The organism is Actinoplanes sp. NPDC024001 (genome assembly GCF_040638955.1).
GTDB lineage: Bacteria > Actinomycetota > Actinomycetes > Mycobacteriales > Micromonosporaceae > Actinoplanes.
In genome coordinates this window covers 1-54,914 of the sequence record NZ_JBEZZB010000060.1, presented here as the reverse complement: position 1 = coordinate 54,914, position 54,914 = coordinate 1, and the positions used below count along the sequence as shown (strand labels likewise).

Genomic DNA, 54,914 nt, shown 5'->3' with positions numbered 1-54,914 from the left:
GAACCGGTGATGGCGTCGTGGTGCGCACCGAACACGAGCTGCCGCCACGCCCGGTCCAGCTGCGAGTGGGGATAGGCGGCCCCGTGCGCCGCCGCGATGGTCGCGAACGTCTCCGCCTCGACCAGCAGCGACTCCGCCGCCCGCTGCGCCTGCTTGGTGTCGATGAACGACACGTCCTTGCCGGTGTAGATCGGGTTCATGTCGCGGGTCTGCGGCGGGAACGTGTCGCGCTGGGAGCGGACCGCGGCGAAGAACTCCTTCGGCAGGCCGCAGACGAGGCGCGGTGAGGAGTAACGGGCGTTCCAGTCGCGCTGGATCTCGGTGATCCACTTCGCCGGCGGCGTGTAGTCGGTGCCGACCGGCAGCAGTACGTTGCGGGTGGCCGCGACCCGCTTGAGCAGCAGGAAGAAGTGGTAGACGGTCTCCTCGGCCTCGACGAGCGTGGCCTTCGAGTCGATCTGCCAGCCGGCCGAGTAGTGCGCGGGCATGTAGTGGGTGAGCACGCCCTCCCCGGACGGCGACAGCCATTCGAACTCCGAGGTGAACTGCATGACCGACGGGTCGCCCCACCCGTCGAGCTTGGGTTCGTGGGTCCACAGCATCGGGCCCCACTGGTGGTACGGCCCGCGCGCCCACGACGACGAGTCGAGACCGGCCGCCGCGACCAGGCCGGGGAACTGCGGGTCATGGCCGAACGCGTCGAGCTGCCAGGCCGTACGCGGGTCACCGCCGAGCACGCCGCGCTGATATCCGGCCCCGTGCACGAGGTTGCGAACCGTCGACTCGGCCGAGGTGAGGTTCGTGTTCGGCTCGTTGTAGGTGCCGCCCATGAGTTCGAGGCGGCCCTCGCCGAGCAGACGGCGCAGGTACGCGCGGTCGGCCGGGTGCGCGTCCCAGTACGGCTTGAGGTAGTCCACCTCGGCGAGCACGAACTTGTAGTCCGGGTCGCGGCGCGCGGTCTCCAGGTGCTCGCGGACCAGATCGAACCCGGCGTGCTGGAACGCGGCGCGGAACTCGGCGGCGGCCGGGCCGGCGTCGTCCCACGTGGCCGTGTACGCGGCCTGGGTGTTCCACCACACCGGGTCGTAGTGGAAGTGCGAGATCATCCAGACGGTCCAGCCGGGCTCGGCCACGGTGACGGTGGCGTCGTGAGTGGCGTCGCCGGCGGTGACGCGTACCCGAATCTCGGTTTTTGGATCTTGATCGGTGGTTATCGGGACGTCGGCGGTGGTGCTGTCGGTGACGACCGAGCCCGACAGGCCGGGACCCTCGACGGTGACCTCGGTGCGGCCGGCCGGGTCCTCGAGCTCGACGCGCACGATCTGGCGAGCGGGGTCGCCGACGAACAACTCGGTGCTGGTCACGGCCACGATTCGCATGTCGTCCCTTTCAGCCTTTCACGGCGCCGGTGAGGCTGAACGCCCCGCCGAGCGCCTTGGACACCGCGGAGTACAGGAGGATCACCGGCACCGTGTAGAGGATCGAGAACGCGGCGAGCTGGCCGTACGCGACCTGCCCGTACTGGGAGAAGAAGGTGTAGATGGTCACCGAGGCCGGCTGCTTCTCCGGGCTGAGCAGCAGGATGAACGGAACGAAGAAGTTCCCCCACTGCAGCACGAAGGTGAAGATGAAGACGACCGTGAGGCCGGGGATCATCAGCGGCAGCACGATGCGGTGCAGCGACTGGAACCAGCCCGCGCCGTCGGTCCAGGCGGCCTCCTCCAGGTTGAGCGGCACGCCGTCCATGAAGTTCTTCATCATCCAGATGGCGAACGGCAGCGCGGACGCCGTCATGAACGCGACGGTCGCCCACACCGAGTCGACCAGGTTGAACCGGCTGTACATGGCGTAGACGGGCACCATGACCGCGGTGATCGGCAGGCCGGTGGCGAACAGGATGACGAGCAGGAAGCCGCGGCCGAACCGGCTGCGGTACCGCGACAGCGGGTACGCGGCGAACGTGGCCACGAGGGCCGTGACGATCGCCGTGCCGCCGGAGATGACCAGCGAGTTGAGCATCGGGCGGAACACGGTCTCGGGGGTGAGCACCTCGGAGAAGTTCACCAGCGAGAACTCGCCGGTCAGCTCCGCCGACAGCCCCGAGGCGGGCTGGACCGAGGCGATCAGCAGCCAGGTGAACGGGAGCAGGAAGCAGATCGCGATCAGCAGGAGAGCCAGGTAGGTCGCCAGACGCCGGGCCATCGGTCAGTCCTCCCATCGGATCAGCCGCAGGTAGATCGCGGAGAAGATGCCGCCGACGGCGAGCAGGACGAGCGCCATCGCGGTGCCGTAGCCGAGCTCGTAGAACTTGAACGCCTGCTCGTACATGTAGAGCGGGGTGGTCTGGCTGGCCGTGCCCGGGCCACCGCCGGTCATCACGAAGATCAGGCCGAACGCGGCCAGGGTCTGCAGGGTGATGAGCATGAGGTTGGTGACGATGGAGCGGCGGATCAGCGGCAGCGTGACGTGGCGCAGCTTCTGCCAGCGGGAGGCGCCGTCGATGGCGGCGGCCTCCAGCAGGTCAGGTGGCACCTCGGAGAGCGCGGCGTCGTAGACGAGCATGCTGAACGCGGTGCCCCGCCACACGTTCGCGAAGATGACCGCGACCATCGGCGCGGTGTAGAGCCAGTTCTGCGACATCCCGAGCGGCTGCAGCAGCTCGTTGAGCGTGCCGGTGCGGTAGAGGAAGGCGTACCAGCAGAAGCCGGCGACCGTCTCGGGCACGGCCCACGCGGCCAGCACCAGCCCGGTGACCGCCGTACGGGTGGCCCGGTTGCGGCCGCGCATCAGCAGCGCGATCAGCAGGCCGAGCGTGTTCTGGCCGATGACCGCCGAGCCGACCACGAACACCAGCGTGAGCAGGATCGAGTGCCAGAACGACGGGTCGTTCAGCAGCCGCTCGAAGTTGGCCAGCCCGATGAACTCGACCGCGCCGGTGCCGCTCAGCGCGGAGTTGGTGAACGCGGTGTAGACGCTCCACAGCATCGGGCCGGCGAAGAAGACCGTCAGCAGCAGCAGGGCCGGCAGCAGCGGGACGAGGTGGCGCAGGATGCGGCCGCGGTCCCGGCGGGGCACGCTCGTGGAACCGCGCACCGCCGGGGGCAGCGTCGGGGTCGTGGCCGTCACGCCTCAGCCGCTCACCTTGTCGGGGCCGACGGCGGCCTTGACCGTGTCACCGTAGGTGGCCATGGCCTGCTCAGGCGTCTGCTGGCCGGTCATCACCGCCTCCATGGCGACCTGGATGGCGTTGGAGACCCGCGGGTACTCCGGGTAGGCGGGCCGGAAGTGGGTGACCTGCACCAGATCGGTGAAGAACTTCAGCGTCGGGTTCGACTTCAGGTACCTCGGGTCCTCGGCCACGTCCTTGCGCTCGGCGATCTGGCCGGCCGCGATGTCGTACGCCAGCGAGTTCTCCTTGTTCAGCGCGAGGGTGACGTAGTCGAACGCGGCCTGCTTGTCCTCGGCGTGCGAACCGACCGACAGCACCCAGCCGCCGGACATGCTGGTCGAGCCGGGCGGCTGGCCGTTCTGGGTGGGCATCGGGGCCTGACCGAGCACGGTGGACCACTCGGGCCACGGCTTCGCGCCGGTCTCGATCCAGTTGCCGCTCTGCCACGAGCCGTTCAGGTCGATGGCGATCTTGTTCTCGGGAATGAGCTCGGAGTTGAGCCGGGTGCCGAAGTTCGGGTCGAGGGCGTCCTGCACCTCGGGGCCGAGCTTCTCGCCGTACACGGTTTTGATGAAGGTGAGCGAGTCGAGGAAGCCGGGCGTGTCGACCAGCCATTTCTTGCTGGACTCGTCGTAGAGGGTGTCGGCGGTGCCGTAGAGCAGCATCTCGAAGCCCTGCATGCTGGCGGCCTCGCCGGCGCCCTTGCCCGAGAAGACGTTCATCGGGATGACACCGGGCAGCTTCTGCTTGACCGTGCGCGCGGCCGTGAGCACGTCGTCCCAGGTCTTGGGCTGCCACGGCACCGGCAGCCCGGCCTTGGCGAAGAGCTCCTTGTTGTACCAGAGGGCGCGGGTGTCGGTGCCCATCGGCACCCCGTAGATCTTCCCGTCGAGGCCCTTCGCGGCCGTCTTCGACGCCTCGGTGAACTGGTTCCAGTCGGCCCACTTGGCGAGGTAGTCGTCGAGCGGGGTGAGGAATCCGGCCTGGATGTCGGTGTTCACCAGGAACGTGTCCTCGTAGAGGATGTCCGGTGCGGTGTTGGGGGACCGGTTCATCAGGGTGAGCTTGGTGTAGTAGTCGTTCTCGGACGCCTCGATCGGCAGCAGCTTCACGGTCCAGCCCTGGTGGGCCGCCTCGAACTCACCCTTGACCTTGTTCATCAGGTCGTCCATCTGGATGAACGTCCCGAACTTCTGGTACGCCACGGTGAGGGTCTTCGCTTCGCTGTCGCCGCCCGATCCGCCGGAGCACGCCGTGGCCGCGCTCAGGGTCAGGGCCAGCAGCCCGGCAAGGAGAGTTCTGGTGCGTCGTCGCATGCTCGTCTCCTTCGAGAGTGGTGCCCTCCTGATAGGTCTTCTGAGAACGTATACAGAGAAGCTAATCAATTAGTCTTGGCGCGGTCAACAGAGGGGACTTCATGCGGCAGCCCACCATGCGCGACGTCGCGAAGGCGGCCGGCGTCAGCCCGGCGACCGTCTCGCGGGTCGTCAACGACGAGCGCTACATCCGGCCCGAGACCCGGGCCGCCGTCGAACGCGCCATCGCCGAGCTCGGCTTCCACCGCAACGAGATCGCCCGCACGCTGCGGCCCGGCCAGACCACGAACACCGTCGCCCTGGTCATCGAGGACCCGGGCAACCCGTTCTGGTCGGCCATCATCCGCGGCGCCGAGGAGACCGCCCGCCGCCACCGGCACCTGCTCGTCGTCGGCAGCACCGGCCAGGACTACGAACGGGAACGCGACCTGCTGCGTGACCTCGTCCGCCGCCGGGTCGACGGGCTGCTCGTCGTACCCACCGCCCACGACCACCTCGACCTGCACCAGGAGCTGACCCGCCGGGCGCCCATGGTCTTCATCGACCGTGTCCCGCCGGGCGTGCTCGCCGACTCGGTCGTGCTCGACAGCTTCGGCGGCGCCCGCCGCGCCGTCGAGTACCTCGTCTCGGCGGGCTACCGGCGCATCGCGTTCCTGGGCGGCGACCCGGCCGTGCACACCGGCGCCGCCCGTCAGGCCGGCTATCGGCAGGCGCTCACCGACGCCGGCCTGCCGTGCGATCCGGCGCTGATCAGCCTGGGCAACCACACGGTCGCGGACGCGGCCCGGTCAGCCACCGCGCTGCTCACCGGAGCTGCGCCGGCCGACGCGGTCTTCGCCGACAACAACCGCATCTGCGTCGGGGTGCTGCACGCGGCCGCGGCGCACGGCAGCGACGTGGGGATCGCCGGCTTCGACGACGTCGAGCTGGTCGACCTGCTCCCGCGGCCGGTCGCCCTGATCACGTACGACGCGGTCGAGCTGGGCCGGCAGGCGGCGGCTCTGCTGTTCGACCGGATCGGCGGCAGCACCGCGGACGTACGCCGGCTGGTGCTCCCGACGACGCTGGTCCACCGCGGGCGCACACCCTGACAGCGGCGTGCCGGATGACGTCGCCGGGCTGCTCGCCTATCTGTTCGGGCTCATCGTTGTCTGTGGCGCAACGACCATGGCCGGAGCCGTGCTTGATCGTCATCTCGCGCTCACGGAAAGTGGTTGCTGTCAACGCAGTCAAGACAGGGGAACATCGACGTGACGAACCGCAAGATCGTGGCCGGGCTGTTCATCTCCGCCGACGGTGTGGTGGGCACCCCCGAGCAGTGGACTTTCGAGCACATGACCGACGGGGCCGGCGCGGTCATCGGCGGCCTGATCGCCGAGGCGGACACCATGCTGCTGGGCCGCCGGACGTTCGAGGAGTTCGCCGGCTACTGGTCCACTCAGGCCGGCCCGATGGCCGAAGCCATGAACGGCATCCGCAAGCTCGTGGCCTCCCGAACCCTGACCACGGCCGGTTGGAGCAACAGTGAAGTCCTCGACACCGGCCTGATCCACCTCAACTGCCGGATCGGGGCGTGACGCCATGTCCTTCCAGGCCTACCTCGACGCCGTCGAGGACAAGACCGGCAAGACCCCGCGCGCCCTGGTCGAGGAGGCCAGGCAGCGCGGTTACGACGCCGCCGACGTGAAGGCGGGCGTGATCATCGCCTGGCTCAACGACGAGTACGGCATCGGCCGCGGACACGCCATGGCGCTGGTCCACGTGATCAAGAAAGGGCCGCGGATCAGCACCAAGCACGTCGGGACGAGCGGCTCGCACCGCGATGCCACGGACATGCTGTGGCTGGACGGCAGAGCGAGCAGGCCGGCCTGACGCTGTCGGCCCCACACCGGCGCAGATCGGAATCCGGGCGGAGCGCCATGGTGAGGGCGCCCCGCCCAGATCACGGTTCAAGCTTTAGTAATCCTCGTCGAGGGTGACAGCGTGCCAGTTGGAGGACTCGCACAGCCGCCGGCCCAGCGTCGAGGAACCGTTCCAGTAGAACTCGACGCAGGCGTGGACCTTGACAGTTTGAGCGGTGGTCCGGGCGGCAACCCCGACCTTGTAATCGACCCAGCCCTTGCCCTGCTGATTCCTCACCTGATTGGTGCAGCTCTTGCTCGAGCTGTAGCTCCACGGTGCGGATCCGGGCTTGTCGAGCTCGGCCCGCATGGTGATCTTGCAGGTGGTGGTCGTCGCGGTGACGCTCTTACCGAGGATCAGGCTCGCATTGAGCTGAATGGAGTTGTCGGAGGGGCCGTCAGGATACGTCCGGTCGTCGAAGCAGAGACCGATGAGATTGTCGCCGCTGCCCGCCAGGGCCCCACAGCCCCTCTGCCACGCCTGCGCCGGCGACGGCGCGGCCAGCATCGCAGCGATCAGCGCGATGGAAGCCGCCAGTATCCTGAAAATCTTCAAGAGGATGTACCTCCGCTCTGAGTGAGCAACTCACCCGAATGTGTCCTCAGGCGGTTGCGCGCTCCCCCCGTGGGAGCGGTGTGATCGTATCGATAGAGGATCATGAAAGTGGCCCCGAGCGAAGTTCTGTCGTGCTCCGGACAGCGCGCCGACCCCTGCCCGAAGCCGAGCCGGCGGCGCGATCAGATTGTTGGCGCCGGCTGCGTCGGCCAGGTTCAAGCTGCGGGGAGGCGAAAGCTTAAAGATTGGCGACGTTCGATGTAGCGTGGGAGCGCTCCCGTATCGCGTCCGCCAGTCTGCTCAAGGAGCTGAACATGTCGCGAAGGCGTCGTCGCCCGGCCACCACGCTGGCCGGCCTGCTCGTTCTGGCCCTCTCCGCCCTGCTGCTGACCTCGGTGCCGGCGGCCGGCACCGCCGCCGACGCATCCCGCAGCCACGCGGTGCCACTCAGCGAGCTGACCGTGGTGACCGAACAGGTGGCTTCCGGTCTGCAGCGCCCGATCGCGATCACCGGGCTGCCGGACGGCCGGATGCTGATCGCGGAGAAGAACGGCACCGTCCGCGCCTACCACCCGGACACCGGCCTGGCGGCCGAGCCGGTGCTCGACCTGTCCGCCCGCATCGACACGTCGGACAACGAGCGCGGCCTTCTCGGCATCACGCCCGCGCCGAACTTCGCACGGACCGGCATCCTCTACGTGGCCTACACGAGCCTGCCGGCCGGCGCGCTGACCCTGGCGCGACTGCCCCTCCGCGCCCCGGAGCGGCTGCAGGTGCTGCTCACCCAGGAGCACGCCGAGTACGGCAACCACAACGGCGGACAGGTGGCGTTCGGCCGCGACGGCTACCTCTACTGGTCCACCGGCGACGGCGGCCACGCGAACGACCCGTTCAAGGCCGGCCAGGACCTCGGCACCCTGCTCGGCAAGATCGTGCGGATCGACGTCAACCGCGCCTGCGGCGCGAAGCCCTACTGCGTGCCCGCCGGCAACCCCTTCATCCGTACGCCGGGCGCGCGCCCGGAGATCTGGCTCTACGGGCTGCGAAACCCGTGGCGGTTCTCCGTCGACATCGACAATTCGCTGTGGATCGGTGACGTCGGCCAGGGCCTGGTTGAGGAGATCAACCACATCCGCCCGTGGCAGGGCGGGGCGAACCTCGGCTGGTCCTGCAAGGAGGGCACTCCGGTGTTCGACCAGGAGCAATGCCGGCCGGGCGTGCGATACGTGGACCCGGTCTTCGAGTACGAACACTTCCTCACGGAGAGCTGCTCGGTGATCGGCGGCGTGGTGTACCGAGGGTCCCGGACCCCCGAGGCGCGGGGCACCTACGTCGCGAGCGACTACTGCGCACCTCGTGTGTACGCCGTGCGCCCCCACCGCGACGGCAGCTACGAGACCGCCACGATCGGCAACTTCCCCACCCAGCCGACCGCGATCGGCGCCGACGTGCACGGCGAGCTGTACGTGCTCAGCGACTACCCGGGATGGTTGAGCCGGGTGCGGTTCGAGCGAGTCCAGCCGGCAACCCGCTGAACCCTCTTCCCACCTGTCCGCCCGGGCCGTAATGCCCGGGCGGCACCGCGCGGTGCGCGATCGGATCATCGGAGTGGGTACACCGTCGCTCGTCCGGTGGCCCTCGGTGGTCGCGGCGTGGACGGCCACACGAGGGCCGCGTCCTCGACGCATTTGGCCAGCTCGGCCACGGCCTCCGCCTGGTCGATCTGGCGCAGGCCGGCGCGGATCTCGAGTGCCTCCAGCCGGACCCGGACGGTCTGCGCGGTGGCGACGCGATCGTCGAGCCCGTCGGACTTCAGCAACTGACCCGCGATGGTGGTGGCGAGGGAGCACACCGCCGCGGCAGCGCACAACAGCTGCCACGCCGGCGAGGACAGCCCGAACGTGCCGGTCAGCCACGCGGCGAACGGTTTGCCGCCGAACGCCGGCGCCGCGGTCAGCATGGTGGCGAGCGCGGACCCGACGACGGTGACGTTCGTCAGGAGGCGCCGGCGGGAGCACGCCGACCGCAGATAGGCGTCGGCGCGTTCGCGGAGATCACGAATGGTCGTCATGAGGTCGGCGGGTGCCCCGGCGACAACGTCGAGCCGTGCCGTCATGGTCCAAGTCCTTTCCTCCGGTCTTCGGGTTGCCTCATCCGAGGACTTGGCGGCCCGGTCGTGTAGGCCGATACTGCGTGGCCCGGGCTGCGGGGCGCCTGAGCCGGGCGTCCTCCGCGGCGCGGGTGACGCGCCCGGGCACGGCCGGGTCCCGTCGCCGTCGGCGCCCATGACAGCGGGACCGTGTCCCGGGTGAGCCGGGACGAGTGCCGGATCGGGCAGGACATTCACACTGGAAGGCGCCGCCGGACGGGCACAGACTGTCGGGGTGAGGATCGCCCGGTTCGGTGCGGCAGCAGCGGCGGCGGCTTCGGTTGTCGTGGTCGCTGTCGCGTGGCGGAAGATCGCCCGGCCCAGCGAGGAGACCTGGTTCTTCGCGCCGGAGCCGTTCACCGGACCGGTCTTCGTCCTCGCCTGCGGTGTGCTGGCCCTGGTCTGGGCGATCACCGGCGCGATCCTGGCCGCCGTGCGCCCGCGCAACGCGATCGGCTGGCTGGTCCTCGGTGTGGGCATGTCGCAGGCGCTGGCGGTGTGCATCACCGCGTACAGCGGCTATGGCCTGCTGGGCAGCTCGCCGTCGTGGGGCGCCTACTTCGGGCCGGCGCTCTACCTGCCCGGCTGGTTGATCCCGCCGACGTTGCTGCTGGCCCTCTATCCCGACGGCCGGCTGCCCGGCGTGTGGTGGCGATGGCCGGTCGGTACGGCGATGGTGTCGATCGTCGTACTGATGCTCTGCATCCCGTTCCCGGTCGTCGATCCGGTCGCGGCCGGCGGCTGGGGCATGGTGCCGCGCTTCCCGCAGCGGCTGGCCGACGTCCTGGTTCCCGGTCCGCGCGTCTACGACCTGGGCGTCTTCCTCTCGACCGACGTGGACGCCAGGATCCCCGCCCTGCCGCCCGCGTGGGCACAGTGGAGCCGGATCAGTTCCTGGACGTTCACGCCTCTGCTCGTCCTCTCCATGATCATTATCTGGGTCGGCACGGTGCTGCGGCTCGTCCGCGCCCCGTTTCCCCGCCGCCAGCAGCTGGTTCTGCTGGTCTGCATGGTGATGCCGTTCCTGGCCGCGTCGTTCTTCGTGACCGCCAGTTTCGCCAATGTGCTGATGCTGCTGCCGCTGCTGCTCGTTCCCATCGCGGTGGCGGTCGGCGTTCTCCGGTATCGCCTGTTCGGCATCGAGACGGTGCTGCGGCGCGGACTGGTCTACGGCATGTACACGGCGGTGGTGGTGGCCGCCTACCTCGGGGTCACGGCTGCGGTCGGCACAGTCGTGGGCGCCGCGCTGGACAGCCGGCCGCTGCCGGGTGTGATGGCTGCCGCGGCCGTGGCGGTCGCGCTGGCGCCGGCGCGCGATCGGCTGCAGCATGCCGCCGACCGGCTGTTGTACGGACAGCGCCGCGATCCGATTCAGGCGCTGACCTCGCTGGGCGAGCGGATGGCCGGGACCGGGCAGGGCGATCTGTTGTCGGCCGCGCTCACCAGCGTCGCGGCTGCGGTGCACGCGCCGGGCGCCAGCCTGATCGGCCCCGACGGCAGCCGGCTCGCCGGCGTAGGCGCCGAGGAGCCGGCGCAACCGACCCTGAGCCTGCCGCTGCACTTCGGTGGCACGGCGCTCGGCGAGGTACGGGTGCTGCCCCGCCGGCCCGGCGAGGTCTACACCAGCGCCGACGTACGGCTGCTCGCGGTGCTCGCGCTGCAGGTGGCGATGGTGGTCCAGGCCTACCAGCTGACCGAGCAGTTGGAGGCGGAGCGGGACCGGGTGGTCACGGCGGCCGAGGCGGAACGCGACCGGCTCCGCGTGGACCTGCACGACGGGCTCGGTCCGTCGCTGTCCGGCATCGGGCTCGGGCTGGAGGCTCTCGCTGACACCGACCGCAGCCCGCTGTTGCGCCGCATCCAGAACGAGGTGGCCGTCGCGCTGGCCGACGTTCGTCGCATCCTCGACGACCTGCGACCGGCCGCACTGGACACGATGACGCTGTCCGAGGCCATCCGCCGGCACGCCGCCACGGTGTCGTCGAAGGTTCCGGTGGTGTTCGACGCGTCCGCTCTGCCGAGCCTGCCGGCCGATGTGGAGAACGCCGCCTATCGGATCACCACCGAGGCGCTGACCAACGTCGCCCGGCACGCCGACGCCCGGCACGTCAGGGTGAGCATCGCCGCTCCGGACGGCGCCCTCTGCATCGTTGTGGCCGACGACGGGCACGGCACCCGGTCGGCCGTCGCCGGCATCGGGCTGACCTCGATGCGCCGCCGTGCGGAGAACCTGGGCGGACGCTTGGAGATCAACTCGGGAAGCGCCGGCACCACCGTCACCGCCACGCTGCCCCTGGAGCCGTCATGACCGATCCCGTACGGGTTGTTCTCGCCGACGACCACCCGATGTTCCGCTTCGGCCTCATCTCCGCCATCGCCACCAACCCGGAGATAGAGATCGTCGGTGAGGCGGCCGACGGCCGCGCCCTGCTGGCCCTGGTCGAGGAGACCGGTCCGGACGTGGTGATCACCGATCTGACCATGCCGGGCCTGGACGGCGCGGCGGCCACCCGCGCCATCCTCGCCCGGCACCCGGAGATCAAGGTTCTGGTGCTGACCATGCACGACGAGAACCAGGCGCTGATCGGCGCGCTGCGCGCGGGCGCCCGCGGCTACCTGCTGAAGGGCGCCGACCGTACGGAGATCACCCGGGCGATTCTGGCGGTCGCGGCTGGTGAGTCGGTGTACGGCACCGGCGTCGCCCACCGCATCAGCGACTTCTTCGTCGGCGCGGACCAGGACCGGGCGGCGACGGTGTTCCCGGAGCTGACCGACCGGGAACGGCAGGTGCTGAAACTCGTCTCGGCCGGATGCGGCAACCACGACATCGCGCGTCAGTTGTCGCTGTCGGAGAAGACCGTGCGCAACCATGTCTCGGCGATCCTGTTCAAGCTGCACGTGAGTGACCGGGCCGCGGCGGTCGCCAAGGCACGCGACGCGGGGCTCGGCGATCCACGATGAAACGGCTCGTGCTCGCCGTCGTCGCCGGTGTCCTGCTGTCCTGTCTCGCGTGCGCTCGTCCGCAGGCGATGCAGTTTCCGGCCGGCACCACCATGCATCGGCTGCAGCAGAGCGGGCAGATCCGGATCGGGGTGAAGTCGGACCAGCCCAGCCTCGGGTTCCTCAACCCGGCGACGAACCACTACGAGGGTTTCGACATCGAGATCGCGACCATCGTGGCCGCGGAGCTCGGTCTGAGCCGCAAGCGGATCACGTTCGTGACCACGACGTCGAAGGTTCGGGAGACCTATCTGATCGACGGGCGCGTCGACATCGTCGTCGCCTCGTACTCGATGAACGATCAGCGGCGCGCCCTCGTCGGACAGGCCGGTCCGTACTTCCGGACCGGCCAGCAGCTACTGGTGCGGCGGGCCGACCGGCACGTCATCAGCGGGCCGGACCAGATCGGCCGGCGCACGGTCTGCTCGGCCAGCGGCTCCACCTCGATAGACAAGTGGGAGCAGTTGTACGGCACCGTCCCGGTCGCGGAGCTGACCTACACCAAGTGTGTCCAGCGTCTACTGACCCGCTCGGTCGACGGCGTCACCACGGACGGCGTGGTGCTGCTCGGCTACGTCGCTCAACTCCCGACGAAGCTGGCTGTGGTGGGCCCGGAGTTCTCCGACGACGCGTACGGGATCGGCTATCCCAAGGGCGACCGCGCGTTCTGTGAGTTCCTCAACGGCGTCATCGCGAAAGCCGAGCAGGACGGCCGCTGGAGCAGGGCCTTCCACGAGACCTTGGGCCGAGCCGGGGTACGTGCTCCGGCCAAACCGGCACTCGAACCCTGCCGGGACTGACCGGTGGTGGCCGCCGCCGGGGCCGGTCAGCAGCCGGTGCGCTCGGTGGACAGCGCGATGTCGTCGATCCAGAGGTCGAACCGTTTCGGCGTGGTGCCGCCCTGGTAGAGCTGCCAGCCGATCTTCACGGTGTTCACCGCGGGCAGGAGGAACGGCACATCGTTGCCGCCATGCTCGGTAGTGGAGGCGGTCAGCTCCGGGTTCGCCCGGCCGTCGATCCACACGGCGACGCGGTTGTCCGCCGGGTCGAGCATCCATTCGAAGCACTGCCAGGTGTCCTCGACGACCGGGGCCGACTCGCGCCAGTTCGTCCAGTCGCCGGTGGGCCCGCCGTCGGCGCCGACACCCCAGAAGATGCCGGGGACGGTGGGCGCGTACTGTCCGCCGATCGGGCGGACGATCTCCGGGCTGCCGGTGCCGGTCGCCTCGACGAGCGTGAAGTGCGCCCAGTCGGGGGCGGTGGGGAAGGCGTCGACGCGCAGGCGCATCCGGCCGAAGAAGCGGTTGCCGGGCGCGGCGAAGTCGTCGACGGTCAGGAAGGCACGGCCGTTGTCGACGGTGCGGATGTGCAGCACCTTGTTGCCGTGGCGGGCGCGCTCCACGGTGAGGGTTCCGTTGCGGGTGTCGACGCCCCAGTTCAGCGTGCTGGGACCGCCGGTCGGCAGCCGGTCGAAGTCTTCGCAGAAGAGCAGGTCGCGCGTGCAGTGGTCGCGGTGGCCGGCTTCTGCCGGTCCGGCCATGGCGCCGAGCATCAGGGCGGTGGTGATGGTGGCGAGCAGCTTCCGCATGGTTCTCCTCACAGGTCTGGGAGCGCTCCCAAATCATCGCAGGTCGTCGATTTATTGCAAGCCTGGATGACGCGGCGGCTCTGACCGGCGGTGTTGCCGGTCGGAGCCGCCGTGGTGCTAAGTCACGGCCGGATGTCGGCCCAGCTGCCTTTGTCGCGGACGTCGGTCAGCTTGATCCCGTCGAGGACCTTCCGCATCTCTGCTGGCGAGAGGCTGCCGGCGTTGCTCGCCACCTCGACGGTCACCTTGCCGTCCTCGAGGCGGCTGCAGAGGTTCGCGATGCACCCGGGCTCGGCCGGCTTCGGGTCCTCGGACACCATGATCTGGAACGCGCCCCACATCATGTTGTCGTACGGCCCCAGCAGCCCCTTCTTGGGCAGCCCTTTCTTGGCGAACAGCACACCGCTGTGCTCGGTGTCGCTGGTCCCGCCGAACCCGTCGAGGCTGCCCGTCGTCTGCTCGCCCACGGCGAACAGTTGATAGCCGGCCGGGATGTAGCTGAGGGTGAACGGCGCCTTGGCCGGCCGGGCGGCGGCCCCGGTCAGGCCGCCGGCCGTTGCCTCGAGCTGCTGCATCGTCGGCAGGTCGGCCTGTTCGGCGATGCTTTCCAGCACCGCCCAGGCGTTCGGGGCGTACTCCCAGGCCAGCGTCTTCTGCGACGGCCCGTGCCCGATCTGGCGCTCGCTCTTCAGCGCCCGGTGCCCGGCCACGGTGGAGTTCGCGCCCCCCAGCTTCTGCGCGGCGTACGCGCCGGGCCGGTAGACGGTGAGGCGCGCGGACAGACTCGGGCCCGTCAGCGACTCGTGCCGGCCGACGATGCGGCTGTCCGTCCCGTCGACGAGCACCGAGGCGATCTGGTAGGCGTTGGACGCCACGATCGGGTCCTGCACGTGGACCGGCCCGACCGAGTACGCGGAGAACGTGAACTCGAACGGGTCCGCCAGCAGCGGACCGGCCGCGGCTCTCGTGACGGCGGGCGGGTTCGCTGCCGGGGCCGTTGCGGTGCCCGTCCGCTGTGCCGCCGGCACCGAGACGGCCGTCGCCACGGCCACGCCGGCCACGGCCACCATCGCCAGTCCGGCCGCCGCGAATCCCGTCCGGCGCCGCCGCTGCTCCCGCCGCCCGGAGGCGACGATGTCATCGACGCTCACTCGTACCGGCGGACCGTCCTCGGTCATGACATCCACCACCTCATGCACGTGCACTGCCGCACACCTCCGCATCGCTCAGTTCGATCTGCTCGGCCGCCAGCAGGTCGCGCAGCCGGCCCAGCCCGCGCGAGACCTGGCTCTTGGCGGTGCCGAGACTGCAGCCCAGCACCGTCGCCGTCTCCTCCTGCGACAGCCCCAGGTAGTACCGCAGCACCAGCGCGGCCCGCTGCCGCGGCGGCACCTCCCGCAACGCCGCCCGCACGTGCAGATGCTCGTCGCTGACCGACGCGGGGTCGTGCAGCGGCACGTCGGGCATGGCGTCACCGGCTGCCCGCTCCCTGCGCCAGGGGCGTCGCGTCTCGTCGATCGCGGCCCGGTACACCATCGTCTTGACGTACAGGTCCGGTCGGTCGAGCCGGCGCCACCGCGGGTACAGCTTGGCCAACGCGGTCGCGACCGCGTCCTCCGCCGTGTGCCAGTCCCCGCAAGTCACGTACGCCAGATTGCGCAGCGGCACCAGCTGCGCGGCGACGAACTCACGGAAGGCTCTCTCCTCGTCCGCTTTCACAGCGGTAGAACGGTCCGTCGCCGCCCGAACGTTGCACGCTCCAGCAAAGTCATCGCCCGCATCATGGCACCGGATCGCATCGAAAAGGCCGCGACGCTGAACAGCCGCATCGGCCTGCGGATGACCGCCCGCTCTGCCGGAAAACAGTGATCGCCGAGGTCGTGACCCCGGCGATTCGTGTCTTCGATTGGTGTCCGAGGGGGGACTTGAACCCCCACGCCCTATACGGGCACTAGCACCTCAAGCTAGCGCGTCTGCCATTCCGCCACCCGGACTTGCTGACGAAGAACTTAACAACCCGCCTCCCGGCCCCGCAGGCCAGGGGGGTCGTTTCGCCGCCCGGCCGGGCGTGATATTGCAGGCCTCAGCCCCGCAGGCGCTCCAGGCCGTCGAGGATCAGGTCGAGGCCGAAGGCCAGATCCGGCTCGCCGGGATGATTGCCGGCGCCGACCAGCCGGGTCATCTCGGCCATGTAGGGAAACTGGCCGCCGGCCAGCATGTGCAGGTGCGCCGACGCCACCTCCGCATAGTCGGCCTCAGCGATCGGGAAGCTGAGTTTGCGCAGCGTGAACCCGTAGATGTAGCTGTCCATCGTGTTCCACGCGTAGTCCGTCAGCTGCCATGAGAACCCTGCCTCCCGCAGCGCGCCCAGTGTGAAGTCGATGTAGCGCAGCATCGCCGGCCCGGTGTTCGTGCGGGACATCAGCAACGCCGGCGCCCAGGGATGGCGCATCAGGACCTGGTGGGCGGTGGCGCCGCGGGAACGCATCGCCTCCTTCCAGCCGTCGGCGGTCGAGGGCAGGGTGATCTCGCCGATGACCAGGTCGACGATGCCGGCGAGCACGGCGTCCTTGTTGGCGACGTGCCGGTACAGCGACATGGCCTCGACGCCGAGCTCCTGGCCGAGGCGGCGCATGGTCAGCGCGTCCGTGCCGCCCGCGTCGGCCAGAGCCAGGGCGGCTCGCAGGACACGGTCGCGGCTCAGTGGCTCGCGGGTGGGTGTCATCCATGTCTCCGGATTCGGGCTTGCGTTCTTGGGCGACCCTACCGCACGCTTGCTTACGTCGTAAGCTTACAACGTAAGCAGGAGGGTGGGAGACCCATGAAGGCGCTCGTCCAACTCGGATTCGGGACACCGGGCAGGCTTGAGCTGTGCGACGTCGCGACGCCCGCGCCCGGCCCGGGGGAGGTGCTCGTCCGGGTCCACGCGGCCGGCCTCAACGCGGCGGACCGGCTGATGCTGCGCGGCGAGCCGTTCGCGATCCGGGCCGGTGCGGGCGGCCTGCGCCGGCCGCGGCCGGGCTTCGTGACCGGCAGGGCCTTCGCCGGCCGCGTGGAGTCGGTGGGCTCGGGGGTCGACGATCTCCGGGCTGGTGACGAGGTGTTCGCCGAGGGAACCGGCGCGATCGCCGAGTTCGCCCGGGTCCGAGCGCGCCTCGCGGCGCCCAAGCCGGCCACCATGACCTTCATCGAGGCGGCGGCCCTTCCGCTGGGCGGCACGACAGCCCTCCAGGAGGTACGGGACGCGCTCCGTGTCCGGGCCGGTCAACGGGTGCTGATCACCGGCGCCTCGGGCGGGATCGGCACGTTCGCGGTGCAGATCGCCGCCGCGAGAGGTGCCCGCGTCACGGCTGTCTGCGCGGGCCGCAACGCCGAGCTGATGACCTCGCTCGGCGCCGAGGCGGTCGTCGACTACGAGACGACGACGGCACCGGGCGAGGGATACGACGCGATCCTCGACCTGGCCGGCAACTACCCGCTTCCGGTGCTGCGCAACGCCCTCGCGCCCGGCGGCGTGCTGGGCCTGTCGGTCGGCACCGGCGGCCGCTGGCTCGGTCCGGCCCGGCGCATCCTGGCGGCGAAACTCACCACCCGCCGGGCGCGCAGCCTGGTCGCCCGGCCCGGCCGCGGCGACCTGATCGCGCTCGCCGCCATGGTCGAGGAGAAGCAGGTCCGGCCGGTCATCGACCGGGTGTACCCGTTCGCCGAGGCCGGCGCCGCGATGGACCACATCGACCGGGGCCGCGTCGCCGGCAAGATCGTGGTGGAGGTCGCCGGTGACGGATCGTCGTGATGGCGGCAGTCCGGTGCGGACCCCGGCGGCCCGGCGCCGGGGCGTACTGATCCTGTAGTCGCGTCGGCGGCCTGGAGTGGCTGCCGGGCCGCGCGGTTTGGCGTACCCCGAAAGGTGTTGGGGTTGGCCCGGCGCTGCAAGAATGCGGGGATGGAGGATGTGCGCAACATCTCAGACGATGACATGCGGGCCAGCCGCGGCATGAGCCGGCGGTTGTTCTTCGGCCGGACCCTCGGGGTGGCCGGGGCGGCCGGCGTGCTGTTGGCGCTCACCGGCTGCCCGGGCGGCGACGGGGATGACGACGACGGCGGCGACGACGAGGGTGACGACGACTGAGCGAGCGGTTACACCTCGGCGGGTGACGGGAAGGCGGCGCGCGGCTGGCCGCCGGACCACCACATGCCGATCGCGAGCGCGGCGGTGGCCTCCAGGTAACCGGCGCGGGCCAGGCCGCCGCACGCGGCCGGGACGCAGCCGATCGAGCTGATCAGCGTTTCGATGACGGCGGCCGCGGCGGGATGGTCCGTGCAGTACGGGACGGTCAGCGGCACGTTCTCGAACATCGGTGGGCGCAGCGTCCAGATGCTGACGTGGCACAGGTTGAACGCCTTGACCACGTGCGCGCCGGGGGCCGCGGCCGCCAGCTGCCGCGCGCCCGATCCCGGGTCGAGCATCAGGCCGTCGCCGGTCGGGCTGATGGCGTTGGTGCAGTCGATGACGGTGCGGCCGGCAAGGCCGCCGGCCAGTTGCGGGGCGACCGTCGCGGGGACGGCCAGGAGGACGGCGTCGCCGTGGCGGGCCGCGTCGTCGAGGCTGCCGTGGCCGGCGGCGCCGACGGATTCGGCGGTCAGCTTCGCCTTCCGCGGATCACGGCCGCCGATCAGTACGTCGTGCCCGGCCGTGGTCCAGGCGCCACCGAGTGCCGCCGCCATGCCGCCCGTTCCGAGGATTCCTATCTTCATGCGGCGACGGTAGGCAGGCCGATGGACACCGAATGGTGTCCGACGGCTCGGGGAGGATGGCGGGCATGGACGAGTACACCGCCGACTGTCAGGCTCGCGTGGCGTTCGAGGTGCTCGCCAACCGGTGGGACAGCGTGGTGGTGTTCACACTCGCCGCCCACGGTCCGATGCGGCCGGCCGTGCTGCGCACTCGGATCGGCGGGATCAGTGCCAAGGTGCTCAACGACGCGCTGCGCCGGCTGGAGTACAACGGGCTGGTGGCGCGTCAGCCGTACGCGGAGGCGCCGCCCCGCGTCGACTACGAGCTGACCGAGGCGGGCAGTGCGCTGCTGGAACCGATGCGGGCGATGGGCGCCTGGGCGACGCGGTACGCCGGCGCCGTCCTCGACGCCCAGCAGCGGTATATGGCGTGAGATTGTCGTACCCCTCGGGCAGAGTGCCGGGGGTGACCACCCGTACCGCTCCTGACCTCCCGGCCGCGGCCGCCGCCCCCGGTGACCTGGGTCGATGGCTGCCCAGCTATCTGGCGCTCGCCGCGATCTGGGGCACCAGCTTCCTGTTCATCAAGGTCGGCGTCCGCGAGCTGCATCCGCTGTGGCTCACCTTCGGCCGGGTCGCCGCCGGTGCGCTGATCCTGCTGGCCGTGCTCGCCGTCACCCGCGACCGGCTGCCACGCGACGCCCGGCTGTGGGGGCACCTGATGGTCGTCGCGCTGCTCGGGGTGGTGCTGCCGTTCACCCTGTTCGGGTTCGGCGAGCAGCGGGTGTCGTCGGTGCTCGCCGGCATCTGGAACGCGGCGACGCCACTGGTCGCGCTGCCGCTGGCGGTGCTGGCCTTCCGCACCGAGCGGATGACCGTGCGCAAGGCGGCCGGCATCGGCATCGGCTTCGCCGGGGTGCTGGTCGTGCTCGGCGTGTGGCGTGGGCTGGGCGGTTCCCAGTTCACCGGGCAGCTCATGTGTTTCGGCGCGGCGATGTGTTACGCGGTCGCCATTCCGTACCAGAAAAAGTTCATCGCCGGCCGCGCCGGCAGCGGGGTGTCGATGGCGGCCGCCCAGCTGCTGGCGGCACTGGCCCAGCTCGTCGTGGTGGCCCCGCTGCTGGCGGGAGCGCCGCCCGACCCGGCGGGGCTCTCCACCGATGTGCTGCTGTGCGTGCTGGCGCTCGGCGCGCTCGGCACCGGTGTCGCGTTCGTGCTCAACTTCCAGGTGATCCGGTTGGCCGGCGTCAGCACGTCGACCTCGGTGACCTATCTGATGCCGGTGGTCGCGACCCTGGTCGGCGTGACGATCCTGCACGAGCACCTGCACTGGAACCAGCCGGTCGGCGCGGTGATCGTGCTCGTGGGGGTCGCCGTCTCCCAGGGCCTGCTGTCCCGGCGACCAGGCAGCCGGAGCGGCCCGGATCAGCCGGGCTGACCGGCTTCGATGGCTGTGGCGCTGGCTGGCATGATTCCGGTGGTGTCGCGACGCCTCCTTGCCACTGTGGCCGTCCTGTTCCTGACCGCCTCGTGCAAGCTTCCCGCCGGCGACCCGGGCGGGTGGACCGCCGACACCAAGGGCCGCACCGGGCTGAGCAAGGTCCCGGCCACCGATCTGGGCTTCGTCCGGCACGGCAACACGGTCGACTGGCCGGCCGCCTCCGACTGGGTGCCTCCGGGCAGCGGCCTGCGCGCCCTGCTGCCGACGGCGGACTGCGTGCTGGCCCTCGGCGACTACCAGAACGGTCACCGGGCGGTGACCGCGAACTGGACCGGCCCGTCCACCTGCGACCGGCTCCGGCTGAGCCCGGCTCCGGACCGGTCGGGCAGCAGCGGTGACGGCCCGCCGGACGCGGTCGGCGGCTGGCCCGGCGGTGGGATCAGCGCCGACGCGGCGATCGTGCAGCCCGACGGCACCATCCTGGCCGCCGCATCGGACGGGCTGAGCGCTTACCGCAACGGGCAACGGCAGGAGCTCGCGCGAGCCGACCTGTCCACCGTCGGTTTCGAGGGCAACGGATCCCGCAGCCTGGTCCGTGGCCTGGCCCGGACCAACAGCGGGCGGATCATCGTCAACGCGGACCTGACCACCTCGATCGGGCCGCCACCGGCGGTGCTGATCTCCGGCAACGGGGGGAGATCGCTGCGCCGCGCCGACCTTCCGGCCGGGCCGCGGTCCGACAGCCGGCAGCTGCTGGCCGTGCTCGCCGCCGACGGCGACACGGTCGTGGCGATCGGATACGGCTGGCCCCGCGTCGGCGCGTGGCGTTCGTCCGACGGCGGCCGCACCTGGGAGGTGTCCACCATCGACGGCCTGCCGCAGCACCTGATGCTGACGCGGCTCGTGCGAGCCGGCGGGCAGTGGCTCGCGTTCGGTGCGGTGGATCGGACCGAAGCCGGCGAGCAGGACGCCCCATATGTGCTGACCAGCGCCGACGGGCTCACCTGGAAGCCGGGCGGAACCACCGGGATGGGGGCCGGCCGGGTCTCCGACGTCACCGTCGACCAGTCCGGGACGGTGCTGGTGACCGGCGTGATCGACGACTCCCGCCCGGGCGCCGACGACTACTGCGGGGTGCTGTGGGCCGGCGACGGCTCCGCGCCGTGGCAGCGCGGCGAGCTGGGCTGCAGCGACTCACCGCCGCAGGCGATCACCACGCTGCGCGACGGCCGGGTGCTCATCGCCGGCAACCGGGACGTGTGGCTGCGTGGCTGAGGGCGCCGCGGGTCAGTCGCCCTTCATGTAGAGCACGTCCGCTCGCCGGCTGGTCGAGACGTCCCGGAAGAAGCGGCGCACCACGCGGTGGGCCCGGCGCGCCGACACCTTGCGGGTGATCGCGCGGCTCTCGTACGTGTAGGAATGCGACCGGCTGCGAAGCCGGCGCAGCCTCGTGCTCTGCACGACGCGATTCAGCTCGGCGATCCGCTGCTGCCCGAGCCAAGGCTGGTCCGGCTCGACGAGAGCGTCCAGCGTCTCCGGCAGCTCGGGTGGATTGCCGGTCGCCACGCGAAATGCCGCCCACGTCGCCTCGTCGAGGACACCCGCCCACGTCATCGCCGGGTTCCGGAGATGCACGAGAAGGGGGAGGAAGCGGCTCTCGGAAGGGATCCGCTTGAGATCGCCGTTGGTTCTGACCCAGCCGTTTCCCCAGGCGTCGTTGAACCGGAGGACGACGAAGCGCGGCGTGCCGAGCGTCTCCGGCGGGGCGCCGGCGCGGCGGCGGTAGACGGCCGACGGGTGCGGCGGATCGAGCGGCACCACCTTCAACTCGTCGGGATGGATCGGGCCGAGCCGTGCCGATAGGCGGACGTAGGTGTCCCACCCCCTGCTCGGCACGACGGTGACGCTCCAGTCGAACACGGCGCTGCTGGAACGGTTCGACACCCGGACCGACCGGGGATCGCGTGTTCGGGCCTCCCGTCGTCGGAAGAGGTCGCGAAACCGCGGCCGTGAATCCGAGCTGTGCGGTTCGGCGGTGTCACCGGCAGTCTGTTCGTCCCACGCCGCCCACGCCGTGACCTTGAGAGCCTCCGCCCGGTGCTCCGCATGGAGAAGACCCGCCTGGCTCTTCGTGAACTGCCGGTAGGCGAAAACCACGGCGACAACGGTGCCGAACCCGGCGGCCCAGTCACCGAGCGAACCGACCACATCCGCGTCGAACCCGTCCGGACCCCGGCGGGTCAGAAGCAGGAAGATCTGGAGCACCGCGACGCCGGCGAGGACCGCCACCGTGATCACCGCGCCGGTCGGCCAGCGCCGGCCCTCGGGAGACTCGTTCATCGGGGCCGGGCCAGCCCGAGGTCGTAGGCGACGATGGTGGCCTGCACCCGATCGCGGGCGCCGAGCTTCGGCAGCAGGGCGTTGACGTGCGCTTTCACCGTGCCGGCGGCGATGCCCAGGGCCTCGCCGATCTCGGCGTTGGACAGGCCGGTGGCCAGGTGGGTGAGCACGTCACGCTCGCGCGGGGTGAGCCGGGCCAGGCGCGGGTCGTCGGGGCGGGCCGAACTGACCGCGCCGGTCGCGAACGCGTCGATCAGCCGGCGCGTCACCGCGGGGCTGAGCATCGCCTCACCGGCGGCGACCACGCGGATCGCGGCCACCAGCTCGGCCGGGTCGGAGTCCTTCAGCAGGAAACCGGAGGCGCCGGCGCGCAGCGCCTGAAAGACATAGGCGTCCTGGTGGAACGTGGTCAACACCAGCACGCGAGGCGGATCATCACCGGCGGTCAGCCGCGCGGTCGCGGTGAGACCGTCCATGCCAGGCATGCGTACGTCCATCAGCACGACGTCGGGCCGCAGCCGGGCGGCCAGGTCGAGCGCGGTCACGCCGTCACCGGCCTCGCCGACCACCTCCATGTCGTCCTGCGAGCCGACGATGGCGCAGAGGCCGGCCCGGATCATCAGCTGGTCGTCGACGACGATCACCCGGGTGGTGATGGCGGCACCTCCTGATCGATGGCGGACCCGGGCACACCCGCGGCGGGGCCGGGCGCCTCGGCATTCGCGGGGTGGGATTGCGCCAGGCCTGGCTGGGGGAAGGCGGGTTGCGGCTGTCCGGGTTGCGGTACTGCGGGTGGGGACAGGCTGGGCTGGGGGAAGGCGGGCTGCGGCTGTCCGGGTTGCGGCAGTGCGGGTGGGGACAGGCTGGGCTGGGGTGAGGCCGGCCGGGAAGCGGCAGGCTGCGACAGCGCGGGCTCGGGCTGCTCGGGCTGCTCGGGCTTCACCGGGCCGAGGCCGTCGAGCAGGCTGCGCATCGCTGCCAGGGCGTCCTTGCCGGCGTTCAGCACCGCGGGCAGGTCGGCTGCGTCAGCGGCTCTGGGCACACGGGCCGCGTGCTCCAGGACAGCGGTGTGCAGGCCGGCCGCGACCCGGGCCCGTTCGTCGCGGGCCCGCAGCTCAGCCTGGGCGGCGACCGCGAACACCGCATACTCCTCGCGGTCGATGCGGCGCTGCCGGCGACGCCGCGCCAGGTGGCCGGCCAGCCAGCAACCGAACACCGGGACGGCCAGCAGCACCGCCGCGAACACCGTGAACGCGACCATCAGGACCAGCGCCATGATCGGACCGTCGGGCGGCGGCTGGCCCTCCGGCGGGGCCTCGAGCATGACCAGCAGCGCCAGCGCCAGCGCGCCGGTGAAGACAGCGGCGAGCGGCGCGAGCCACGTCAAACCGGGACGGGATCCGCGATTGGCGACCGCGTGGACGGCCGCCAGGTCCGCGCCGGCGCTGAACACGAACAGCCAACTCCCGCCGACCGGAACCACGCCGGTGACCAGCAGTAGCGGACCCAGCCAGGTGGTCAGCGCGACCGCGACGAACGCGGCCCACGGATACCGCCGCCGCCACAGCAGCGGCGCGGCATGCGCCACGACCGCCAGCAGCGCCAGCACGGTCGCCGCCGGCTGCGCGCCGGCCTCCTCCGCGAAGATCGCCACACCGGAGAGCGGCAGCGCCAGCGTGAGCAGCATCAAGGCCAGATCGATCACCACCTGGCTGCGCAACCAGCCAGGACCTCGGGGTACGGGGGCAGCGGGCGGCAGCACCGCTCGTACCCGCCAGCCCCGATCGACGCGTGGGCCGGCCTGCACGCTTCCGCCCAGCAGCGCCGCCCGTTCCCGCATCCCGGCGAGGCCCCGTCCGCTGCCGAGCCCGGAAGTGGCCGGCGTGGAACCGCCGTCGTCCTCCACCAGCAGCTCGGTGCCCTCGGCGCCGTGGGAGAGCCGGACACGCACCGTGGCACCCGGCGCATAACGCAGAGTGTTGGTGAGTGCTTCCCGCGCGATGCCGTGCACCACCTCGGCGGCAGCCTCGGTCAACCCGTCCGACGACCCCGGCATCTCCAGCGTGACCACCTGCCCGAGTTCGCGGAAGTCATCGGCGAGGTCGGCCAGACTCGGCGCCGCCGGCTCGGTGGGCAGGACCGCCACCAGCCGCTGCAGGTCGGCGAGCGCTTCCCGCCCGGTGCGGGCGGCGAACGCCAGAGCCTCGGCGCGCAACTCCGGGCGCTGATCGCCGAGGAACTGCGCGGTCGACGCGTTCACCACGATCGAGGTCAGATGGTGGGCGGTCACGTCGTGCAACTCGCGCGCCAGCCGGCGCCGCTCGGCCTCGGCCGCCTCCCGCCGGGCCTGCTCGGCCTCGGCGAGGCGGCGCGCGGCCGACTCCCGGTCGGCGTTCCATCGGCGGCGCAGGCGCCCGGCCGAGGCCACCACCGCGTACGCGAGCGCGCCGATCAGAATGTCCCCCGGATCACCGTCGGTGACGAGGGTGTCCGCCGTCAGCCAGACGGTGAGCCCGGCCAGGACCAGCGCCGTGGTCCGCCGCGAGCACCGCACCGCCGCCGCGAACACCGCGACCAGGTCGGCGGTCGACATCACCAACAGCGTGTCCTCCGGCACGAAGAACACCTGTTCCGGGGCGATCCAGCCACCGATGGCCAGGGCTGCCGTGATCACCGCGACGACGGTCACCGGCCGGTGGTGCCGGAAGCCGAGCACGACGGCGATCAGCGCGACGACGGCGGTGACCGCGCTCAGGCGTACCGGATCGACCTGATCGCCGCGGGCCAGGACGACACCCGGCCAGTACGCGAGCTGAGCCGCCGCCAGCAGCGCGGGCAGCAGCCAGATCTTCCAGCGAGCCATGATGCCGACAGACTATCGGGGCGCTCCACCACCCTCGGTCAGGGCGGATCTATGCCCCAGGGTGGGGGTCGAAATCCGGCCGCGGCCAGATCCGCCGGATGCGCGCGCCCGACACACTTTCAGGCATGCTGATTCCACCGCCGCCGTCGATGCCCTATCACCGCCTGGCCCGGACAGCCGCGCACCGCTGGTGGCGCCCGGTCCTCGGCACGCTCTTCATCGCCGTCGCCGGCGTGGCCCTGACGATGGGGGTCTTCCTCGTCGTAGCGCTGGCCGCGTTGATCGCCGGGCAGCCGGAGGTCGACGGCATTCCCAGCTTCGGAGAGCTGACCGACCTGGCGGTGGCGTTCCTGAGCATCGCCGTCCTGCTGCCGGTCGTGCTGCTAGCGGCCCTCTGGATCCAGCGCCGTCCGCCCGGAACCCTGTCGTCGGTGACCGGCCGCCTGCGCTGGCGCTGGCTGATGACCTGCCTGCCGGTGGCGTTCGTGGCGATCGTGCTCTTCGTCGGCGCCGGCCTCGGCCTGACCGCGGTGACCGGCCAGGACACCGGGCTCGACGACAGCCTGGCGGGCTGGGGCCCGTTCGCGGTGTCGATGCTGGTGCTGCTGCTGGTGGTCCCCGGCCAGGCCGCCGCCGAGGAGTACCTGACGAGAGGCTGGCTGCTCCAGGCTTTCGGAACGTGGTTGCGCTCGCCGTGGCTGCCGATCGCCGTGCAGGCCCTGGTCTTCGCCGCCCTGCACGGCTGGGGCACCGCCTGGGGTTTCGCGGACCTGCTGCTCTTCGGCGTCGTGGCCGGCTGGCTGACCGTGCGCACCGGCGGCCTGGAGGCCGCCATCGCGCTGCACGTCATGAACAACCTGGTCAGCTCCGTGGTAGCCGCCGCCTACGGCGAACTGGGCATGGACCAGACGGCAGCGGACATGCCCTGGCAGATGGCAGTCGCGGACGTGCCGGTGCTGCTCGGCTACGCGGCCGTGATCCTCTGGCTGGCCCGCCGCCGCAATCTCGCCACGCTCAGCCCGGCGACGCCGTTCCAGGTCCCGACGCAGCCGGCGGGCACCTGGGCAATGCCGCCAGCCCTCGGCCCGATGGCGCCGCTGCCGCCGGCGGCCGGTGCTTGGCCGATGCCGGCGGCAGGCGCTCCGGTGGCACCCGGGCAGCCGGTCGGTGGCGCTTGGCCGATGCCGGCGGCAGGTGGCCCGGTGGCGCCTGGGCAGCCGGTCGGTGGCGCTTGGCCGGTGCCGGCGGCAGGCGCTCCGGTGGCGCCTGGGCAGCCGGTCGGTGGCGCTTGGCCGGTGCCGGCGGCGGGCGGTCCGGTAGCGCCGACGTGGCCGGTGGCTGGAGCTTGGTCGGCGCCGGTGGTCGGTGGTCCGACGGTGCCGGCGCAGGCGGCGGGTGGTCCGGCGGTGCCGATGGAGCCGGCGGGTGATGCCTCGGAGCTGCCGGCAGATCGGGGAGCACCGGCAGGTGGCGAAGGTAGCCAACAACCCGAGGTGGGACGGCACCCTGAGAACAGCCGGTGATCCCACTCGCCTTAGCCAGGCCTTAGCGTTGCCGCAGCGTGCCGATAGCCGATCTCCGGCGATCTTGATCAGGTCGGATCGAGCAGGAGGTCAGCAGGATGATGAGCAAGCGGAAGTGCACCGGGGTGGTCGTGGCGGTCGGGGCTCTGGCGGTATTGGGGATCGCGGGCACCGCGCTGGCGGCCACCGACACGCCGAGCCCGTCCGCCGAGGCCACAACAGCTGCGCAATTGACGGTCTCGCCCGAGCCGTCCGAGACCGCATCGCCGGAGACCGCGTCATCGGAGACCGCGTCGCCGGCGTCCGCATCGCCGGAGGCGTCGAGCTCGGCGCGCAGTAAGCCATCGGAGTCGGCGAGCGCCACACCATCGAGTTCGGCGACCACCGGCGGCAGCAACGGCGCGACGAAGATCAGCGCGAACGCCGCCAAGGTGATCGCGGTGCACGCCGCCGGCGGCGGCCGGGCCGTGAAGATCGAGCGGGAGACCGAACACGGCCGCCAGGTCTGGGACGTCGAGGTGCAGAACGGTTCGATCGAACACGACATCGACGTCGACGCCACAACCGGCGAGGTGCTCCGCCACAAGCGCGACGACGACAGCGACGACTGACACGGCAGCAGCGATGAGGGGCGCGGCGGCAGCGACCACCGGCGCGGCAGCAGTGATGAAGGGCACCGCGGCAGCAAGAGGCCGCGAGGACTGAGCGCCCGGAGTGAACACGGCCGCCGGGCCGCAGCCCGGCGGCCGTCCGGGATCACCCCTGGCGAATGGTTACGTGGCCGCCGTGACGGGCCACCGTGATGTCATGGACAACACGTTCGCGTACCGGCCGGCCGGGACCGTAGCCCGCGACCGCGGCCACACCCTGTTCGCCCAGACGATGGGATACGTCGCCGCCACCACGGGACTGTTCGCCCTCGGCGCGTACCTCGGGCGCGACCTGCCCGCCCTCGCCGCGCTTCTCGCCTATTTCGCCTCGTTCGCCGCGCTGATCGGCATGCAGTTCTCGGTCCGCCGGTCGAAGCAGGCCACGGTCGGTCTGCTGGCCGCCTTCGGCCTGCTGATGGGTGTGGCCGTGGCGCCCACGCTGGTCTACTACGCCAGCACCGACCCGCAGGCACTGTGGCAGGCCGGCGCCGCGACCGCGCTGTTCGTGGCCGGCTTCGGCGCCGCCGGATACGCCACCCGCCGCGACCTCACCGCACTCGCCCGGATCTGCTTCTGGGCCCTCGTCGCGCTGATCCTGTTCGGCATCGTGCTGATCTTCGTGAACATCCCGAACGGCGCGCTGATCTACTCCGTGCTCGGCCTGGTGATCTTCGCCGGCTTCATCATGTTCGACTTCCAGCGCCTGCGCCGCTCCTCGAACGCCGAGTCCGCACCCCTGCTGGCCGCCTCGATCTTCCTGGACATCCTCAACGTCTTCCTCTTCTTCCTGCGAATCTTCCGCGGCGGCAACCGCTGACCCGCCGCGGGCAGGTGACCGGACGCCACGCCAGACCGGCGACCGGACCGGTCAGCTGGTGCCGCGGCGGACCAGGTCCACCAGCGCGTCGGCTCCCGCGAGCGTGTCGAACGCCGGGTCCTGCATCGACTCCGCGATCAGAGCGTCGACCGCGCCCCCCAGCATGATCGCCAGCACCCGCGAGTCGACCTCCCGCCGGTAGGCCCCGGACTCCTTGGCCGCGTCGATCAAGGCCGCCAGCGCCTGCCAGCGGGCCGGCGAGGACGGCTGGTCCGGGATCGAGCTCTCCCCGTCGAGCGCCTCGACGATGACGCGCACATGGTCCGGATGCTCGGCCAGGTGGCCGATGAGACCCCGCAGGTAGGCCTCGACCGCCTGCGCCGGCCCTTCCGCCTGCTCCACCAGCGCACCCACCCGCGTGGTCAGCTGGCTGATCACCTCCAGGTAGGCGGCCCGCACCAGCGCCGCCTTCGAGGCGAAGTGGTAGAGGACCGCCGCCTTCGTGACGCCGGCCGCGTCGGCGATGCGCTGCAGGGAGCAGCCCGCGTAGCCGTGTTCGGCGATCACCCGGATGGTCAGGCCGACGAACTGGGCGCGGCGCGCCTGCTCGGTGAAGGTGAGCGGCCGGGCTTCGCGGGCGGCGCGCGGCGTGTTCGGCATGCTGCTCCGGTGTCAGGCGGTGGACAGGAAGGCGGCGACGTCGGCCGCGATCCGGGCGGGCTGTTCGCCGTTGACCGCGTGCGAGGCGCCGTCGTAGGTCAGTACCGTACGGTGCCGCAGCGTGGACGACGCAGTCCGGGCGGCCTCCCGCGCGTCGTGCACGACCGACTCCCCGGCGATGATCACCAGGACCGGCAGGTCGATGGCGCGCAGCTGCTCCGCCGTGAACCGGGCGGGTGCGGGGCGCTGGATCGCGTAGTTCCGCATCCCCGACTCGACCAGGTCGGCGAGCGGGCTGTCCTCGACCGGCGCACCGCCGGCGGTCCAGCTGTTGAAGGTGTCGCGCCAGCTTTTCGGCAGCCACCGCACCGACGCCGGCAACGATCGCACGATCAGCTCGAACGGCAGGTCCGCGAAGGTCACCGCCGGGTCGATCAGGATCAAGCCGGCGATCTTGCCGGGGTGGTGGACGGCCAGGTTGGTGGCGGTCCAGCCGCCGAACGACATGCCGACCAGGTGGATCCGCGGCTCCGGCAGCTGCCGCAGCACCTCGTGCAGCCAGTCGGCCTGCTCACGGTGCGTCTCGATCGGCCGGTCCTGGATGCTGGCGCCCGGCTCACCGAGCAGGTCGACCGAGTAGACGGTGCGCAGCCGCAGCAGCGAGGGCAGGTTGTCCGCCCACATCGGCGTCGACGCCGCCCAGCCGGGCAGCAGCATCAGCGGCTCGGCGTCCGGCTCGGCGTCCGGCTCGGCGCCGGCGAAGCGGTAGACCCGGACCAGGCCGTAGCCGGTCCGGACGTCCAGCGTGGCCGCGGGTCGCGGCAGGTCGGTCATGGCTTTCTCGTACGCCGCGGTGAAGTGGTCGTGCCCCTCGGCGGAGGTGAAGTGGCCGACCGGAGCGCTGCCACGGGCGACATAACCGCCGGTGACCAGGACGAGCGCGGCAACAGCGGCGGCCAGCAGCCACCGGCGTCGGATCGTGATCACGGAAGTTCCCTCCTCGAGGTTGCACTTACCGTTCGGTTAGTAATCTAACCAAGCGGTCAAATCTGTTAGCCGCGTCTTAGCGTTGCCGCAGCGTGCCGATAGCCGACCTGGCGGGATCGTGAGGGTGTCCGATCAACTGGGAGGTCAGAGAAACCATGAAGGTGAAGATGCGTACCGGCGTTGTGATCGCGACCGGAGCCCTCACGGTGCTGGGGCTCGCCGGCGCCGCGATGGCCGCCGACACGCCGAGCCCGTCAGCTCCGGCTTCCGTCCCGGCGTCGGCCACGGCTGAGCCCGCCCCGAGCGGCTCGGCGAGCAGCAGCAGCGGCACCGGTGAGACCGCGATCAGCGCTCAGCAGGCCCAGGCCATCGCGGTGAAGGCGGCCGGCGGCGGCCAGGCCGAGGACGCCGAGCGGGAGAACGAGCACGGCCGCGACGTCTGGGACGTCGAGGTGCAGAACGGCACCGTCGAGCACGACGTCGACGTGGACGTGACCACCGGTGAGGTGCTGCGCCACGAGCAGGAGGACGACAAGAACGACGACGCGGACGACAAGGACGACGCTGACGACAACGACGACAACGATGACAAGGACGACGACGCGGACGACGAGAACGACGACTGACGATTCGCGGTGACGAGAGGCGCTGGGCGACAGCCCGGCGCCTCTCTGCCATCTGCTTGAGCCCGGCGGTCGCGCATCGGCCTTGAGTGGCACCCGGATCGCGCGGAACGGCAGGAACTGTTCGAGAGCTCGTACCGAAAAGGATCAGGAACCGGCCAGCTCCAGCCGGACCACCGCACCGCCGGCGGAGCCGGCGCCGACGTCGAAGCCGACCGCGACCTTGCGGGCGATGTCCAGGCCGAGTCCGGTCGACCCGCCGCCGGAGGCGCCGCGCCGGGCGGCCGACGGCGCGAAGCCGGGCCCCTCGTCAGCGACCGTGAGGATCGCGCCACCACCCGGCCGGGCGGTGAGGGTGACGGTGAGCGCCGTGCCGTCCGGCGTGTGCGCGAAGACGTTGCCGAGCAGCGCGTCCAGCGCCGCCGCCAGATCGTCGGCGGCGACCGCGACCGGCAGCGGCCCGTCCGGCAGGTCGCGGTGGATCGGCCGGCCGGTGTCCTCGGCGAGGACCGCCCAGAACGCCACCCGGTCGCGCACCACCGCGGCCGCGTCGCAGCCGGTCGCGGCCGGTGGCGCGTCCCGGCGCCGGGCCTGCTGGATCACCGCGGTCACCGCCCGGGCGACCTGGTCGGCGGCCGCCGCCACCCGGGCGGATTCGTCGGGGTCGCGCAGCGACTCGGCTTCCAGGCGCAGCGCGGTCAGCGGGGTGCGCAGGCGGTGCGACAGGTCGGCGACCTGTTCGCGTTCGGCGGCGAGCAACTCCTGGATGCGCCCGGCCAGGTGGTTCAGCGCACCGGCGACTTCGCGCAGCTCCCGGGGCCCGGCCGGTTCGGCGCGGGCGGCCAGGTCGGCACTGGCGAGCCGGTGCGAGACCTCGGAGAGCTGGGTGATCGGTGCGGTGATCGCGCGGGCCAGCCGGTCGGCGACCAGCAGGCCGAGCAGCACCAGCGTCAGGCCGAGCCCGGCCAGGATGAGCCAGGCGCGACCGACGCCGCGGTGGAGTTCGGCGTCGGTGACCAGGGTGCGCACCACCGTGGTGCCACCGGAACCAACGACCGGCACCACCAGTTCCTGACCGTCGTCGGTGATCACGGTCAGCGCGCGGCCGCGGGCCGCGGCGAGGCGGACCGCTGCGGTGGGCGCGGCGGGCGCGCCCAGCACGGTCCCATCGGGCAGAAAGACCGTGACCGGTACGGGCTGGGCCGTCACCGTCAGCCGGAGCGCGTTCACGTCCCCCGCACCGACCAGCGGCACGATGGTCTGCACCACGTCGTCGGCCCGGCTCAGCGCCCGGTCCGCGGCGACCTGCCGGACCAGCACCGCCATCGGCACCAGGAACGCGAGCAGCACCAGCAGGGTCGTGCCCGCCACCAGAAGAGTGAGCCGTTTACGCATTTTGCCAGCCCAGTCTCACGCCGGCTCGCTCAGCTTGACCCCGACCCCGCGGACGGTGTGCAGGTAACGCGGCTCCTGAGCGGTCTCGCCGAGCTTGCGCCGCAGCCACGACAGGTGCACGTCGACGGTCTTGTCCGCCCCGCCGTACGGCACCTGCCACACCTCACTGAGCAGCTCCCGTTTCGTCACCACCTGCCCGGCCCGCTGCGCGAGGTGGTGCAGCAGGTCGAACTCGCGCGGACTGAGCTCCACGTCGGCGCCGTCGAGGGTGACGGTCCGCGCCGCCGGGTCGATACGCAGCCCGCCCACCGCGAGTTCCGGGCTGGCCTCCGCCGTGCCGCCCCGGCGCAGCACCGCCCGGATCCGCGCGTCCAGCTGCGCGGCGGTGAACGGTTTCACCACGTAGTCGTCGGCGCCCGCGTCGAGCAGCCGGACCATCTCGGTCTCCTCGTCGCGGGCGGTCGCCACGATCACCGGCACCCGGCTGACCGCGCGCAGCATCCGCAGCAGTTCCCGTCCGTCCAGGTCGGGCAGGCCCAGGTCCAGCACGATCAGGTCGGGGCGTTCGGCGAGGGCGGTCTGCAGCCCGTCCATGGCGGCGCCGGCCGCGGCGACGGCGTGCCCGCGCTCGCGCAGGGCCCGCAGCAGCGTGTTGCGGATCGCCGGGTCGTCCTCGATGAGCAGCAGTCGGGCCACGGCCGAAACGGTATCCGGCCGGGTGGCCCGGCCGGTGGTTCTTAACCGTCCCTTAGCCGTGGCGGGTGCTCGTCTTAGCCCGGTCGGGCTCATAGTGGGCTGGTGCGACTCTTCGACCGGCAACCTCTGCTCATCGCCGCGGGCTGGCTCTTCGCCGTGGTTCTGGCGGTGCTGGTCGGCGTGGTGGGGATCGGCCTGGTGGGCGCGGACCTGACCTCCCGGCAGGGCGCGCCGGTCAGCGAGGACCAGGTGGAGCGGGAGTTGCAGGGCCTCGGCACGGCACCGCCGGCGCCGTCAGCGACGGCCTCGCCCTCGTCGTCACGCCCAGCGACCGGCCGTTCCTTCACCTTCCCGGCCGGGACGGTGGTGGCCGACTGTGGGCGGATCCTGTCGATGGCGCCGGCCCAGGGGTGGGCGGTGCACGAGCAGGACGACGACGAGGGCGAGTTCCGGTCGGTCGGTGACCCGAGGGACCGGTTCGAGGTGGAGCTGACCTGCGTGGGCGGGGTGCCCCAGCTGCGGGTGGCGGTCGAGGACTAGCTGAGCCGGACTTCGCCCTGGTTGAGCACCCGCGGGTGGAAGTACGCGGCCTGGATCTCGGCGTTGCTGTTGTTGCCGCGCAACTGCTCCGACCAGACCATGAAGTACGCCCAGCGCGGCTGCGACGTGAGCAGCGACGAGTTCGGCACCTTGCCCATCTCGGCGATCGCGATCGGCTTGCCGGCCGCGATCGACTGCATCTGCTGGTAGTCACCGGACGACGGGTGGCCCTTGTACCAGACGTCGAGCGACACCACGTCGGCGTAGTTCGACCCCGGGTAGTAGTTCGACCAGCCGCCGGCCGGGTTGTCCTGCACGTTCCACACCCAGATCAGATTGGTCAGGCCCTGGCTGTCGAAGTAGTCCTTCATCTGCTGGAAGATCTTCGCCCCGCCGTTGGCGCCGGGCCGGCCGCCCCACCAGTTCCAGGTCTCGTTCATCTCGTGGAACGGCCGCCACAGCACCGGCACCCCGGCGTCGCGCAGTTGCCGCAGGTAGGGCACGACCTCGGCCATCCGGCTGCGCCACGTCTGGTTGAGCGCGGTGCCGCCGGTGACGATCTGCTGGAACTGGGCGTCGCTGATCCGGGTCTTGACGCCGCCCTCGAACTCGCAGGTGGCCGGCCCGGTGGGGGTGCAGGCGTGCCAGGTGAGCGCCACCAGCGAGCCGTTGGCCCACTCCTGTCTGGCCTGGTCGACGACCCGCTGCCGGTTGGCCTGGTCGGTGGCGCGGAACATCATCTCGCCGCCCCACAGGCCCGGCCACTGTCCGGTGACCGCGTTCACCTGGGCGGTGTACGCGCCGGGCGCGCTGGCCGGTTCCTTGTTGTGCTGGCCGGAGACGATCGACGTGCCGGTGATCGACCGCAGGTAGTTCAGGACGGTCGCCTTGCTGGTGGCGGGGAAGGCCGATGCGGCGGGGGCGTGCTGGATCATCGCGGCGGCGCCGAGCAGCAGCGCCGCCCCGATGACCAGCGGGGGACGGGGGATTCGCACGTTTACCTCCTTGCTAGGGGTACGCGATGACGTCGTCCACGACGAGCCGGGCGGGTTCCGAGCCCCCGGTGTAGAAGGAGAGCTGGGTGACATCGCGCAGGTCGAGCGGGCCGGACGGAGCCCAGGGCGGCTGCCGGAACGCGTCGAAGGGGATGGTTACCGTGCCGGAGGCGTCGTCCGGGAGGGTGTACTCCCAGTAGGCGCCGCCGGCCACGAACTGGACGCTCACCGCGGTCCGGCCGGTCGGCCGCTGCAGGGTGAGCCGCAGGCCTTTCTGGCCCCAGAGATCCTTGGCCGGGAAGGTACGGGTCACTCCCGCGTATCCCGGCCCCCTGGGGTCGGCGTCCAGCTGCATCGCCTGCCCCTGGCCGGGTGCCAGGGTCAGGGTGACCGCGCCGCCGCCGGGGTTGCGGACGTACGCGGCGGTCAGTTCGGCGGACGTGGGGTAGTCCTCGAAGTCGTCGATGGTCACGGGCTCGGTCGGCAGCGCCCGGGTGGTGAACGTCCCCACCGCCGACGCCGTGGAGCCCTTGCCGTTGATCGCCGTGACCCGCCAGTGATAGGTGGTTCCCGGCTCCAGCCCGGCAGCCGGCGTGTAGCTGGTGGTCTCCAGGCCGCTCACGCTGATCACCGGATCGCTGAGGTCGGCGTTGCGGGAGACGGCCAGCGAGTAGAGACCGGCCCCGGTGGCAGGGTCCCAGGTGAAGGTCAGCGGCCCGTCCGGCGCGGGCGCCACCAGGGTCGGTGCGGCCGGCGGGCCGGTCACCGGCGCCGAGTCGACCGCCCCGTAGGTCGTCCGCGGCAGGGACGTGCGGCCGTCCGCGGTGACCACGCGGTACCAGGCGTCGCCGCGGGTGGCGGCGTCGGTCCACGGTGTCTGGTTGTCGGTGAGCAGCCCGGAGTGCGCGGCCGTCCACGGTCCGAGCGGGGTGCGTGCCTTCTGGACCCGGTAACCCGTCGCCCCGGCCGCGCCCCGCCAGGCCAGCACGTTGAGCGCGGCCCGCTTGGTGACGCTGGTGAGCAGCGGCGTGCTCGACGGGGTCCACGGCTTGCTGCCGAGCGCACGGGCGTAGTCGGTCTGTGCCTGCACCGAGGCGGTCATCCGGGAGTCGTCGCCCGGGTAGTGGAAGGTGAACCCGTCGTCGTGCTGGACGAACCCGTGGTCGTCGGCGTGCCCGAACAGCGACCACGACATCATCCCGCTGACCTGCCGGTTCGGCACCAGCGGGTCGAGCAGCTCCGGGCCGGCCGCGGTCGAGGCGTACTCGCCGGCCACGTAGACCTTGCCGGCGGCGGCGACCGTGGCCGCGTCCGCGGCGACCTTGGCGGCGGTCGGCGGGTAGTAGTGCACGTCGACGATGTCCACCGCGTCGGCCGCCAGGGTGTCCGGGTCGATGTCGAAGCGCCGGCCCGCGGCGATCAGCTGCCGCGGCGCCCACTCGCGGAACTGCGACGCGTTCGCGGTGATCCACTCGGGTGTCATGCCCTCGAGCTCGTTGCCGAGCTCCCACGCCAGGATGGTCGGGTCGTCGGCGTAACGCTTGCCGGTCAGCGGGTTCTTCCGGTGCATGACCCGCTTGGCGTAACGCTGGTAGTCGGCGATCACCCGCGGGTCGGTGTAGAAGGCCGAGTCCGGCAGCCCGTGCGGCTTGGTGAAGTCGCCGTGCCCGCCGTGGTAGTAGGCCCAGTTGTCGGTCAGCGGCAGGATCAGCCGGAGGCCGAGCTTGCCGGCGTAGGCGATCGCGTAGTCGACGGTCCGGAAGGCCTCCTCGTTGAGCGGCCCGGTGGTGGCCGGCAGGATCGTCTTCGGATGCCCGGAGGACGCCAGCATGTGCGAGCGGACCACGGTCAGCCCCATCGTCTTCGCGGTGTCGAGGGCGTCGCGGATCCGGAAGAACGTGGGGTAGTCGATGCCGCCGACGTTCTCGTCCAGGCCGAGCCAGTAGATGTTGGTCCCGGCGAACCGGAACGGTTTGCCACCCACCTCCAGGGTGCTGCCGTCCCGGGTGACGAACGGGTTCCTCGGTGTGGCCTCGGCCGGCAGCGCGCCGCCGGTGGTCAGCAGCAGCACCGCCAGGGTGCCGCCGATCAGTCTCCGGATCATCGATTTGCTCCGTCCGCGAGGACCGACGCCAGGTCGGTCAGCACCCAGGGGTCCTTGACCGAGCCGGGATCCAGCTCGATCGGCGCCCGTACCCGGAACACCGTGGACTCGCCGGGCAGCAGGGTGACGAAACCCTGGTCGACGGAGGCCTCCGGGTGCATCCGGTCGGGCTGCAGCAGCACGTCGCGGGCCAGGCCGGCGGCGTGCACGGTCACGTCCAGGCCACCGGGCACGACCTCGGTCGTGACGGTCAGGCCCGGGTCTTGCTCGGTGGTGTCGGCGGCGAACCAGAGTGCCCGCTGGTCGTCGAGGTGGGCCACCACCAGGTCGGCGTCCGGCACCGGGATCAGCGCGACCGACCGCGGCGCCACCGCGACCCGCTCGACGATCGAGTAGCGAACCGTGCCGGCGGCGTCGCACCGCTCGATACGCAGCGCCCCGGTCCACGGCTCGGCGTGGTCGTTGAGGACCGCCACGACCAGGCCGCCGTCGCGCGGCTGGATGGTCAGAGCGCGGTCCGCGTACATCTCGCGCAGGGCGAAGTAGAGCGGCTTGTAGCGCCCGGCGCCGTCGATCGCCGCCCACGAGGTGACCGGCCACAGGTCGTTGAGCTGCCACACGATCGTGCCGGCGGTGTGCGGCCAGTGCGAGCGCCACCAGTCGATGCCGGTGCGCACCGCGCGTACCTGGTTGAGCTGGGTCAGGTAGTGCCACGCCTCGGTGGAGGCCGGTGCGGGGAAGTGCGGCGCGAGGCCGCGGGCCAGCTTGCCGTTGCCGTCCTCGGCCTTCTGGTGGTGCAGCACGCCGGGGGAGTCCGGCAGCATCGGGTCGTCCGAGACGGCGTCGCGCAGGGTGCGCCAGGCCGGCGGCGCCTGCCAGCCGAACTCGGCGACGAACCGCGGCGCCGAGTCGCGATAGTGCAGGTAGTCCTGCCGGTTCCAGACCTCCCACGAGTGGAACGTCTGGTGGTCCGGGTCGTTCGGCTCGTGCTCCCACGACCCCGACCACGGGCTGCCGGCCTGGTAGGGCCGGGACGGGTCGAGTTCCGCCACGATCTCCGGCAGCGTTTCCAGGTAGTACTTCTCGCCCCAGCTCAGGTCGCCGCCGGGATCGTCGGCCCAGCCGTGCGGGCCGCGCAGCCACAGGTTCTCGTTGTTGCCGTTCCAGGTGATCAGGCTGGGGTGCGGGGAGAGCCGGGTGACGTTGTCCCGGGCCTCGGCGACCACCTCGGAGAAGAGTGGCTCCTCCTCCGGATAGCAGGCGCAGGCGAACAGGAAGTCCTGCCAGACCAGCAGCCCCAGCTCGTCGCAGACCTCGTAGAAGGCCCGGTCCTCGTAGAGGCCGCCGCCCCAGACCCTGATCAGGTTCACCCCGGCGTCGGCGGCCTCGCGCAGCCGCCGCTCGTAGCGCTCGCGGGTCATCCGGGCCGGGAAGATGTCGTCCGGGATCCAGTTGACGCCCTTGACCAGGACCGGCTCGCCGTTGATGGCGAAGACGAAGCGGGTGCCGGCGTCGTCGGGGGAGCGGTCGAGGTGCACGCTGCGGAAACCGGTGCGCCGCTCCCAGCGATCGATCTCGGTCCCGCTCTCGCTGTCGAGCAGGACGACGGTCAGCGTGTACAGGGTGGGTTCGCCATAGCCGCGCGGATGCCACGGGGCCACGCCGGGGACGTCCAGCTCCGCCCGTACCGAATCGGTCTCCAGATCGAGCGACGCGATCTCGCGGCCGTCCAGGAGGATCTGCGCGCGCAGCGCGCGATCCCGGATGCGCTCGATCTCGCAGGTCAGGTCCAGCTTGCCGGCATTGCCGTGGTACGTGCAGAGCGGGCGCACCGTGGCTATCCGGGCGGTGCTCCACCCCTCCAGGCGAACCGGTCGCCAGATGCCGGCCGTGACCAGCGTCGGACCCCAGTCCCAGCCGAAGCTGCACGCCATCTTCCGGATGAACTGGAACGGCTCGGGATAGGCGTTCGGCCGCGGCCCGACCAGGGCCCGCACCCGCTCGGCTTCGGTGTACGCCGAGGTGAAGTGCACGCTCAGCGGCTGTGCGCCGGTGATCAGAGAGGTCACGTCGAACCGGTAGGTGCGGTGCATGTTGCGGGTCTCGCCGACCAGCTCGCCACCCACTTCCACCCGGGCGACCGTGTCCAGACCTTCGAAGACCAGGTCGATCCGGTCGTGCTCCGGCCCTTCCCAGCTGATCTCCCGCTGGTAGGTCCAGTCCTGACGCCCCACCCAGGCCACCGCGTGCTCGTTGTCGTCGGAGAACGGATCCGGGATCCGGCCGTTCGCCAGCAGGTCGACGTGCACCGAACCGGGCACCGTCGCCGGGAGCTCGACACCGTCGCCGCGCAGCTCCCAGGAGCCGGACAGATCGTGGATGAACGTCATTTGGTCGCTCCCGCGGTGATGCCGTTGTAGATGAAGCGCTGCAGGAAGAGGAAGATCACGACCGTGGGGAGGATGACGATCATGGTGCAGGCGGCGATCGTCTCCCACTGCGCGCCGTAGGGCCCCTTGAACCGGAACAGCGCCGTCGAGATCACGCTCAGGTCGGGCGAGCGCAGGTAGAGGAAGGGGATGTAGAACTCGTTGTAGATCGCGATGCCCTTGATGATCCCGACGGTCGCGATGGCCGGTTTCATCAGCGGCAGGATGATCCGCCGGTAGACGGTGAACCGGGACGCGCCGTCGATCATCGCGGCCTGGTCCAGGCTGGGCGGGATCGACTGCATGAACTGGATGAAGATGTAGATCGAGATGATGTCCGTGCCGAGGAACAGCACGATGGCCGAGCCGGGCGTGTTGACCAGGCCCATCGACTTGACGATCTGGTAGGTCGCGACCTGGGTGGTGACCCCGGGCACCAGCGCGGCGACCAGGAACAGGCCCAGCACCAGGCGCTTGAACGGGAACTGGAAGCGGCTGATCGCGTACGCGGCCAGCGTGCCGACCAGGATCGTGCCGGTCAGTGAGATGGCCAGGATGACCGTGGTGTTCCAGAAGCCGAGCAGCATCTTGCCCTCGGTCCAGGCGGTCACGAAGTTGTCGAAGTGGAACCAGTTCTCCGGCGGGGTGAGCGGGCCGGTCGTGCTGTACTCCGCCCGGGTCTTGAACGCCGCGAAGAACACCACGGTCAGCGGCAGCAAAACCACGATCGAGGCCGCGATCAGGGACGCGTACTTGGCTGCGGCTTTCACGAGAGGGTGACCTCCTCGTCGGGGACGAGCCGGCGCTGGATCCAGGTCACCAGCAGCACGATGAGCAGCAGGACGACGGCCATCGCGGAGGCCAGCCCGATCTGGCGGAACTGGAACGCGGTCTCGTACGCCTGCACCACGAACGTGCGGGTGCCGTTCGCGCCGCCGGTCATGATGAACGGGATCTCGAAGACCGACAGGCTTCCGGAGATCGCCAGGATGAACGACAGGCTGATGATCCGCTGGATGCCCGGGATGATGATGTGCCGGACCTGGTCCCAGCGGCTCGCCCCGTCGATCTCCGCAGCCTCGTAGATGTCGCTCGGGATCGACTGGATCGCGCCGAGGAACAGCACGAAGCTCAGCCCGGTGAACCGCCACACCGAGGTGCCGGCCAGCGAGATGTTGGCGATGTCCGGGTCACCCAGCCAGAACCGGGTCTGGTCACCGAGCCCGACCCAGCGCAGCACCGTGTCCAGAGTGCCGTCCGGCTGGAACAGGTAGAGGAAGACGAACCCGACCGCCACCCCGTTGAGCAGGTACGGGAAGAACAGGATCCCCTTGAACAGGTTCCGGAACCGGGTGTTGAACGACAGGATCACCGCGAAATAGAGGGCGATCGCGATCTGCGCGAACGACGCCGCGAAGTAGTACCCGCTGATCAGGAAGACCCGCCAGTACCGCTCGTCGGTGAAGACCCGCACGTAGTTGTCCAGCCCGGCCGGGTCCATCGTGACGTCCAGGCCGTCCCAGGTGTGGAAGCTGTAGAACAGCATGTTGCCGACCGGGACGTAGGTGAAGGTGATCAGCAGGCCGAGCGCCGGCGCCAGGTAGAGCCAGGGCAGCCAGCGCTTCCGCTTGGCCGGGGTGACCGGCGGCGTGGTGACCGCCGCCGGTCGCTGCATGGTGGTCGTCACTGCATGACCTGCGACTGGGCGGCGCTCCACCGCTTGTTCAGCTCGGCGAAGTACGACTCCTTGTCACCCTTGGCGGCGCCGCGCGCGATGTCGACCAGCTTCTGCCGGTAGATGTTGCCGGCCAGGTCGATCTCGGACGCCTTGATGATCTCGTCCTCCTTGCCGCTGTTCGTGGTCGCGGCCGGCAGCTCCATCAGCTCCACGCCGGTGGCCTGGAAGTCCTTGAGCCCGGCGGGCAGCTCCTGGCCGACGGCCGGCGGGATGGCCTGCTGGTCGGCGGCGAACCCGGACTCGGTGACGAACCACTCCAGCCAGGCCTTCGCGGTGGCCTTGTTCTTGCTGTTCTTGCTGACCGCGGCCTTGTAGTCGCCCTCGATCCGGGCGTGGAACTTGCCGCCCGTCTGGTAGGGGAACGGCCAGAACGCGATGTCGGCCGGGTCGGCGCCGGCGGCCTTCGCGGCGTCCTGCATCTGCGGGACCGCCCACGAGCCGAGCAGCATGGTGGCGACCTTGCCGGTGCCGATCATCGGCTTCGACCCCTCCCAGTTGGTGGTGAGCGGGTCCGGCTCGGTGAGCTTGTTGCGCACCATGTCGAAGAGCAGGCCGTCGGTGATGTGCTGCAGCTTGCCGGGCTGCCACGGGTTCGGGTCGGTCGGGAAGGTCTCGTTGACCGCCGGGTCACCGAGGATCGCCCGCTGGCTGTTGAAGAAGCTCAGCGGCCAGCCGTCCTTGTAGTTGGTGTAGAACGGGATCGCCTCGGTCTTGGTGTCGACCGCCTTGAGCCCGGCGAGGAACTCCTCCGGCGTCTTCGGCGGGGCGGTGATGCCGGCCTGCGCCCAGACCCGCTTGTTCACCACGAAGCCGTTGGCGACGCCGCCGAGCGAGATCCCGTAGACCTTGCCGTCGTACGCCTTCTCGTCGGCGAACCGGTACTGGGACTTCAGCTCGTCGATGGTGCCGAGCGGCTCGAAGAACTGGCCGAGCTGGTCGACCGCCACCGTGTTGGGGATCAGCAGGACGTCGCCGTACTCACCGGAGCTGAGCTGGGTGGTGACGTCGCCCTCGTAGTTGGTGACCGGCTCGAAGGTCACCTTGGTGCCGGGGTACTTCGCCTCGAACTTCTTCGCGTACTCCGGCAGGGCGGTGGTGGCCAGGTCGGTCCGGTTGGTGAGCACCGTGATGTTGCCCTTGACGTCGCCGGAGAAGTCGCCGGCTGGGGCCTCCTCGGTGGCGCCGCCGGTGCAGCCGGTCGCCAGCGCCAGCACGGCTGCGGCGCCGAACCCGAGGAACGTCCTTCTATCTGCCATGTCGGTCATCCGTTCGTTCGCGATTGATCCGAGCGGATGGGTGCGCCGCCCGTTGAGGGCACAGCATGCTGGCCTCGTTGCGACGACGTCAAGGTTAAATTAATAATTTATGTAGTCTGAAGTTGTGCGGGACCGACGGTGGGGGAGTGGTGTGATCAGGTGCTGGAGCGCGTCACGATGTGGGCCGGCGGCGCCTGGTAGACGGTCGCGGGCGCCGCGGCCAGGGCGGCGAGCATCGCCTGCGCGGCCAGCTCACCGATGCGCTCCACGTCGTGGCTCATCGCCGACAGGGCCGGCACCGCGAGCTGGCACTGGGGCGAGTCGTCCCAGGCCACCAGTGCCACATCGGCCGGAACCCGGAGCCCGCACTCGGCCGCCGCGGCCAGCCCGCCCAGCGCCATCACGTCGTTGTCGAAGACGATCGCGGTGGGCCGGTCGGGGCGGATCTTCAGCAGCTCCAGCGCCGCGGAGCGGCCGCCCTCGTAGGAGTAGTCGCCCTCGGACGCCAGCGCGGTCATCCCGCGGTCGGCGGCCTCCGCCTCCAGGCCGCCGCGGCGCAGCTGGGTGTGCGCGAACGCCACCGGGCCGGTCACGTGGCCGATCACCCGGTGCCCCAGCCCGGCCAGGAAACCGGCCGCCTCCCGGGCGAAGCCCGCGTCGTCGGTCCACACCGTCGGCAAACCGTGCGCCGTCGACGGATCGCCGATCACCACGGCCGGCAGCCCGAGGCGGGCGACGAGGCCGACCCGCTCGTCGTCCGGGCCGAGGTCGACCAGGATCACCCCGTCGACCCGGCCCTGCTCGGCCCACCGCTCGTACGTCGCGGTCTCCGCCTCCCGGTCGGTGACCACCTGCACCAGCACCGAGACCCCCGAGGGTGTGAGCACGCGCTCCAGGCCCTCGAGGAACTCGTGGTAATACGGCTCCTCGCCGAGCACCTGCGAGGCCCGCGCCAGCACCAGCCCGACCCGCCGGGGCGCCTGAGTCACCTGTTCCTCCAGGTAGGGTGTCGCTGTCGGTACGAGACCCGGAGACACTACCTCGATGGCACGTCGCGAAACGCCCGCCGCCGGGCCCGGCAGCCGGGCACTCATCGTCGACGTCATCCGCTCGGCCGCGGCGATCAGCCGGGTCGAGCTCGCCGACCTGACCGGCCTCACCCAGCCGTCGATCTCCAACATCGTCCGTGACCTGATCGCCGACGGCATCATCCACGAGATCGGCTCCGCCGACTCGATCCGCGGCAAGCCGCGCAAGCTCATCGCGATCAAACCGGCCAACCGGTTCGGCATCGGTTTCCACCTGGGGCCGGACACGGTCACCTGCGTGGCGGTCGACCTGACCGGCGGCGTGGTCGGCCGGGAGGTGGTGCCCCGCCAGCCGGCCGACCGGCTCGCCGGGCAGGTGGTGCCCCGCCAGCCGGCCGACCGGCTCGCCGGGCAGTTCGACGACTTCACCGCCGGGCTGGACCTGCCGCGCAGCCGGATCGAGGGCCTGGCGATCGTCGCGCCCACCCCGCGCCCGGGCGGTGCGGAGACACTCGACCTGCACGCCCTGCGTACCGAACTGGCCGACCGGATCGGCCTGCCGGTGCTGGTGGAGAACGATGCGGCGGCCGCCGCGCTCGGCGAGTTCTGGAGCCGGCGGGTCTCCCGCGAGCAGGCCTTCGGCTGCATCTACCTGGCCACCGGCATCGGCGCCGGCTTCGTCTTCGGCGGCGCCCTCTTCCGCGGCGCCAGCTTCGACGCCGGCGAGCTCGGGCACATGTCGATCGCGTACGACGGCCGGCCCTGCCCGTGCGGCAACCGAGGCTGCGTGGAGCGGTACGCCTCGATGGATGCCGTGGTCGCCGACGCCGGGATCTCGCTGGACGGCTCGGCGACCACGTCGAGCGCCTACGACGCGCTGGCCCGCGCCGCGGTCAACGGCGACCAGGCCGCCTTCGAGGTCTTGGACCGGGCCGCCGGCCACCTGGCCGTCGCGGTCACCTCCATGGTCAACCTGCTCGACCTGGGCCGCCTCGTGCTCACCGGCCCCGGCGTCGCGCTCGCCGGCTCCATCTACGCCCGGCGGTTGCGCGCCCACCTGGAGCGCACCGCCCACTCCCGCCAGCGCCACCCGGTGCTGGTCGAACTATCCGCCCAGCCCCGCGACGCAGCCAGCATCGGCGCGGCCGCCCTGGTGGTCCAGGCCTCAGTCGCCCCCGGCCACACCCCCGGCCTGAACCGCTGAAATCCGCCGCCGACCTTCCCAGCGGCGTCCATCCGGGGCGCGGCCCCTGTCAGCCGGCCGACCCGGCTGTCGCCCAGGGCTCGTTCCGGCGCTGCTGCCCGGCGCTGCTTGTCAGCCGGCCGACCCGGCTGTCGCTCAGGGCTCGTTCCGGCGCTGCTGCCCGGCGTTGCTTGTCAGCCGGCTGGTCCGGCTGTCGCTCAGGGCTCGTTGGGGCGCTGCTGCCCGGCGTTGCTTGTCAGCCGGCTGGTCCGGCTGTCGCTCAGGGCTCGTTGGGGCGCTGCTGTCCGGCGCTGCTTGTCAGCCGGCTGGTCCGGCTGTCGCTCAGGGCTCGTTGGGGCGCTGCTGCCCGGCGCTGCTTGTCAGCCGGCCGATCCGGCTGTCGCCCAGGGCTCGTTCCGGCGCTGCTGCCCGGCGCTGCTTGTCAGCCGGCTGGTCCGGCTGTCGCCCAGGGCTCGTTTGGCGGGCTGAAGAGGACACTGGCCGTCAGCCGGAGATGGGCCAAGACTTCGGGAGGGCGGGCAGACCACGGCGGCGGAAGCTGCCTGGCGGGGGCGGTCCCGCTGCGTGCGGGATTGAGCGCGGGCTGCCAAGACCAGGTAGGCCGGGTGTGAGGCCACGTTCCGGCCAGACCGGCCGGCCTACCTTTCCGGTGGGCCGGCCGGTGGTCGATCCGGGACGGATTCGTCGGGCGTTCGGAGCCGGAGGATGCTTGTCGCGGTGAGGGCCACGGCGCGTTCGGGGTCCTGGGAGAGGGTGGCCAGAGCCTGCGACGTGGTGGGGCCGGGGATTTCGGCGAGAGCCTCGGTGAGCCGCAGGCGTCCCGGGGAGTCGGCGGGGCCGTGGGTGAGGCGGTCGACGAGACCGGCGGCGATCTGCTCGGTCAGCGCGGGGTCGCCGGCCAGCAGGCTCAGGCAGTCGGCGGCGTCGACGTCGTTCACGCCGTCGGCGATCATGTCGATCAGCGCGGGGATCGCCTCCTGCCCGCCGCGGGCGCCGAGGGCGAGCGCGGCGTGCCTGCGGACCACGACGTCGGTGTGCGGGAGACAGTCCCGCAGCACCGCGGTGGCCGCGTCGCCGGGGATCTCGGCGATCGACTGGACGGCACGTTCGCGCACCTCGGCCGCGGGTGCGCCGAGGCCCTGTGCCAGGCGGGCCAGCCCGGCGTCGCCCGCGCGGGCCAGCGCCCAGCGCAGGGCTCCGGCGACGTTCGGATCGGATTCGTTCAGCGCGGCCTCGGCCAAGGCTTCCGCCGGAACCGGGGATTCGGCGACCGTGGACAGGGCCGCCCGTTGCCGCCTGCCGGCGTTCTCCGAGCCGAGGGCGTGCAGCAGGGCGACGGTCTGCAGGACGTCCTCCCAGTCGCCGGGCTCCGCGGCGCCGATCCGGTGGAGCCGGGTGAGCAGTTCCGTCTCGGCGGCGATGCGGTCCCGGGTCCGCCCGATCAGGTCGTCGACCAGCTCGGCCGGTGTAAAGGCGGGATCGTCCAGGGCGCGGCCCACCTCGCGCAGCGACAGACCCAGCGACCGCAGGCTCTCGATGTGGAAGATCCGGCGGATGTCGTCGCTGTCGTACGCGCGGTAGCCGGCGTCGGTGCGGCCCGAGGGCCGCACCAGACCGAGCGACTCGTAGTGCCGGAGCATGCGGGCGCTGACCCCGGACCGCCGGGCCACCTCACCGATCAACACAACCGGTCAATCCTCTCGTACGAAGTTCGGGCCGAGTGCAACGATGCGCTTCGCCTGCTCGACCGCGTACTCGAATCCGGCATCCGGGTCGCGGAACAACTGTTGCGTGGCGATCGCATGCTCGCGCACGTCCGGCTCGGGCTCCGCCGTGGCGGCGTGCAGGGCCGGGAGGATCACCTCGCCGAGCGCGACCAGCGCACGGCTGAGACTCAGCCGGGTCTCCCGGTCGCCGCGCCCGAGCTGGGTCATCAGCGCCGCGGCCAGTTCGGCCTTCTCGCTGTCGGGGACGAGGACGACCGCTGCCCGCCACGCACTGCGTGCCACCTCGGCGTGGGCGTCGGTCAGCAGCGACCGGGTGATCGCCGGCCACGCCTGCCGGTCCCCGATCTTGGACAGGGTGTGCAGTGCCTGGCTGCGGGCCTGCGGAATCTCCGAGCGCAACTCCTCGACCAGCCGGGGAACCGTGGCCGGCGCGGGGAAACGGGTGAGCGCCCAGGTGAGCATGTCCCGGACGAAGAAGTCGGGTTCGACCGCGCACCGTTCGACGAGCGCGCCGATGATCTGTGGGTCCCCGGCCGTGCCGGCCGCCAGGGCCGCCTGCAGCCGCACCGACGGGTCGCTGCTCTCCAGGCCGTGCGCCACGCGTGTCGTGGTCATGGGCAACCACCTCCTCGGCGACCAGTGAAGAGCTTGTCACCGTGACAAGGTCAAGCGTCTTCGACGTCTATTTCCAAACGGCGCCACTATGGTTAGCCTGACCTAACTAAGGCTCCCCTATCTGAACGGACTCACGAGGATGCGTGCTTGGCGTACGGTCATGGCCCTCTCGGCGTTGAGCGTCGTGCTCGCCGCCTGTGGTTCCAGTGATTCCTCCGAGGACAATGCCGCCGCCGCACCGGCCGGGCCGTGGTCGTTCACCGACGGGTCGGGCGAGGTGGTCAAGGCGGAGAAGACGCCGACCCGGATCATCGCGCACGCGGGTGAGGCGGCCGCGCTGATGTCGTTCGGCATCAAGCCCGTCGGTATCTACGCCGACGAGTCGGTCAAGACCGACCCGAACCTGAAGAACCTGGACCTCACCGGCATCGAGATCCTCGGTGAGGAGTGGGGCAAGATCGACGTCGAGAAGGCGGCGGCGCTGCGCCCGGACCTCATCGTCGCCGACTGGTGGCCCGCGGAGAAGGCGCACAGCGGCCTCGAAGAGGGTGTCGACGAGAAGAGCAAGAAGCTCGCCGAGCTCGCCCCGGTGGTCGGCGCCACCCAGGGCAAGTCGATCCTGCAGTTGGCCGAGGGTTACGAGGACCTGGCCGAGAGCCTGGGCGCCAAGGTGGACGACCCGAAGATCGCCGCGAACAAGAAGCGGTTCGAGGACTCGGTCGCCAAGTTCAAGGCAGCCGTCGCCGGGAAACCCGGCCTGACCGTCGGCGCGATGTCCCCGGCCGACGACAAGGTGTACTTCGCCAACCCGGTCTACGCCCCCGAGCTGCTCGACTTCCAGAGCTTCGGCCTCAAGGTGATCAACCCGGACAGCCCGGACAAGGGCTTTCCGTACTGGGAGAACCTCAGCTGGGAGAACGCCGACAAGTACCAGCCGGACCTGATCCTCTGGGACGGCCGCAGCTACACCGAGACGGCCAACGCCGAGTGGGGCAAGAAGCAGCCGACCTGGTTCAAGATCAAGGCGGCCGAGAAGGGCGCCGTGGTGGCGTGGCCGGCGTTCTGGCTGCACACCTACGGTGACTTCGCGACCGAGCTGGACAAGCTGACCACGGCGGTGCAGGCCGCGGACGAGAACATCGGTTCCTAGTGAGCGTTCTGGCCCCACGACGAGCCGTGGCCCTCGGGCCGGGGCTCGTCGTTCTCGGTGCGGTGCTGGCCGTGGTCGCCTTCCTCAGCATCACCCAGGGCTCGCGGTCGATCGGCCTGTCCGAGGTGCTGCGAGCCCTCGGCAGCATGGACAACGACGGTTCCATCGGCAGCACCGTCACGCTGGAGATGCGCGTTCCGCGTACGCTGCTCGGCATCGTGGTGGGAGCGGCGCTCGGCGTAGCCGGCGCCATCCTGCAGGGAGTGACCCGCAACCCGCTCGCCGACGCCGGGATCATGGGCATCAACTCCGGCGCCGCCGTCTTCGTGGTCACCGCCATCACCGTGCTCGGGCTGCGCGGCGTCGAGGTGTACATCTGGTTCGCGTTCGCCGGGGCGATCGCGGCGCTGGTGCTGGTCTACGCGATCGCGTCGCTGGGCCGCGAGGGCGCCACCCCGGTCAAGCTCGCCCTGGCCGGCGCGGCCGTCACCGCCGGGTTCGGCTCGCTGACCACCGGCATCGTGATGACCAACGTGGACGCCCTCAACGAGCTGCGGTTCTGGCAGGTGGGTTCGCTCGCCGGGCGGTACGCGCCGATCCTGATGGGGGTGGCGCCGTTCCTGATCGCCGGGCTGGTCGCCTCGCTCGCCTTCGGGCGCAGCCTGAACGGCCTGGCGCTCGGCGAGGACGTGGCCCGCGGTCTCGGCCAGCGGGTCGGGCTCACCCGGGCGGGCGCGTTCGGTGTGGTCGCGCTGCTTGCCGGGGGCGCCACCGCGGCGTGCGGGCCGATCGTGTTCGTCGGGCTCGTGGTGCCGCACGTCGCGCGGTTCCTGTGCGGGCCGGACTACCGGTGGATCCTGCCGTACTCGATGCTGCTGTCGCCGATCGTGCTGCTGCTGGCCGACGTGGTCGGCCGGGTGGTGGCCGCGCCGGACGAACTGCAGGTCGGTGTGGTGCTGGGGCTGATCGGCGCACCGGTCTTCGTCGGCATCGTCCGTTACGGCCGGCTGTCGGAGGCGTGAGATGACGACCGCGGTTCTTCTCCGGACGACTCGGCGGCGCCGGACCACCCGCGCGGCCGGCGTGACCCTCGCATTGACCGGTGTGGTGGTTGCCCTGTTCGTGCTCACCATGATGGTGGGCAGTTTCCGGCTCACCGCCGGTGAGGTGATCGCGTCGGTGCTGCACCTGCGCGACGAGCCGAGCGTCGACTTCGTGGTCCGCGGCCTGCGGCTGCCGACCGCGACCACCGCGCTCGCGGTCGGCCTTGCCCTCGGCGCCTCCGGAACAATCTTCCAGCAGCTGCTGCGCAACCCTCTCGCCTCGCCGGACTTCGTCGGGATCACCGCCGGCGCGAGCCTGGCCGCGGTCTTCGGGATCGTGCTGCTCCAGGTCGGCGGGCTCCTGGTCAGCGGCATGGCCCTCGGCGGGGCCCTGGTCGCCGCCCTGCTGATGTACGTGCTGGCCTGGCGCGACGGGGTGAGCGGCTACCGCTTCATCCTGATCGGCATCGGCATCACCGTGTTCTTCGAGGGCGTCACCGGCTATGTGCTGACCCGCGCCCAGCTCTACGAGGCGCGCCAGGCGATGCACTGGCTGACCGGCTCGGTCGGCCAGGCCAGCGGCGACGAGCTGCGGCTGCTGCTGATCGGGCTGGCCGTCCTCCTGCCGCTGGCGATGCTGCTGCAACGGCAGCTGCGGGTGCTCGAACTCGGCGACGACGCCGCACGGGCGCTGGGCACGCGTACCGAACTGAGCCGGGCCGGACTGCTGGCCGTCGCGGTGATCCTGGTGGCCCTGGCCGTCGCCGTGGCCGGCCCGATCATCTTCGTCGCGCTGGTCGCCGGCCCGATCGCCAACCGGCTGCTCGGTCCGGCCGGCGGCGGCGTGCTGCCGGCCGCGCTGACCGGCGCCGCGCTGCTGCTCACCGCCGACCTCGTCGCGGTCCACCTGTTGCCGACCCCGCTGCCCACCGGTGTGGTGACCGGCGCGGTCGGCGCGCCATACCTGCTGTGGCTGCTGGCCACCACGAACCGACAGGGAGCGGGCGGATGACCCGGCTGCTGGCCACCACGAACCGACAGGGAGCGGGCGGATGACCCGGCTGCTGGCCTCCATCAACCGGCAAGGAGCGGGCGGATGACCCGACTGCGCGCCGAGGGGCTCACCCTCGGGTACGACGAGAAGCCCGTCGTGGCGAACCTCGACGTGACGGTGCTCGACGGCCGGGTGACCGCGATCGTCGGCGCCAACGCCTGCGGCAAGTCCACCCTGCTGCGCGGCCTGGCCCGGCTGCTGGCGCCCCGGGAGGGCGCGGTGTTCCTGGACGGCGCCTCGATCGCCGAGATGAGCACGCTCGACGTCGCCAAGGTGCTCGGCCTGCTGCCGCAGAGCCCGGTGGCACCGGACGGCATCACCGTCGCCGACCTGGTGTCGCGGGGCCGCTACCCGCACCAGGGCTGGTTCCGCCGGTGGACCGACCGCGACCACGACGCGGTGTCCCGCGCGCTCGACGCGACCGGCACCGCGGACCTGGTGGATCGTCCGATCCGCCAGTTCTCCGGCGGGCAGCGGCAGCGGGTCTGGGTGGCGATGGCGCTGGCGCAGGAGACCGACCTGCTGCTGCTCGACGAGCCGACCACCTTCCTGGACATCGCCCACCAGGTCGATCTGCTGCGCCTGCTGCGCAAACTGAACGCCGAGTCCGGCAAGACGGTCGTGGTGGTGCTGCACGACCTCAATCTCGCCTGCCGGTATTCCGACCACATCATCGCGATGGCCGACGGCGCCATCGTCGCGGAGGGCCCGCCGACCGAGGTGGTCACCGCCGAACTCGTCGAGAAGGTGTTCGGCTTGACCTGCGTGGTGCTCCCGGACCCGGTGGCCGGCACTCCGATGGTGGTCCCCGCGCAAGATTGAACCTTTCGGTTCAGTGTCCTATGGTGAACCGCATGGTTCAGCAAGCTGCCCTCGACCGGGTGTTCGCCGCACTGGCGGACCCCACCCGCCGCAGCATCCTCATCCGCCTCGGGCAGAGCCCGGCAACGATCGGCGAGCTCGCCGAGCCCACCGGGATGACGTTGACCGGCATGAAGAAGCACGTCCACGTGCTGGAGGAGGCCGGCCTCGTCGTCACCGAGAAGGTGGGCCGGTCGCGGCAGTGCCGCCTCGGTGCCGCCCCGCTGGACGAGGCGATGGCGTGGATCAGCTTCTACCAGCGGCTCTGGGCCCGTCGCCTGGACGGCCTCGACGCCTACTTCACGATGCGCCCTGAACCCCAGCGACCCGACCCGAAGGGACCACAGTCATGACCCTGGAGATGCGGATGACGCGGCAGCTGCCCGCGACGCCGGAGGAGGTCTTCGACGCCTACACCGACGCCGAGAAGCAGAAGGTCTGGTTCTCCATCCTCGACGAGGAGCCCGGCATCGTCGAGATCGAGGTCGACCTGCGGGTCGGCGGGCAGCAGACGGCGGTCTGGGGACCCGACCGCGACACGCTGTTCCGGGAGACGCAGACGTTCGTCGAGATCGACCGGCCGCACCGGCTCGTCACCGAGTCCACCGGATCCTCGCCGGACGGCATGACCATGACGACCCGCATCGAGATCTCCTTCGAGGACGCCGACGGCGGCACCCTGATGACCGTCGTGCAGAGCGGGTTCCCGGTGCCCGAGGTCCGCGACTTCTTCGTCAACGAGGTCTGGGCCGGCGCGTTCGCCCGGATCGAGGCCTATCTGACCCGGCAGCGGAAGTCCGAGGCGGCCGATGTCTAGGCTGCCCCGGGCGGCGCTGATCGGTGTGGCTGTCGGCGTCGCCGTGGTTGCCAACCTGATCGTCTATCTCATCGGGCGGGCGGCCGGGGGCACCTTCGTCTTCACCGCGAACAACGGCCCCGCCGAGGTCGACGCCGCCACGGTCGCCGGGTTCAGCCTGGTGCCCTTGCTCGTCGGGCTCGCTGTGGTGGCACTGCTGGCGCCCCGGGCACCGTGGGTGGTCCGGGCCGCCGTCGTCATCGGCCCGGTGCTCGCGATCGGCACCATCGTGGTCATGACGCTGCCCGCCGACTTCGACAGCGTCAGCACGACCACGCTGGCGCTGTGCCACCTGACCCTGGTGCCGATCACCATCGCGGCGGCCCTGGCCCTCGGCCGCCGAAGCCGCGTCGCCGGCGGGTAAGACAGATCGATCAGGAATGGAGAAGGGACCGGGCGGCGGCCGGGCTTACCGTGGGGGCACGCTGATCGAGAGGGACGGTGCGAACATGAGCTCCACAGACGGTTTCTCCGACGCCGAGCGCGCCGCGGTCAAGAACCGGGCGGCGGAGTTGCGGACGGAGGGCCGTCGCGCGAAGAGCGCGGACAAGGCGGCGGCCGACGAGAAGGACGTGCTCGCGAAGATCGCCGAGATGGCGCAGCCGGACCGTGCGGTGGCCGAGCGGCTGCACGCCATCATCACGCAGACGGCGCCGGAGCTGGCGCCGAAGCTCTGGTACGGCCAGCCCGCCTACGCCCGCGGCGGGAAGGTGGTGTGCTTCTTCCGCAGCGGCCAGGTGGACAAGGAGCGCTATTCGACGTTCGGGTTCTCGGCGAACGCGAAGCTCGACGAGGATCACGGCATGTGGGCGACCTCCTTCGCCCTGACCGAGCTGAGCGCGAAGGCCGAGGAGACGATCAAGGAGCTGGTCCGGAAAGCCGTGAGCTGACCGGTCACCAGCTGTGCACGGTGCCGTCCTGCAGGCGGTTCACCGGCAGCGCGGCCGGGCGGTACGGGTACCGCCCGGCCAGCTCCTCGTCGATGTCCACGCCCAGGCCCGGCTCCTCGCCCGGGTGCAGGTAACCGTCCTCGAAGTGGTAGCTGTGCGGGAACACCTCGTCGGTCTCCGGGGTGTGCCGCATGTACTCCTGCAGGCCGAAGTTGGGGATCGCCAGATCCACGTGCAGCGCCGCCGCCATGCAGACGGGGGAGAGGTCGGTGGCGCCGTGCGAGCCGCTGCGCACGTGGTAGAGCGCGGCCAGGTCGAAGATGCGCCGCAGGTGGGTGATGCCGCCGGCGTGCACCACGCTCGTACGGATGTAGTCGATCAACTGCCCGGTGATCAGCTCCTGGCAGTCCCAGATCGAGTTGAACACCTCGCCGACCGCGATCGGGGTGGTGGTGTGCTGCCGGATCAGCCGGAACCCCTCCTGCAGCTCGGCCGGCACCGGATCCTCCATCCAGGTCAGGTGATAGGGCTCCAGGGAGCGCCCGAGCCGGGCCGCCTCGATCGGGGTGAGCCGGTGGTGCACGTCGTGCAGCAGCCGCAGCGTCGGCCCGAACTCGGCCCGCACCGCGGCGAACACCCGGGGAACGTGGTCGAGGTAGTGGGCGGTCGACCAGACGTTCTCGGCCGGCAGGGCGGCGCTCGCCGGCTCGTAGAACGCCTGGCCGGAAACGCCGTAGGTGCTCTCCAGCCCCGGAATGCCGGTCTGCACCCGGACCGCCTGATAGCCGAGGTCGACGCACGACGATATTTCGCTCAGAACGGACTCGATCGAAACCGCCTGCGCGTGGGCGTAGACAGTCACGCCGGCCCGGGACCGACCGCCGAGCAGCTGGTAAACCGGCAGGCCCGCGATTTTGCCCTTGATGTCCCACAACGCGGTGTCCACCGCCGCGATCGCCGACATGGTCACCGGACCGCGCCGCCAGTAGGCCCCTTGGTACAGGTACTGCCAGGTGTCCTCGATCCGCGCCGGGTCCCGCCCGATCAGCACCGGCACCACGTGCTCGGTCAGGTAGGCGGCGACGGCCAGCTCCCGCCCGTTCAGGGTGGCGTCGCCAACCCCGGTCACGCCCTCATCGGTGACGATCTTCAGGGTGACGAAGTTGCGGCCCGGGCACGTCACGATCACCCGGGCCTCGGTGATCCTCATTCGGAGGGATCCTCCTTGACTCGCGCGACCAGCTGCGTCGGGTTGACGAACCGCAACGCGACCACCAGCAGGACCAGCATCATCACGCAGTAGATGACGGCCATCGCGTCGACCGACTGCTGCGCGCGGATCCCGGCCGCCGACATCGAGTAGAACAGCGCCACCACCAGCGTCTGCGAGTCCGGCCCGGCGGTCAGGAAGGTCAGCTCGAACATGCCGACCGTGCGAACCACGACCAGGATCGACGACGCCAGGATGCCGGGAATCAGCAGCGGCGCCAGGATGCGCAGAAAAACATGACGGGTACGCGCCCCGCACATCCGCGCCGCCCGTTCGATCGCCGGGTCGATCTGCTCGATGAACGGCGTCATGGTGAGGATGACGAACGGGATCGACGGCACCAGGTTCGCCAGCACGACGCCGGAAAGGTGCCCGGCTAAACCGTACTTGTAGAGGACCGTGGCGAGCGGGATGCCGTAGGTGATCGGCGGCATCAGGATCGGCAGCAGGAACAGCAGGTAGACGATCCGGCTGCCGGGGAAGGCGCGGCGGGCCAGGACATAGGCGGCCGGCACGCCCACCGCCACTGAGATCCCGGTGACGAGCAGGCACACGACCAGCGTCACGGTGAGCACCGGCAGCAGGGTGAACTCGTCCCAGGCCTGGCTGTACCACTGCGTGGTGTAGGCCTCGGGCAGCCACGAGTCGAACCAGCGCAGCCCGAACGAGTTGACCACCACCGAGCCGATCACGCCGGCCAGCCCGATGAAGAAGATGACCACGGCACCCCAGACGAGCCAGGCGGCCGGGCTGGCAACTATGGAGCGCTTCATCCCTTGCCTCCCGCCGTCGAGCCGGTGTAGAGCAGACCGCGCAGCCCGAGGACGATCGCGATCACGATCAGCTCGACGACGCCCATGATGATCGCCGCGGCGGACGCGCCCGCGTAGTCGTAGCGGACATAGGCCGCCTCGTAGGCGGCGATCGAGATGACCCGGGTGCTGCCGGACGGGTCGCCGACCAGGATCGCCGACGGGAACACGCTGAAGGCCAGCACGAATGTGAGGCAGAAGGTGGTGGCCAGCCCCGGCGCCAGCAGCGGCAGGGTGATCCGGAAGAACCGCTGGCGCCATCCGGCGCCGAGCGTCGCCGCGGCGCGCTCCAGGCTCGGGTCGATGCCGGAGAGGTACGACAGGACGAGCAGGAACGCGAACGGGAACCCGGTGATGACCAGCGAGAAGAACACTCCCCAGTAGTTGTTGGTCAGCCGGACCGGCTCGTCGGCCAGCCCGGTGGTGGTCAGGAACCGGTTGAACCAGCCGGCCGGCCCGAGGAAGTTGAGCAGCCCCTCGGCGGTGAGCACCGTGCCGAGCGTGATCGGCACGACCAGCACGGTGGTCAGCAGCCGCTTGCCGCGGAACCGGCCGCGCATCCGGTAGGCGATCGGCACCGAGGCGAGCACGTTGAGCAGCGCCGCCGGCAGGGCGATGACCAGCGTGGTCATGATGGTGTCGCGCTGGTAGGCGTCGCTGAAGAAGCTCTGGTAGGCGGAGAGCATCCCGCCCTCGCGCGGCTGGAGGGAGACCGCGAAACCGTAGGCGAACGGGTAGATGAACAGCGCCACCACGAAGATCGTGGCCGGCACCAGCAGCAGCATCCGGGTGTCCACGCCGCGTTCGGCGAGCCGGTGCCGCAGCGCGACGGTCGGGGTGGTCACTAGGGCACCATCCTTTCGACGAGATCTTGGTTGTAAGGTCTCGCCGGAACTCGGCGAGGATCGGGAGATGGCCTGTGGTGGTCGCCCTT

The 54,914-nt window shown here is 71.0% G+C and carries 56 protein-coding genes, 1 tRNA gene and 1 pseudogene; 26 read left to right on the top strand and 32 right to left on the bottom strand.

Features of this window, described 5'->3' with window-relative positions; translation table 11 throughout:
• The 4 genes and pseudogenes from AB0F81_RS23680 to AB0F81_RS23665 all read right to left on the bottom strand — a co-directional run.
• A pseudogene (locus AB0F81_RS23680) lies at positions 1–1,379 on the bottom strand (glycoside hydrolase); the annotation flags it as partial.
• Between the two features lie 10 nt (positions 1,380–1,389).
• Positions 1,390–2,202, bottom strand: coding sequence for a carbohydrate ABC transporter permease (locus AB0F81_RS23675; protein ID WP_360200650.1), 813 nt, complete (start codon positions 2,200–2,202; stop codon positions 1,390–1,392).
• A 3-nt stretch (positions 2,203–2,205) separates the two neighbouring features.
• On the bottom strand, positions 2,206–3,126 hold the full coding sequence (locus AB0F81_RS23670) for a sugar ABC transporter permease (protein WP_360200649.1): 921 nt from the start codon (positions 3,124–3,126) through the stop codon (positions 2,206–2,208).
• A gap of 3 nt (positions 3,127–3,129) precedes the next feature.
• Positions 3,130–4,485, bottom strand: a complete 1,356-nt coding sequence (locus AB0F81_RS23665; RefSeq protein ID WP_360200648.1) for an extracellular solute-binding protein — start codon at positions 4,483–4,485, stop codon at positions 3,130–3,132.
• Between the two features lie 101 nt (positions 4,486–4,586).
• Between AB0F81_RS23665 and AB0F81_RS23660 the strand changes: the two genes are divergently transcribed.
• The 3 genes from AB0F81_RS23660 to AB0F81_RS23650 all read left to right on the top strand — a co-directional run bounded on the left by AB0F81_RS23660 (position 4,587) and on the right by AB0F81_RS23650 (position 6,357).
• The gene (locus AB0F81_RS23660; protein ID WP_360200647.1) at positions 4,587–5,576 is read left to right on the top strand and encodes a LacI family DNA-binding transcriptional regulator; all 990 of its coding nucleotides are present in this window, start codon (positions 4,587–4,589) and stop codon (positions 5,574–5,576) included.
• Positions 5,577–5,735: 159 nt separating this feature from the next.
• Positions 5,736–6,062 (top strand): dihydrofolate reductase family protein, encoded by a 327-nt coding sequence (locus tag AB0F81_RS23655; protein WP_360200646.1) that lies wholly within the window; start codon positions 5,736–5,738, stop codon positions 6,060–6,062.
• A 4-nt stretch (positions 6,063–6,066) separates the two neighbouring features.
• Positions 6,067–6,357: a DUF4287 domain-containing protein gene (locus AB0F81_RS23650; RefSeq protein WP_360200645.1), complete on the top strand. Its 291-nt coding sequence runs from the start codon at positions 6,067–6,069 to the stop codon at positions 6,355–6,357.
• Positions 6,358–6,441: 84 nt separating this feature from the next.
• Here AB0F81_RS23650 and AB0F81_RS23645 read toward each other — a convergent pair whose 3' ends face one another.
• The gene (locus tag AB0F81_RS23645) at positions 6,442–6,942 is read right to left on the bottom strand and encodes a hypothetical protein (protein WP_360200644.1); all 501 of its coding nucleotides are present in this window, start codon (positions 6,940–6,942) and stop codon (positions 6,442–6,444) included.
• Positions 6,943–7,256: 314 nt separating this feature from the next.
• On the opposite strand from AB0F81_RS23645, the gene AB0F81_RS23640 reads away from it, so the two are divergent.
• A complete protein-coding gene (locus AB0F81_RS23640; protein WP_360200643.1) occupies positions 7,257–8,477 on the top strand; it encodes a PQQ-dependent sugar dehydrogenase in 1,221 nt (406 codons plus the stop codon).
• 65 nt (positions 8,478–8,542) lie between these two features.
• On the opposite strand, the gene AB0F81_RS23635 is transcribed toward AB0F81_RS23640, so the two are convergent.
• Positions 8,543–9,058, bottom strand: coding sequence for a hypothetical protein (locus tag AB0F81_RS23635; RefSeq protein WP_360200642.1), 516 nt, complete (start codon positions 9,056–9,058; stop codon positions 8,543–8,545).
• Between the two features lie 268 nt (positions 9,059–9,326).
• On the opposite strand from AB0F81_RS23635, the gene AB0F81_RS23630 reads away from it, so the two are divergent.
• From AB0F81_RS23630 to AB0F81_RS23620, 3 genes are read left to right on the top strand one after another with little or no spacing between them, the layout of a single operon-like run.
• Positions 9,327–11,399 carry a GAF domain-containing sensor histidine kinase gene (locus AB0F81_RS23630; RefSeq protein WP_360200641.1) on the top strand — a complete coding sequence of 691 codons (2,073 nt, stop codon included), beginning with the start codon at positions 9,327–9,329 and terminating at the stop codon, positions 11,397–11,399.
• Complete coding sequence (locus AB0F81_RS23625) at positions 11,396–12,052, top strand: response regulator transcription factor (RefSeq protein ID WP_360200640.1); 657 nt, start codon at positions 11,396–11,398, stop codon at positions 12,050–12,052. Before AB0F81_RS23630 ends, AB0F81_RS23625 begins: the two co-directional genes overlap by 4 nt.
• The gene (locus AB0F81_RS23620; protein WP_360200639.1) at positions 12,049–12,891 is read left to right on the top strand and encodes a glutamate ABC transporter substrate-binding protein; all 843 of its coding nucleotides are present in this window, start codon (positions 12,049–12,051) and stop codon (positions 12,889–12,891) included. Before AB0F81_RS23625 ends, AB0F81_RS23620 begins: the two co-directional genes overlap by 4 nt.
• Positions 12,892–12,917: 26 nt before the next feature.
• On the opposite strand, the gene AB0F81_RS23615 is transcribed toward AB0F81_RS23620, so the two are convergent.
• From AB0F81_RS23615 to AB0F81_RS23595, 5 genes are all read right to left on the bottom strand, one after another.
• A complete protein-coding gene (locus AB0F81_RS23615; protein ID WP_360200638.1) occupies positions 12,918–13,679 on the bottom strand; it encodes a hypothetical protein in 762 nt (253 codons plus the stop codon).
• Positions 13,680–13,801: 122 nt separating this feature from the next.
• The gene (locus tag AB0F81_RS23610) at positions 13,802–14,857 is read right to left on the bottom strand and encodes a hypothetical protein (RefSeq protein ID WP_360200637.1); all 1,056 of its coding nucleotides are present in this window, start codon (positions 14,855–14,857) and stop codon (positions 13,802–13,804) included.
• Positions 14,858–14,870: 13 nt separating this feature from the next.
• Positions 14,871–15,398 carry a SigE family RNA polymerase sigma factor gene (locus AB0F81_RS23605; protein WP_360200636.1) on the bottom strand — a complete coding sequence of 176 codons (528 nt, stop codon included), beginning with the start codon at positions 15,396–15,398 and terminating at the stop codon, positions 14,871–14,873.
• Positions 15,399–15,586: 188 nt separating this feature from the next.
• Positions 15,587–15,673, bottom strand: a tRNA-Leu gene (locus AB0F81_RS23600).
• A gap of 89 nt (positions 15,674–15,762) precedes the next feature.
• Positions 15,763–16,404: a TetR/AcrR family transcriptional regulator C-terminal domain-containing protein gene (locus AB0F81_RS23595; RefSeq protein WP_360200635.1), complete on the bottom strand. Its 642-nt coding sequence runs from the start codon at positions 16,402–16,404 to the stop codon at positions 15,763–15,765.
• Between the two features lie 96 nt (positions 16,405–16,500).
• Here AB0F81_RS23595 and AB0F81_RS23590 point away from each other — a divergent pair, with 96 nt between their 5' ends.
• Together AB0F81_RS23590 and AB0F81_RS23585 are read left to right on the top strand one after the other, a co-directional pair.
• Positions 16,501–17,472, top strand: a complete 972-nt coding sequence (locus tag AB0F81_RS23590) for an NAD(P)-dependent alcohol dehydrogenase (protein WP_360200634.1) — start codon at positions 16,501–16,503, stop codon at positions 17,470–17,472.
• A 159-nt stretch (positions 17,473–17,631) separates the two neighbouring features.
• Positions 17,632–17,808: a hypothetical protein gene (locus AB0F81_RS23585; RefSeq protein WP_360200633.1), complete on the top strand. Its 177-nt coding sequence runs from the start codon at positions 17,632–17,634 to the stop codon at positions 17,806–17,808.
• An 8-nt stretch (positions 17,809–17,816) separates the two neighbouring features.
• Here the strand turns inward: AB0F81_RS23585 and AB0F81_RS23580 are convergent, their stop codons facing one another.
• Complete coding sequence (locus AB0F81_RS23580; RefSeq protein ID WP_360200632.1) at positions 17,817–18,434, bottom strand: NAD(P)-binding domain-containing protein; 618 nt, start codon at positions 18,432–18,434, stop codon at positions 17,817–17,819.
• Between the two features lie 65 nt (positions 18,435–18,499).
• On the opposite strand from AB0F81_RS23580, the gene AB0F81_RS23575 reads away from it, so the two are divergent.
• The 3 genes from AB0F81_RS23575 (at position 18,500) to AB0F81_RS23565 (ending at position 21,129) form a co-directional block, all read left to right on the top strand.
• Positions 18,500–18,847 carry a helix-turn-helix domain-containing protein gene (locus AB0F81_RS23575; protein WP_360200631.1) on the top strand — a complete coding sequence of 116 codons (348 nt, stop codon included), beginning with the start codon at positions 18,500–18,502 and terminating at the stop codon, positions 18,845–18,847.
• Positions 18,848–18,933: 86 nt separating this feature from the next.
• Positions 18,934–19,851, top strand: a complete 918-nt coding sequence (locus AB0F81_RS23570) for a DMT family transporter (protein ID WP_360200652.1) — start codon at positions 18,934–18,936, stop codon at positions 19,849–19,851.
• Positions 19,852–19,893: 42 nt separating this feature from the next.
• On the top strand, positions 19,894–21,129 hold the full coding sequence (locus AB0F81_RS23565; RefSeq protein WP_360200630.1) for a hypothetical protein: 1,236 nt from the start codon (positions 19,894–19,896) through the stop codon (positions 21,127–21,129).
• Between the two features lie 12 nt (positions 21,130–21,141).
• Here the strand turns inward: AB0F81_RS23565 and AB0F81_RS23560 are convergent, their stop codons facing one another.
• Genes AB0F81_RS23560 through AB0F81_RS23550 form a run of 3 tightly spaced genes read right to left on the bottom strand, consistent with a single transcriptional unit; the run spans position 21,142 to position 25,057 of the window.
• Positions 21,142–22,194 carry a hypothetical protein gene (locus AB0F81_RS23560; protein WP_360200629.1) on the bottom strand — a complete coding sequence of 351 codons (1,053 nt, stop codon included), beginning with the start codon at positions 22,192–22,194 and terminating at the stop codon, positions 21,142–21,144.
• Complete coding sequence (locus tag AB0F81_RS23555; RefSeq protein WP_360200651.1) at positions 22,191–22,850, bottom strand: response regulator transcription factor; 660 nt, start codon at positions 22,848–22,850, stop codon at positions 22,191–22,193. Before AB0F81_RS23555 ends, AB0F81_RS23560 begins: the two co-directional genes overlap by 4 nt.
• Positions 22,835–25,057, bottom strand: a complete 2,223-nt coding sequence (locus AB0F81_RS23550; protein ID WP_360200628.1) for a histidine kinase — start codon at positions 25,055–25,057, stop codon at positions 22,835–22,837. Before AB0F81_RS23550 ends, AB0F81_RS23555 begins: the two co-directional genes overlap by 16 nt.
• Before the next feature lie 125 nt (positions 25,058–25,182).
• On the opposite strand from AB0F81_RS23550, the gene AB0F81_RS23545 reads away from it, so the two are divergent.
• Entirely contained in the window at positions 25,183–26,580 is a 1,398-nt protein-coding gene (locus tag AB0F81_RS23545; RefSeq protein ID WP_360200627.1) for a CPBP family glutamic-type intramembrane protease, read from the top strand.
• A 22-nt stretch (positions 26,581–26,602) separates the two neighbouring features.
• On the opposite strand, the gene AB0F81_RS23540 is transcribed toward AB0F81_RS23545, so the two are convergent.
• Complete coding sequence (locus AB0F81_RS23540; protein ID WP_360200626.1) at positions 26,603–27,010, bottom strand: hypothetical protein; 408 nt, start codon at positions 27,008–27,010, stop codon at positions 26,603–26,605.
• 10 nt (positions 27,011–27,020) lie between these two features.
• Between AB0F81_RS23540 and AB0F81_RS23535 the strand changes: the two genes are divergently transcribed.
• The gene (locus AB0F81_RS23535; RefSeq protein ID WP_360200625.1) at positions 27,021–27,191 is read left to right on the top strand and encodes a PepSY domain-containing protein; all 171 of its coding nucleotides are present in this window, start codon (positions 27,021–27,023) and stop codon (positions 27,189–27,191) included.
• 196 nt (positions 27,192–27,387) lie between these two features.
• Positions 27,388–28,047: a Bax inhibitor-1 family protein gene (locus tag AB0F81_RS23530; protein WP_360200624.1), complete on the top strand. Its 660-nt coding sequence runs from the start codon at positions 27,388–27,390 to the stop codon at positions 28,045–28,047.
• A gap of 51 nt (positions 28,048–28,098) precedes the next feature.
• On the opposite strand, the gene AB0F81_RS23525 is transcribed toward AB0F81_RS23530, so the two are convergent.
• Both AB0F81_RS23525 and AB0F81_RS23520 read right to left on the bottom strand, forming a co-directional pair.
• Positions 28,099–28,707, bottom strand: a complete 609-nt coding sequence (locus tag AB0F81_RS23525; RefSeq protein ID WP_360200623.1) for a TetR/AcrR family transcriptional regulator — start codon at positions 28,705–28,707, stop codon at positions 28,099–28,101.
• A 12-nt stretch (positions 28,708–28,719) separates the two neighbouring features.
• Positions 28,720–29,694 (bottom strand): alpha/beta hydrolase, encoded by a 975-nt coding sequence (locus tag AB0F81_RS23520; RefSeq protein ID WP_360200622.1) that lies wholly within the window; start codon positions 29,692–29,694, stop codon positions 28,720–28,722.
• A 167-nt stretch (positions 29,695–29,861) separates the two neighbouring features.
• Here AB0F81_RS23520 and AB0F81_RS23515 point away from each other — a divergent pair, with 167 nt between their 5' ends.
• Entirely contained in the window at positions 29,862–30,320 is a 459-nt protein-coding gene (locus AB0F81_RS23515; protein WP_360200621.1) for a PepSY domain-containing protein, read from the top strand.
• 144 nt (positions 30,321–30,464) lie between these two features.
• Here the strand turns inward: AB0F81_RS23515 and AB0F81_RS23510 are convergent, their stop codons facing one another.
• Positions 30,465–31,712, bottom strand: coding sequence for a HAMP domain-containing protein (locus AB0F81_RS23510; protein ID WP_360200620.1), 1,248 nt, complete (start codon positions 31,710–31,712; stop codon positions 30,465–30,467).
• Between the two features lie 15 nt (positions 31,713–31,727).
• Complete coding sequence (locus AB0F81_RS23505) at positions 31,728–32,408, bottom strand: response regulator transcription factor (protein WP_360200619.1); 681 nt, start codon at positions 32,406–32,408, stop codon at positions 31,728–31,730.
• A gap of 102 nt (positions 32,409–32,510) precedes the next feature.
• Here AB0F81_RS23505 and AB0F81_RS23500 point away from each other — a divergent pair, with 102 nt between their 5' ends.
• On the top strand, positions 32,511–32,948 hold the full coding sequence (locus AB0F81_RS23500) for a hypothetical protein (protein ID WP_360200618.1): 438 nt from the start codon (positions 32,511–32,513) through the stop codon (positions 32,946–32,948).
• Here the strand turns inward: AB0F81_RS23500 and AB0F81_RS23495 are convergent.
• The 7 genes from AB0F81_RS23495 to AB0F81_RS23465 form a co-directional block, all read right to left on the bottom strand.
• The gene (locus AB0F81_RS23495; RefSeq protein ID WP_360200617.1) at positions 32,945–33,943 is read right to left on the bottom strand and encodes a glycosyl hydrolase; all 999 of its coding nucleotides are present in this window, start codon (positions 33,941–33,943) and stop codon (positions 32,945–32,947) included. The genes AB0F81_RS23500 and AB0F81_RS23495 overlap by 4 nt on opposite strands.
• 13 nt (positions 33,944–33,956) lie before the next feature.
• Positions 33,957–36,047, bottom strand: a complete 2,091-nt coding sequence (locus tag AB0F81_RS23490; protein WP_360200616.1) for a cellulase family glycosylhydrolase — start codon at positions 36,045–36,047, stop codon at positions 33,957–33,959.
• Positions 36,044–38,437, bottom strand: coding sequence for a glycoside hydrolase family 2 protein (locus AB0F81_RS23485; RefSeq protein WP_360200615.1), 2,394 nt, complete (start codon positions 38,435–38,437; stop codon positions 36,044–36,046). The genes AB0F81_RS23490 and AB0F81_RS23485 overlap by 4 nt, the downstream gene beginning before the upstream one ends.
• Entirely contained in the window at positions 38,434–39,246 is an 813-nt protein-coding gene (locus AB0F81_RS23480; protein WP_360200614.1) for a carbohydrate ABC transporter permease, read from the bottom strand. Before AB0F81_RS23480 ends, AB0F81_RS23485 begins: the two co-directional genes overlap by 4 nt.
• Positions 39,243–40,163 carry a sugar ABC transporter permease gene (locus AB0F81_RS23475; protein ID WP_360200613.1) on the bottom strand — a complete coding sequence of 307 codons (921 nt, stop codon included), beginning with the start codon at positions 40,161–40,163 and terminating at the stop codon, positions 39,243–39,245. Before AB0F81_RS23475 ends, AB0F81_RS23480 begins: the two co-directional genes overlap by 4 nt.
• Complete coding sequence (locus AB0F81_RS23470; RefSeq protein ID WP_360200612.1) at positions 40,160–41,470, bottom strand: extracellular solute-binding protein; 1,311 nt, start codon at positions 41,468–41,470, stop codon at positions 40,160–40,162. The genes AB0F81_RS23475 and AB0F81_RS23470 overlap by 4 nt, the downstream gene beginning before the upstream one ends.
• A gap of 155 nt (positions 41,471–41,625) precedes the next feature.
• Complete coding sequence (locus tag AB0F81_RS23465) at positions 41,626–42,459, bottom strand: substrate-binding domain-containing protein (RefSeq protein WP_360200611.1); 834 nt, start codon at positions 42,457–42,459, stop codon at positions 41,626–41,628.
• A gap of 55 nt (positions 42,460–42,514) precedes the next feature.
• Between AB0F81_RS23465 and AB0F81_RS23460 the strand changes: the two genes are divergently transcribed.
• A complete protein-coding gene (locus tag AB0F81_RS23460; RefSeq protein WP_360200610.1) occupies positions 42,515–43,702 on the top strand; it encodes an ROK family transcriptional regulator in 1,188 nt (395 codons plus the stop codon).
• A 638-nt stretch (positions 43,703–44,340) separates the two neighbouring features.
• Here AB0F81_RS23460 and AB0F81_RS23455 read toward each other — a convergent pair.
• The gene (locus AB0F81_RS23455) at positions 44,341–45,387 is read right to left on the bottom strand and encodes a HEAT repeat domain-containing protein (RefSeq protein WP_360200609.1); all 1,047 of its coding nucleotides are present in this window, start codon (positions 45,385–45,387) and stop codon (positions 44,341–44,343) included.
• A gap of 6 nt (positions 45,388–45,393) precedes the next feature.
• On the bottom strand, positions 45,394–46,044 hold the full coding sequence (locus tag AB0F81_RS23450) for a HEAT repeat domain-containing protein (protein WP_360200608.1): 651 nt from the start codon (positions 46,042–46,044) through the stop codon (positions 45,394–45,396).
• Positions 46,045–46,183: 139 nt separating this feature from the next.
• Here AB0F81_RS23450 and AB0F81_RS23445 point away from each other — a divergent pair, with 139 nt between their 5' ends.
• The 8 genes from AB0F81_RS23445 (at position 46,184) to AB0F81_RS23410 (ending at position 51,898) form a co-directional block, all read left to right on the top strand.
• Entirely contained in the window at positions 46,184–47,194 is a 1,011-nt protein-coding gene (locus AB0F81_RS23445) for an ABC transporter substrate-binding protein (protein ID WP_360200607.1), read from the top strand.
• Entirely contained in the window at positions 47,194–48,216 is a 1,023-nt protein-coding gene (locus tag AB0F81_RS23440; protein WP_360200606.1) for an iron ABC transporter permease, read from the top strand. Before AB0F81_RS23445 ends, AB0F81_RS23440 begins: the two co-directional genes overlap by 1 nt.
• A gap of 1 nt (position 48,217) precedes the next feature.
• On the top strand, positions 48,218–49,249 hold the full coding sequence (locus AB0F81_RS23435; protein WP_360200605.1) for an iron chelate uptake ABC transporter family permease subunit: 1,032 nt from the start codon (positions 48,218–48,220) through the stop codon (positions 49,247–49,249).
• A gap of 84 nt (positions 49,250–49,333) precedes the next feature.
• Positions 49,334–50,113, top strand: a complete 780-nt coding sequence (locus tag AB0F81_RS23430; RefSeq protein WP_360200604.1) for an ABC transporter ATP-binding protein — start codon at positions 49,334–49,336, stop codon at positions 50,111–50,113.
• A gap of 32 nt (positions 50,114–50,145) precedes the next feature.
• Positions 50,146–50,505 carry a metalloregulator ArsR/SmtB family transcription factor gene (locus AB0F81_RS23425; RefSeq protein WP_360200603.1) on the top strand — a complete coding sequence of 120 codons (360 nt, stop codon included), beginning with the start codon at positions 50,146–50,148 and terminating at the stop codon, positions 50,503–50,505.
• The gene (locus AB0F81_RS23420; protein WP_360200602.1) at positions 50,502–50,969 is read left to right on the top strand and encodes an SRPBCC domain-containing protein; all 468 of its coding nucleotides are present in this window, start codon (positions 50,502–50,504) and stop codon (positions 50,967–50,969) included. Before AB0F81_RS23425 ends, AB0F81_RS23420 begins: the two co-directional genes overlap by 4 nt.
• Positions 50,962–51,372 carry a DUF6069 family protein gene (locus AB0F81_RS23415; protein ID WP_360200601.1) on the top strand — a complete coding sequence of 137 codons (411 nt, stop codon included), beginning with the start codon at positions 50,962–50,964 and terminating at the stop codon, positions 51,370–51,372. Before AB0F81_RS23420 ends, AB0F81_RS23415 begins: the two co-directional genes overlap by 8 nt.
• Positions 51,373–51,457: 85 nt before the next feature.
• Complete coding sequence (locus AB0F81_RS23410; RefSeq protein ID WP_360200600.1) at positions 51,458–51,898, top strand: DUF1801 domain-containing protein; 441 nt, start codon at positions 51,458–51,460, stop codon at positions 51,896–51,898.
• Between the two features lie 4 nt (positions 51,899–51,902).
• Here AB0F81_RS23410 and manD read toward each other — a convergent pair whose 3' ends face one another.
• From manD to AB0F81_RS23395, 3 genes are read right to left on the bottom strand one after another with little or no spacing between them, the layout of a single operon-like run.
• A complete protein-coding gene (gene manD / locus AB0F81_RS23405) occupies positions 51,903–53,108 on the bottom strand; it encodes a D-mannonate dehydratase ManD (RefSeq protein WP_360200599.1) in 1,206 nt (401 codons plus the stop codon).
• The gene (locus AB0F81_RS23400) at positions 53,105–53,941 is read right to left on the bottom strand and encodes an ABC transporter permease subunit (RefSeq protein WP_360200598.1); all 837 of its coding nucleotides are present in this window, start codon (positions 53,939–53,941) and stop codon (positions 53,105–53,107) included. The genes manD and AB0F81_RS23400 overlap by 4 nt, the downstream gene beginning before the upstream one ends.
• Positions 53,938–54,825 (bottom strand): sugar ABC transporter permease, encoded by an 888-nt coding sequence (locus AB0F81_RS23395; protein ID WP_360200597.1) that lies wholly within the window; start codon positions 54,823–54,825, stop codon positions 53,938–53,940. Before AB0F81_RS23395 ends, AB0F81_RS23400 begins: the two co-directional genes overlap by 4 nt.
• Positions 54,826–54,914 lie beyond the last annotated feature (89 nt).

Coding starts and splice junctions, on each gene's coding strand:
- AB0F81_RS23675 (WP_360200650.1), bottom strand. CDS start 2,202: ATGGCCCGGCGTCTGGCGACCTACCTGGCTCTCCTGCTGATCGCGATC.
- AB0F81_RS23665 (WP_360200648.1), bottom strand. CDS start 4,485: ATGCGACGACGCACCAGAACTCTCCTTGCCGGGCTGCTGGCCCTGACC.
- AB0F81_RS23660 (WP_360200647.1), top strand. CDS start 4,587: ATGCGGCAGCCCACCATGCGCGACGTCGCGAAGGCGGCCGGCGTCAGC.
- AB0F81_RS23650 (WP_360200645.1), top strand. CDS start 6,067: ATGTCCTTCCAGGCCTACCTCGACGCCGTCGAGGACAAGACCGGCAAG.
- AB0F81_RS23640 (WP_360200643.1), top strand. CDS start 7,257: ATGTCGCGAAGGCGTCGTCGCCCGGCCACCACGCTGGCCGGCCTGCTC.
- AB0F81_RS23635 (WP_360200642.1), bottom strand. CDS start 9,058: ATGACGGCACGGCTCGACGTTGTCGCCGGGGCACCCGCCGACCTCATG.
- AB0F81_RS23625 (WP_360200640.1), top strand. CDS start 11,396: ATGACCGATCCCGTACGGGTTGTTCTCGCCGACGACCACCCGATGTTC.
- AB0F81_RS23620 (WP_360200639.1), top strand. CDS start 12,049: ATGAAACGGCTCGTGCTCGCCGTCGTCGCCGGTGTCCTGCTGTCCTGT.
- AB0F81_RS23615 (WP_360200638.1), bottom strand. CDS start 13,679: ATGCGGAAGCTGCTCGCCACCATCACCACCGCCCTGATGCTCGGCGCC.
- AB0F81_RS23610 (WP_360200637.1), bottom strand. CDS start 14,857: ATGACCGAGGACGGTCCGCCGGTACGAGTGAGCGTCGATGACATCGTC.
- AB0F81_RS23595 (WP_360200635.1), bottom strand. CDS start 16,404: ATGACACCCACCCGCGAGCCACTGAGCCGCGACCGTGTCCTGCGAGCC.
- AB0F81_RS23590 (WP_360200634.1), top strand. CDS start 16,501: ATGAAGGCGCTCGTCCAACTCGGATTCGGGACACCGGGCAGGCTTGAG.
- AB0F81_RS23580 (WP_360200632.1), bottom strand. CDS start 18,434: ATGAAGATAGGAATCCTCGGAACGGGCGGCATGGCGGCGGCACTCGGT.
- AB0F81_RS23575 (WP_360200631.1), top strand. CDS start 18,500: ATGGACGAGTACACCGCCGACTGTCAGGCTCGCGTGGCGTTCGAGGTG.
- AB0F81_RS23560 (WP_360200629.1), bottom strand. CDS start 22,194: ATGAACGAGTCTCCCGAGGGCCGGCGCTGGCCGACCGGCGCGGTGATC.
- AB0F81_RS23550 (WP_360200628.1), bottom strand. CDS start 25,057: ATGGCTCGCTGGAAGATCTGGCTGCTGCCCGCGCTGCTGGCGGCGGCT.
- AB0F81_RS23545 (WP_360200627.1), top strand. CDS start 25,183: ATGCTGATTCCACCGCCGCCGTCGATGCCCTATCACCGCCTGGCCCGG.
- AB0F81_RS23530 (WP_360200624.1), top strand. CDS start 27,388: ATGGACAACACGTTCGCGTACCGGCCGGCCGGGACCGTAGCCCGCGAC.
- AB0F81_RS23525 (WP_360200623.1), bottom strand. CDS start 28,707: ATGCCGAACACGCCGCGCGCCGCCCGCGAAGCCCGGCCGCTCACCTTC.
- AB0F81_RS23515 (WP_360200621.1), top strand. CDS start 29,862: ATGCGTACCGGCGTTGTGATCGCGACCGGAGCCCTCACGGTGCTGGGG.
- AB0F81_RS23510 (WP_360200620.1), bottom strand. CDS start 31,712: ATGCGTAAACGGCTCACTCTTCTGGTGGCGGGCACGACCCTGCTGGTG.
- AB0F81_RS23490 (WP_360200616.1), bottom strand. CDS start 36,047: ATGATCCGGAGACTGATCGGCGGCACCCTGGCGGTGCTGCTGCTGACC.
- AB0F81_RS23485 (WP_360200615.1), bottom strand. CDS start 38,437: ATGACGTTCATCCACGATCTGTCCGGCTCCTGGGAGCTGCGCGGCGAC.
- AB0F81_RS23470 (WP_360200612.1), bottom strand. CDS start 41,470: ATGGCAGATAGAAGGACGTTCCTCGGGTTCGGCGCCGCAGCCGTGCTG.
- AB0F81_RS23460 (WP_360200610.1), top strand. CDS start 42,515: ATGGCACGTCGCGAAACGCCCGCCGCCGGGCCCGGCAGCCGGGCACTC.
- AB0F81_RS23450 (WP_360200608.1), bottom strand. CDS start 46,044: ATGACCACGACACGCGTGGCGCACGGCCTGGAGAGCAGCGACCCGTCG.
- AB0F81_RS23445 (WP_360200607.1), top strand. CDS start 46,184: ATGCGTGCTTGGCGTACGGTCATGGCCCTCTCGGCGTTGAGCGTCGTG.
- AB0F81_RS23435 (WP_360200605.1), top strand. CDS start 48,218: ATGACGACCGCGGTTCTTCTCCGGACGACTCGGCGGCGCCGGACCACC.
- AB0F81_RS23430 (WP_360200604.1), top strand. CDS start 49,334: ATGACCCGACTGCGCGCCGAGGGGCTCACCCTCGGGTACGACGAGAAG.
- AB0F81_RS23425 (WP_360200603.1), top strand. CDS start 50,146: ATGGTTCAGCAAGCTGCCCTCGACCGGGTGTTCGCCGCACTGGCGGAC.
- AB0F81_RS23420 (WP_360200602.1), top strand. CDS start 50,502: ATGACCCTGGAGATGCGGATGACGCGGCAGCTGCCCGCGACGCCGGAG.
- AB0F81_RS23415 (WP_360200601.1), top strand. CDS start 50,962: ATGTCTAGGCTGCCCCGGGCGGCGCTGATCGGTGTGGCTGTCGGCGTC.
- AB0F81_RS23410 (WP_360200600.1), top strand. CDS start 51,458: ATGAGCTCCACAGACGGTTTCTCCGACGCCGAGCGCGCCGCGGTCAAG.
- manD (WP_360200599.1), bottom strand. CDS start 53,108: ATGAGGATCACCGAGGCCCGGGTGATCGTGACGTGCCCGGGCCGCAAC.
- AB0F81_RS23400 (WP_360200598.1), bottom strand. CDS start 53,941: ATGAAGCGCTCCATAGTTGCCAGCCCGGCCGCCTGGCTCGTCTGGGGT.